The organism is Bradyrhizobium australiense (assembly GCF_013114825.1).
Classification (GTDB): Bacteria; Pseudomonadota; Alphaproteobacteria; order Rhizobiales; family Xanthobacteraceae; genus Bradyrhizobium; species Bradyrhizobium australiense.
The window spans coordinates 448750-506420 of record NZ_JAAVLX010000002.1 but is presented as its reverse complement, the minus strand read 5'-3'; the positions used below and the strand labels follow the sequence as shown (position 1 = coordinate 506420).

The 57671-nt window shown below is 58.6% G+C and carries 44 protein-coding genes and 3 pseudogenes (2 of these 47 only partly in view); 15 read left to right on the top strand and 32 right to left on the bottom strand.

Translation table 11 applies throughout. The features are described from left to right. Positions 1 to 516, top strand: the final stretch of a protein-coding gene (locus HCN58_RS05980; protein WP_171578652.1) for a DEAD/DEAH box helicase. The gene continues 2589 nt to the left of window position 1, outside the view; 516 of the gene's 3105 nt are visible here — the last part of the coding sequence; its start codon lies off the left edge, out of view; it ends in the stop codon at positions 514 to 516. Here the strand turns inward: HCN58_RS05980 and HCN58_RS35590 are convergent. After that, positions 447 to 905, bottom strand: coding sequence for a DinB/UmuC family translesion DNA polymerase (locus tag HCN58_RS35590; RefSeq protein ID WP_235983409.1), 459 nt, complete (start codon positions 903 to 905; stop codon positions 447 to 449). The two genes, HCN58_RS05980 and HCN58_RS35590, sit on opposite strands and share 70 nt — an antisense overlap. 284 nt (positions 906 to 1189) lie before the next feature. On the opposite strand from HCN58_RS35590, the gene HCN58_RS05970 reads away from it, so the two are divergent. Then, a complete protein-coding gene (locus tag HCN58_RS05970) occupies positions 1190 to 1657 on the top strand; it encodes a metallophosphoesterase family protein (RefSeq protein ID WP_171578411.1) in 468 nt (155 codons plus the stop codon). Between the two features lie 395 nt (positions 1658 to 2052). Here HCN58_RS05970 and HCN58_RS05965 read toward each other — a convergent pair whose 3' ends face one another. The 5 genes and pseudogenes from HCN58_RS05965 to HCN58_RS05945 all read right to left on the bottom strand — a co-directional run bounded on the left by HCN58_RS05965 (position 2053) and on the right by HCN58_RS05945 (position 8139). Further along, positions 2053 to 3423: a four-carbon acid sugar kinase family protein gene (locus tag HCN58_RS05965; RefSeq protein ID WP_171578410.1), complete on the bottom strand. Its 1371-nt coding sequence runs from the start codon at positions 3421 to 3423 to the stop codon at positions 2053 to 2055. After that, complete coding sequence (locus tag HCN58_RS05960; RefSeq protein ID WP_171578409.1) at positions 3420 to 4634, bottom strand: ribulose-bisphosphate carboxylase large subunit family protein; 1215 nt, start codon at positions 4632 to 4634, stop codon at positions 3420 to 3422. The genes HCN58_RS05965 and HCN58_RS05960 overlap by 4 nt, the downstream gene beginning before the upstream one ends. Before the next feature lie 15 nt (positions 4635 to 4649). Further along, positions 4650 to 5189, bottom strand: a pseudogene (locus HCN58_RS05955) (VOC family protein). Positions 5190 to 5207: 18 nt separating this feature from the next. Further along, complete coding sequence (locus tag HCN58_RS05950) at positions 5208 to 7115, bottom strand: TRAP transporter large permease (protein ID WP_171578408.1); 1908 nt, start codon at positions 7113 to 7115, stop codon at positions 5208 to 5210. 7 nt (positions 7116 to 7122) lie between these two features. Continuing rightward, positions 7123 to 8139 (bottom strand): TRAP transporter substrate-binding protein, encoded by a 1017-nt coding sequence (locus HCN58_RS05945; RefSeq protein WP_171578407.1) that lies wholly within the window; start codon positions 8137 to 8139, stop codon positions 7123 to 7125. Between the two features lie 134 nt (positions 8140 to 8273). Between HCN58_RS05945 and HCN58_RS35585 the strand changes: the two are divergent. The 3 genes and pseudogenes from HCN58_RS35585 to HCN58_RS05935 form a co-directional block, all read left to right on the top strand. After that, positions 8274 to 8378: pseudogene (locus HCN58_RS35585) on the top strand (LacI family DNA-binding transcriptional regulator); the annotation flags it as partial. Between the two features lie 96 nt (positions 8379 to 8474). Further along, positions 8475 to 9287 carry a substrate-binding domain-containing protein gene (locus HCN58_RS05940; protein ID WP_235983471.1) on the top strand — a complete coding sequence of 271 codons (813 nt, stop codon included), beginning with the start codon at positions 8475 to 8477 and terminating at the stop codon, positions 9285 to 9287. A gap of 1545 nt (positions 9288 to 10832) precedes the next feature. Continuing rightward, entirely contained in the window at positions 10833 to 11504 is a 672-nt protein-coding gene (locus HCN58_RS05935; RefSeq protein ID WP_171578406.1) for a LuxR C-terminal-related transcriptional regulator, read from the top strand. A 95-nt stretch (positions 11505 to 11599) separates the two neighbouring features. Here the strand turns inward: HCN58_RS05935 and HCN58_RS05930 are convergent, their stop codons facing one another. The 11 genes from HCN58_RS05930 to HCN58_RS05880 form a co-directional block, all read right to left on the bottom strand. Beyond that, the gene (locus HCN58_RS05930) at positions 11600 to 12655 is read right to left on the bottom strand and encodes a polysaccharide deacetylase family protein (RefSeq protein ID WP_171578405.1); all 1056 of its coding nucleotides are present in this window, start codon (positions 12653 to 12655) and stop codon (positions 11600 to 11602) included. A gap of 88 nt (positions 12656 to 12743) precedes the next feature. Next, a complete protein-coding gene (locus HCN58_RS05925; protein ID WP_235983469.1) occupies positions 12744 to 13811 on the bottom strand; it encodes a glycosyltransferase family 4 protein in 1068 nt (355 codons plus the stop codon). A 146-nt stretch (positions 13812 to 13957) separates the two neighbouring features. Then, complete coding sequence (locus HCN58_RS05920) at positions 13958 to 15619, bottom strand: undecaprenyl-phosphate glucose phosphotransferase (RefSeq protein ID WP_171578403.1); 1662 nt, start codon at positions 15617 to 15619, stop codon at positions 13958 to 13960. 360 nt (positions 15620 to 15979) lie between these two features. After that, complete coding sequence (locus HCN58_RS05915) at positions 15980 to 16708, bottom strand: methyltransferase domain-containing protein (protein ID WP_171578402.1); 729 nt, start codon at positions 16706 to 16708, stop codon at positions 15980 to 15982. A 290-nt stretch (positions 16709 to 16998) separates the two neighbouring features. Next, positions 16999 to 18351, bottom strand: a complete 1353-nt coding sequence (locus tag HCN58_RS05910) for an O-antigen ligase family protein (protein WP_171578401.1) — start codon at positions 18349 to 18351, stop codon at positions 16999 to 17001. Between the two features lie 41 nt (positions 18352 to 18392). Beyond that, positions 18393 to 20327 (bottom strand): AAA family ATPase, encoded by a 1935-nt coding sequence (locus HCN58_RS05905; RefSeq protein WP_171578400.1) that lies wholly within the window; start codon positions 20325 to 20327, stop codon positions 18393 to 18395. A 126-nt stretch (positions 20328 to 20453) separates the two neighbouring features. Then, positions 20454 to 21731: a polysaccharide biosynthesis/export family protein gene (locus HCN58_RS05900; protein ID WP_171578399.1), complete on the bottom strand. Its 1278-nt coding sequence runs from the start codon at positions 21729 to 21731 to the stop codon at positions 20454 to 20456. A 178-nt stretch (positions 21732 to 21909) separates the two neighbouring features. Continuing rightward, on the bottom strand, positions 21910 to 23526 hold the full coding sequence (locus HCN58_RS05895) for a class I SAM-dependent methyltransferase (RefSeq protein ID WP_171578398.1): 1617 nt from the start codon (positions 23524 to 23526) through the stop codon (positions 21910 to 21912). A gap of 144 nt (positions 23527 to 23670) precedes the next feature. Then, on the bottom strand, positions 23671 to 24696 hold the full coding sequence (locus HCN58_RS05890) for a polysaccharide deacetylase family protein (protein WP_171578397.1): 1026 nt from the start codon (positions 24694 to 24696) through the stop codon (positions 23671 to 23673). Further along, positions 24693 to 25463 carry a methyltransferase domain-containing protein gene (locus HCN58_RS05885; protein ID WP_210265875.1) on the bottom strand — a complete coding sequence of 257 codons (771 nt, stop codon included), beginning with the start codon at positions 25461 to 25463 and terminating at the stop codon, positions 24693 to 24695. The genes HCN58_RS05890 and HCN58_RS05885 overlap by 4 nt, the downstream gene beginning before the upstream one ends. A 378-nt stretch (positions 25464 to 25841) precedes the next feature. Further along, positions 25842 to 27329, bottom strand: a complete 1488-nt coding sequence (locus HCN58_RS05880; RefSeq protein WP_171578396.1) for a lipopolysaccharide biosynthesis protein — start codon at positions 27327 to 27329, stop codon at positions 25842 to 25844. Positions 27330 to 27499: 170 nt separating this feature from the next. Between HCN58_RS05880 and HCN58_RS05875 the strand changes: the two genes are divergently transcribed. Then, complete coding sequence (locus HCN58_RS05875) at positions 27500 to 28498, top strand: glycosyltransferase family 2 protein (RefSeq protein ID WP_171578395.1); 999 nt, start codon at positions 27500 to 27502, stop codon at positions 28496 to 28498. Positions 28499 to 28563: 65 nt separating this feature from the next. Further along, complete coding sequence (locus HCN58_RS05870) at positions 28564 to 29394, top strand: FkbM family methyltransferase (protein WP_171578394.1); 831 nt, start codon at positions 28564 to 28566, stop codon at positions 29392 to 29394. A gap of 207 nt (positions 29395 to 29601) precedes the next feature. Here the strand turns inward: HCN58_RS05870 and HCN58_RS05865 are convergent, their stop codons facing one another. The 4 genes from HCN58_RS05865 to galE form a co-directional block, all read right to left on the bottom strand. Next, positions 29602 to 30303 carry an FkbM family methyltransferase gene (locus tag HCN58_RS05865; RefSeq protein WP_171578393.1) on the bottom strand — a complete coding sequence of 234 codons (702 nt, stop codon included), beginning with the start codon at positions 30301 to 30303 and terminating at the stop codon, positions 29602 to 29604. 198 nt (positions 30304 to 30501) lie between these two features. Next, positions 30502 to 31827 (bottom strand): right-handed parallel beta-helix repeat-containing protein, encoded by a 1326-nt coding sequence (locus HCN58_RS05860; RefSeq protein ID WP_171578392.1) that lies wholly within the window; start codon positions 31825 to 31827, stop codon positions 30502 to 30504. A 358-nt stretch (positions 31828 to 32185) separates the two neighbouring features. Beyond that, positions 32186 to 33298, bottom strand: a complete 1113-nt coding sequence (locus tag HCN58_RS05855) for a glycosyltransferase (protein ID WP_171578391.1) — start codon at positions 33296 to 33298, stop codon at positions 32186 to 32188. Positions 33299 to 33599: 301 nt separating this feature from the next. Beyond that, positions 33600 to 34598, bottom strand: coding sequence for a UDP-glucose 4-epimerase GalE (galE, locus tag HCN58_RS05850; protein WP_171578390.1), 999 nt, complete (start codon positions 34596 to 34598; stop codon positions 33600 to 33602). A gap of 582 nt (positions 34599 to 35180) precedes the next feature. On the opposite strand from galE, the gene HCN58_RS05845 reads away from it, so the two are divergent. Together HCN58_RS05845 and HCN58_RS05840 are read left to right on the top strand one after the other, a co-directional pair. Further along, the gene (locus HCN58_RS05845) at positions 35181 to 35360 is read left to right on the top strand and encodes a hypothetical protein (protein WP_171578389.1); all 180 of its coding nucleotides are present in this window, start codon (positions 35181 to 35183) and stop codon (positions 35358 to 35360) included. Positions 35361 to 35589: 229 nt separating this feature from the next. Continuing rightward, on the top strand, positions 35590 to 36045 hold the full coding sequence (locus HCN58_RS05840; protein WP_171578388.1) for a hypothetical protein: 456 nt from the start codon (positions 35590 to 35592) through the stop codon (positions 36043 to 36045). Positions 36046 to 36960: 915 nt separating this feature from the next. On the opposite strand, the gene HCN58_RS05835 is transcribed toward HCN58_RS05840, so the two are convergent. The 9 genes and pseudogenes from HCN58_RS05835 to HCN58_RS05795 all read right to left on the bottom strand — a co-directional run bounded on the left by HCN58_RS05835 (position 36961) and on the right by HCN58_RS05795 (position 45566). Continuing rightward, complete coding sequence (locus tag HCN58_RS05835; RefSeq protein WP_283814541.1) at positions 36961 to 38658, bottom strand: uracil-xanthine permease family protein; 1698 nt, start codon at positions 38656 to 38658, stop codon at positions 36961 to 36963. After that, positions 38655 to 39014 carry an STAS domain-containing protein gene (locus tag HCN58_RS05830; protein ID WP_171578387.1) on the bottom strand — a complete coding sequence of 120 codons (360 nt, stop codon included), beginning with the start codon at positions 39012 to 39014 and terminating at the stop codon, positions 38655 to 38657. Before HCN58_RS05830 ends, HCN58_RS05835 begins: the two co-directional genes overlap by 4 nt. Further along, on the bottom strand, positions 39011 to 39454 hold the full coding sequence (locus HCN58_RS05825) for an ATP-binding protein (protein ID WP_171578386.1): 444 nt from the start codon (positions 39452 to 39454) through the stop codon (positions 39011 to 39013). Before HCN58_RS05825 ends, HCN58_RS05830 begins: the two co-directional genes overlap by 4 nt. Before the next feature lie 5 nt (positions 39455 to 39459). Continuing rightward, complete coding sequence (locus HCN58_RS05820; RefSeq protein WP_171578385.1) at positions 39460 to 40662, bottom strand: PP2C family protein-serine/threonine phosphatase; 1203 nt, start codon at positions 40660 to 40662, stop codon at positions 39460 to 39462. Next, the gene (locus HCN58_RS05815; RefSeq protein ID WP_171578384.1) at positions 40659 to 41036 is read right to left on the bottom strand and encodes a response regulator; all 378 of its coding nucleotides are present in this window, start codon (positions 41034 to 41036) and stop codon (positions 40659 to 40661) included. The genes HCN58_RS05820 and HCN58_RS05815 overlap by 4 nt, the downstream gene beginning before the upstream one ends. Beyond that, positions 41033 to 43204 (bottom strand): hybrid sensor histidine kinase/response regulator, encoded by a 2172-nt coding sequence (locus HCN58_RS05810; RefSeq protein ID WP_171578383.1) that lies wholly within the window; start codon positions 43202 to 43204, stop codon positions 41033 to 41035. The genes HCN58_RS05815 and HCN58_RS05810 overlap by 4 nt, the downstream gene beginning before the upstream one ends. A gap of 3 nt (positions 43205 to 43207) precedes the next feature. Then, the gene (locus HCN58_RS05805; protein WP_171578382.1) at positions 43208 to 43756 is read right to left on the bottom strand and encodes a heme NO-binding domain-containing protein; all 549 of its coding nucleotides are present in this window, start codon (positions 43754 to 43756) and stop codon (positions 43208 to 43210) included. Between the two features lie 695 nt (positions 43757 to 44451). Further along, a pseudogene (locus HCN58_RS05800) lies at positions 44452 to 45060 on the bottom strand (IS256 family transposase); the annotation flags it as partial. A 269-nt stretch (positions 45061 to 45329) separates the two neighbouring features. Further along, the gene (locus HCN58_RS05795; protein WP_311966777.1) at positions 45330 to 45566 is read right to left on the bottom strand and encodes a hypothetical protein; all 237 of its coding nucleotides are present in this window, start codon (positions 45564 to 45566) and stop codon (positions 45330 to 45332) included. A gap of 50 nt (positions 45567 to 45616) precedes the next feature. On the opposite strand from HCN58_RS05795, the gene HCN58_RS37035 reads away from it, so the two are divergent. From HCN58_RS37035 to HCN58_RS05765, 6 genes are all read left to right on the top strand, one after another. After that, a complete protein-coding gene (locus tag HCN58_RS37035; RefSeq protein WP_171578381.1) occupies positions 45617 to 47110 on the top strand; it encodes an adenylate/guanylate cyclase domain-containing protein in 1494 nt (497 codons plus the stop codon). A 269-nt stretch (positions 47111 to 47379) separates the two neighbouring features. Further along, complete coding sequence (locus tag HCN58_RS05785; protein WP_171578380.1) at positions 47380 to 47823, top strand: hypothetical protein; 444 nt, start codon at positions 47380 to 47382, stop codon at positions 47821 to 47823. Beyond that, complete coding sequence (locus HCN58_RS05780; protein ID WP_171578379.1) at positions 47816 to 49048, top strand: HlyD family secretion protein; 1233 nt, start codon at positions 47816 to 47818, stop codon at positions 49046 to 49048. Before HCN58_RS05785 ends, HCN58_RS05780 begins: the two co-directional genes overlap by 8 nt. Before the next feature lie 339 nt (positions 49049 to 49387). Beyond that, entirely contained in the window at positions 49388 to 50467 is a 1080-nt protein-coding gene (locus HCN58_RS05775; protein ID WP_171578378.1) for a calcium:cation antiporter, read from the top strand. 577 nt (positions 50468 to 51044) lie between these two features. After that, positions 51045 to 51278, top strand: coding sequence for a LapA family protein (locus tag HCN58_RS05770; RefSeq protein ID WP_171578377.1), 234 nt, complete (start codon positions 51045 to 51047; stop codon positions 51276 to 51278). A gap of 142 nt (positions 51279 to 51420) precedes the next feature. Further along, the gene (locus tag HCN58_RS05765) at positions 51421 to 52446 is read left to right on the top strand and encodes a patatin-like phospholipase family protein (protein ID WP_171578376.1); all 1026 of its coding nucleotides are present in this window, start codon (positions 51421 to 51423) and stop codon (positions 52444 to 52446) included. Between the two features lie 326 nt (positions 52447 to 52772). Here the strand turns inward: HCN58_RS05765 and gltS are convergent, their stop codons facing one another. Beyond that, positions 52773 to 53996, bottom strand: coding sequence for a sodium/glutamate symporter (gene gltS / locus HCN58_RS05760; protein ID WP_171578375.1), 1224 nt, complete (start codon positions 53994 to 53996; stop codon positions 52773 to 52775). A 12-nt stretch (positions 53997 to 54008) separates the two neighbouring features. Further along, on the bottom strand, positions 54009 to 57671 hold the 3' portion of the coding sequence (locus HCN58_RS05755; protein ID WP_171578374.1) for an NAD-glutamate dehydrogenase. The gene runs 1158 nt beyond the window's last position; 3663 of the gene's 4821 nt are visible here — the last part of the coding sequence; its start codon lies off the right edge, out of view; it ends in the stop codon at positions 54009 to 54011.

The following is a 57671-nucleotide window of genomic DNA, read 5'->3' as shown; positions in this document are numbered from 1 at the left end:
GGGGACCTGCTTTCCGAACGGCAGTCAGGCCATGTGCAGGTGTTCGGACCCGTGCTCTACAGCCACCTTCTGAAATTGGCCTCGGAGAAAGCCGATGACAGAACAGCCGACCTGTGGGTGCCCGATCTGAATCTGCCGGTAGGGCACATGTTGCCTGCAGGCTACGTGCAATCGGAGGCGGTTCGGCTGGAAATCTACGGCCGCGTCGCCAGATGCCGAAGCGAAGATGAGCTGGACTATCTCGAGGAGGAGACTTCCCGTCGCTTCGGCAGATTGCCTCCGGCGGCCCGCGATTTCTTTGCCGCAGCAAGGCTCAGGATCGAATGCAGGCGAAGAGGAATCATAAGACTTGATGTCGGCCCGGATGCCGTAGCCGCGACATTCCTACCGGGACGACTTCGGAAATCCAGGGCGCGATCCCTGCAACGCGATGGCGATCGGGTTGTCTACATCAGCAGTGGACGCGAGGGACCGCTTAGGATGGTCGAAGAGTTCCTCGATCTTCTGGACGAGTAATCGGGGCGACGACTATCTATCTGACATGAGAGACAATTGATCCGTATCTCCGGCTTCGGGTCCCTCGAGCCCGAAACGGAGATTCCGAGCAACCGTATCGTCTTCTTTGGTGGCATCAGATGCTTCAGCAGGTCGAGAGCCAGACTAGACAGTTTGCTCGCTGTGGCGATGACAGCGACCGACCTGCTGTGGGTGATCAATTCGAAATCGGAGAACTTGAGCGTCGCCGTACGGCCTCGCGCGCCCGTCGCCTCGCAGCGCCGCCAAACTTTATGGATGAGCGGCTGCAGTTCCGCTGCCAGAGCCTCGTAGTGCGCCAGTCCTGTGAGAAGGTGTTCTCGGCACCTACGGACACAAGAGACTGTAACTCTGTTACCACATCGTGCCAATTCCGCATCGTTGTGTTCGCTTCGTTACAGACTCCGCTGCCATGGTCAGTCAGGTTGCTTGGTGGGGCAACCAAGGCGGCGCGGTAGTTGCGGACTCGTTGAGGAACCTCCAAGCCTTGAACGAGTCCGCAAAGCGCCGGTTGGCTATTTGCGCTTTGCCACCAGCACGTTATAGCAACGCGAGGCGGTCCTTGCTTTTCGCATTGCTTCGGCCGGGTGCGGCACTGCGAACCAACCGGCCGGCTCGTTGAGCTGGAGGTCGGGCAACCAGGGATGCTGATGCGGTGCTCAGGATCGGAGTCATTTCGGACACCCACGGCCTCCTGCGCCCGCAGATTGAGCAACGTCTCGCCGGCGTAGCACATATCGTCCATGCTGGTGATATCGGTCGACCAGATGTCATCGCCGGCCTCAGGCGGATTGCGCCCGTCACTGCGATCAGAGGGAATGTCGATACCGGCCCTTGGGCGGAAAACTATTCGGACTCCCAAACGGTGAGGCTCGGCGGGCATTCCATCTACGTCCTGCACGACGTCCGTGAACTGCAGTTCGATCCGGTGTTGTGCGGGATCGACGTCGTCATTTCCGGCCACTCGCATCGTCCGCGGATCGAGACTGTTGGTGGGGTGCTCTATCTCAACCCGGGCAGCGCTGGACCACGACGTTTCAACTTGCCTATCACCCTAGCGACGTTGGATCTAACGGCAAGCGGCATCAGACCACTAATTCATGATATCGTTGGTGCCAGCTGACGGCAAAGCTTCTTCGCCTGAACGTCATCAGCGTTGCCTGAGCAGATATCGTGCACAAGGCACGGCAGCTTGTCCTGGGACAGCCAGAACTCATGCGATCCCGAGCGTGCTGTGTCTGCATCAAGGTCAATCTTCATTAGCGATCCCCTGACTTGAACTCTCGATAAATTAGAAAAAAGGATCTGGACGTAAAACTAAGCTAGCGAGGCAGTGAGGGCAGGTACCACCGTTGGTCATTTCTTGGAGTTTGCGCGAGCTACCGTCATTTGGACGGAGCTTGCTCAAACGGCAGCGGAGGCAAATTGGACACTATCGACTGAAGTCTAGATGCGACGTTGCTTCGGACTCAGAAGTAGTCTTCCGGCGATCGGCGGCTTCTGGCGGAAGGCAGCCGCTCAAATCGCCTTGCCGTCTCTCGCCAGGCAGAACAGGTCGACGCCGCCGACCTGTCCGCCCTTGAGCGCGATCTCAATGTTTGCATGCTCACGGTCCGATGCGGCACGGCAAAGCGGCGCCCCCGAAACCAGCGGCGCGATCGCGCTGAGAGCATAGACGGTCATGGCCTGGAGCGCGTGGCCGGAGGTATCGCCGCCGGCGACCACCGCACGCTGCAGGCGGGTCGTCTGCAGCATGCGATCGAGTGCCCGACCAAGTCCGGCGCCGATCCGGTCGTTAGTTGCGGCCGTGCTTGCTCCACTGGCTTCGATCGCTGCCTTAAGAGCGCCGATCGCCGGATCGTCCGGTCCGCTTGCAGTGATTAGAAGCGGATCGCGCCCGGCCGAAACAGCCGCTAGGCCGCGGTCGGCGCCGCGACATATTTCCTTTGTCCATTCGGCCGCGTCGACGGCGCGGGCTGCATCCAGCCGCACGACTTCAAACCCATTCTCGGCGGCATAGGCAATTTGCGTGGCCGTGACGGGCGAACACGAACCGGAGATGCAGGCGATCCGCTGCACGGGAGAGAACGACATGTGGGCCTGGCTGTGCGGGAGCAGGCCAACCGACTGCCAATAGGCAACCAGCGCTTGCTCCACGCCCTGAGAGCCGATCGCCAACAGCCGATCGCCACGATTTTCCCACATAAGGCGTCCGGCCTCGATCAGAGACGATTGATCAAGCGCATCGAGCGAGATGATTTCGGCACCGCCGGCGCGCAGACGTGCCAACGTCTGGTCTGCTTCGCCATTGGCCATGGTGACGAAATCGACAAGCCCGATCGGCCGCGCGGTCTGACGGGCGAGATGGCGGCCAACCTCGGCCTCGTCCATCGGCGTCACCGGATGGCGCGACATCGTCGGATGGCGGTCGAGGCGATGGCCGACGCCGTTCACGGTCGCGAAGAGATTGCCGAACACCTGGTAGCGGCCCATGGTGGGCGAAGCGACCAGCAGCGGATGCCACGCACCGCCAAGACGCGGCACCGCGAGATCGATTGCCCGCCCGATCGAGCCAATATGCGGTGCGGAGTCGAAGGTCGAGCAGACCTTGTAGTGCGAAATCGGTGCGGCAATGCCGGCGAGCATGTCGAAGACGGGCGGGAGGTTGAGCTCCATCCAGGCCGGATCTTTCGCGCGCGCGATGCCGGCGATACCGATGCCGGGGAATTGCACTGCTGTGGCAAGTTGCTCCGGACTTGGAAGCTCCAGGAACAAAATCGTCGGAAGGCCAGCGAAGGTCAGCGCTTCCATCGCGGCCGACGACCCGGTGTAGTCGTCGCCGTAAAATGCGATCAGCGGGCCGTCGGGAAGACCTGAGGACGGTGTCATGGGCTGTACGGCGCCTTGCCGAACATTGCGTCGTCCCATGCCGCAAGCAGTTCGGCTACCCCAGCGGCAGGTCCGTCCGGATGTGCCAGAATGCCGCCGCCGGCGGCGAAGATCAGATCGCTTGATCCCAGTGCGTGATAGGTTGGAAGCGCCTGCGCGGCAGTCTGGCCCGATGAAAACACCGGCATGGCCGCGCACGGCCTTTCCTCGAACAAAGGCGTGAGCGTGGCTTTAGCGGATGCGACCACGCTGTCATCGGACTCGCTGAACTTGTTGCCGATGCCGTTGACATGCATATGGTCGACGCCGGCGAGCCGCCAGATTTTTTGCCAGGCCGCAAACTCCCAGCCGAGCGCCGGATGACGGCTCAACGCGCCCCAGCCGTTGCGATGGGCATGGATTGGAAGCTGGGTGTGGCGCCCGAGTTCGATCATACCGGCGAGCCCGACCGAGTTGATGCTCGCCATCACGCAGCTGCCGCCTTGCGCCAGCACGAAATCATGACGGCGGCGCATCTGCTCGATCTCGCCGGTGAGGTTGAACGCGAGCATGACTTTCTTGCCGGTCCGTTCAGCATGATCGTGCACCACACGCATGACCGCGCGCACGCGTTCATCAAACGGGCAAGAAGGTCCATCGGACTGCAACTCGTCGTCCTTGATAAAATCAATGCCGGCCTCGCAAAGAGTGGCAACGAGACTTGCCGTCTCCGCTGCATTGAGCCCAACGCTCGGCTTGATGATGGTGCCGATCAGCGGACGGCTGCGCACGCCGGTCAGCTCGCGCGTTCCAGTAACGCCAAACTTGGGCCCGGCATAAGCGGTTGCGAATGCGGGCGGCAGCCGCAGATCGAGCAGTCGCAACCCGGTGAGCTGGCGCAATTCCCAGAGATTGCCGGCCACCGTCGTGACCAGATTAGGGAGAGACGGGCCGATATTGTCGAGCGGCCAGGACAGCGTCACCCGCGCGCGTCGCCAGGGGCCCTCCGGATTGAGCGGCCGTGCCACCAGCAATGACGGCGCAGACATCTGATCAAGCAGTTCGATGCTCTCGACGCGGGCTGCGGCCCGTTGCTTGAGCTCAGCCGTTTCGCCAGGCACGGCGACGAAGGTGCCGCTGGACTGTTCGCCTGCGATGGCTTCTGCGGTCGCGCGCGGATCGCAGGGCGTCTCGATCAAATAATCCGCTTCGATGCGAACGGGCGCTGTCACAGGATCAAGTCCGCGCTAGAGCTTGCTGAGATCGGGAAAGGGGCGCACGGGATCGCTCCCATCCCAGCCTCGCGCCGCCTCGCGGATCAGATCGAACATCTTGCCCTTGGGGCCGGCGACCTCCGACAATTCGATCACCGTGCCGGGATGATATTCGGTATCGAAATAGACGAAGCGGCCGCGCGGACCGACTTCGCCGCTCATCACGGGTCGGAAACCCTGACCTTCGAGACGGGCCAGGTCGGCGTCGTAGTCTTCAGTCCAGTAGGCGACATGCTGCAATCCGGTATGCCCCCCATTGAGGAAATCAGCATACATCGATGGCGCATCGTTGCGGATCTGGATCAATTCCATCTGCAGCGGTCCGGAATTCGCCAGCGCGACCGAATTGTGTGGCTCATAAGCTTCGCCGCGATAGCGATAGTTCACGATCGGCACGCGCGGATTGTAGAACTACGGCCCGATCCCGAGTTCGCGGCTCCAGTAATCCATCGCCTTTTCGATGTCGTTCACGACGTAGCCGGCCTGCCGGATCTCGCCAAAAAAGCGGCTCATGCTTGCATTCCCGTTGGTTCAGAATTTGAGGAAACCGGTCGACAGCCACGGCACTGCGGCGACAATGACGAGCCCGACAAACAGTGCGACGACATAGCCCCAGATGTGCTTTAGACCCTCATCCGGCGATATCTTGCTGATGGCGCAGGCTCCGTAATAGCCAACGCCGAAGGGCGGCGAGAACAAGCCGATGCCCATGGCGAAGATGACCACCATGGCGTAGTGCACCTCGTGCACGCCGGCCTGCTTGGCGATCGGAAACAGCAGCGGCCCGAACAGGACGATCGCCGGAATGCCTTCCAGCACGCTGCCGAGGATCACGAAGGCGGGAATCGAGATTGCGAGGAAGCCATAGGCGCCGCCCGGAATCGCCGCCATCGCCTGCGCCAGTTGTTGTGAAAAGCCGGATTGCGTCAGGCCCCATGCCATCGCGGTGGCGCTGCCGACGATGAAGATGATGGCGCCGGTCAGCGAAGCGGTCTCGACCAGCATCGGCTTGAGGCGTCTCCAGGGAAACTGGCGATAGGCCAGGAGCCCCATCAGCGCCGCGTAGACAATCCCGATGGTCGAGACCTCCGTCGCCGTGGCGACGCCCTCGACGACTGACGTGCGGATCACGAACGGTAGCAGGATCGCGGGCAGGGCGGGCAGCGCCAGTTTCGCGATCTCGCGCATTGAATGCCGCCGCACGTTACTGAGATCCTCATGCCGGTAGCGTCGCCACACCACCACGCAGAGCGCGGCGCCGACAACCAGCGCCGGCAACAGGCCGCCGGTGAAGAGCGCGGCAATAGAGATACCGGTCACCGAGCCGATGGTGATCAGCACAATGCTGGGTGGAATGGTTTCCGTCTGCGCGCCCGTGGCGGCGAGCAAGGCCACTAGATCGCCGGGCTTGGCACCGCGCCGCTGCATTTCCGGCAGCAGCACCGGCGAGATCGCGGCCATGTCGGCGATCTTCGATCCTGAAATGCCAGACACCAGATACATGGCACCGATGAGAACGTAGGACAGGCCGCCTCTGACATGGCCGAGCAGGCTCGCCAGGAACTGGATCATGGCGCGGGCCATTCCGGTCATTTCGATCAGCGTGCCCAGGAAGATGAACAGCGGCACCGCGAGCAGGATGAGGTGGGACATGCCTTCGTCGAGCCGGCCGACGATCACCATCATCGGCGTGGTCGTTGTCAGTGCGAGATAGCCGAAGGTTGCCAGCGCAAAGGAGAAAGCGATCGGTACGCCTGCGAACACGTTGGCCCCCACCATGCCGACAAAGAAGATGATAAGATTATAGCGGCCGAGCGGCTGCAGCGCTGGTCCGGCCAGCCAGAATGCAGCGACGATACCCACCGTAGCGATAATACCTGCGAGGATGAGCGGGGCGCGATGACGGCGCGCCAGACCGATCGTGGCGGTGATGGTCATCAACACCAAGCCCGTAGGAATTGCCGCAGCGCGCCAGGCGTTGCTGATCTCGAGCGCAGGAGTCACGATGAAGCGCTCCTCGATCGCATAGTCGAATGCAGGATAGAGGATCAATGCCAGCAATGCGAGCGGTGCCGTCGTCGCCATCACCTCGAAAAAGGCCCGTGCGCGCTGACCGAGATAACGCATGAGCCCGGTCATCCGCATGTGCTCGCCGCGGCGCAGCGCGATCACGGCGCCGAGCATGGAGAGCCAGAGAAACAGGATGGAGGCCAACTCGTCGGACCAGACCAGCGGACTGCGGAAGACATAGCGGCTGATGACGCCGGCGAGCAGAATGATGATCTCGATCACGACGAGGCCGGCGGCGGCGGTTTCGACCGCTGCGCACAGCCCGCGATCGAGGGCGGCAAACGCTCGCGCGAGACCGCGCGTCGATGTAGAGGCGGGGCCACGCCCGGCCTCCAAATAGCCGCTCACCGGATGCTCGGCGATCGTCATCGCATGCTCAGGCCAGCTTGCCGACGGCGGTTTCGAGCAAGCCCCAAGCCTCCTCGCCGAAGCGGGTCTTCCATTCGCCGTAGAAACCGGCCTCGCGCAGCTTGGCGCGGAAGCTGTCCGGCGCCGGTTTGGTGAAGGTCAGCCCCTTGGCCTGCAGGTCCGATTGCACTGTCGCATTGAACGCCTTGATGTCCTCGCGTTGCTTCAGGCCGGCATCATTGATGGCGTTGGCGATGATGGTCTTGAGGTCGGCCGGCAAGGCCTGCCAGGCGCGGCCGTTGGCGATGAACCAGAAGCCGTCCCAGATATGATTGCTGATGGCGCAGTACTTCTGCACCTCATAGAGCTTGGCGACCTGAATGATCGGCAGCGGATTTTCCTGCGCATCGACGATACGGGTCTGCAGCGACGAATAGACCTCGCTGAATTGCAGGCTAGCCGGCGATGCCGCGAGCGCCTTGAACATGGAGATGCTGAGCGGGCTCACCGGCACACGAATCTTCAGCCCGTCGATATCTTTGGCGCTCTCGATCGGTTTGGCGCCGCTCGTAATCTGGCGAAAGCCGTTGTCCCACATCTTCTCGAAGGCATGGAGGCCGACCTTGGCCATCGCGACGCGGACATGCGCGCCAAGCGAGCCGTCCATCGCCTTCCAGACCTGGTCGTAGTCGGCAAAGGCAAAGCCCACTGCATTGATCGCGGCGACCGGCACCAGCGTCGCGGCGACAAGCGCCGATGGTGTGAAGAAGGTGATTGCGCCGCTGCGCACCTGCGCCAGCATGTCGGTGTCGCCGCCAAGCTGGTTGTTGGGAAAGATGGCGATCTCGACGCGGCCGCCGGTTTCCTTGGCGATCCGTTCGGCGGCTTCCTGCGCCCGGATGTTGAGCGGATGAGTGAGCGGCAGGTTGTTGCCGTATTTCAGCGAGAATTCGGCGGCGCGCGCGACGCGCGGCATGGCGCCGATGAGACCCGCTGCGGGAAGAGCCGACAGGGCTTGCAGGGCGCGCCGACGAGACAGGATCATGGGCTTCCTCCGGTAACCTTTTTGATGTCAATTGATGGCTTGCAGGTAGTCTGGCGCGAAAATCACAAGCAGGGATCAGGGTGTCAAACAGCTAAAATGATGGTTTTTGATGTATTCGAACCCAGAAGCGTGAGATGAACGAGCACCCAGCGTCGCCGCTGAGCCGCATTGTCGACGTGGCACGCCGTGCCGGCGTGTCCACCGCAACCGTTGACCGTGTGCTCAACCGCAGGCCCGGCGTACGACCGATCACGCAGCAGCGCGTGCTCGCCGCTGCGTCCGAGTTGAACTACATGCCCGCCGAGAACTTGCTGGCGGCCATGAAGCCAAAGCCGATGCGGCTTCTGTTCCTGCTGCCGGCGGGCACCAACCGCTTTCTCGCGACGCTAGGGCAGTTGATCGCTCACTCGGAGGCGCGCCTTGCGCCGTTCAACGTTCGTTGCCAGGTCGATTACATCAAGAGCTTCAACGCCGAACTGCTGGCGCAGCGGCTCTGGCAATACCGCGACAGGGTTGACGGCATCGCCTTCATGGCGCTGGAACATCCTGCCGTTCGCGAGACCGTCGATATGCTCGCCGAGCGTGGTGTGCCGACGGTCACCGTGATCTCGGATATTCTCAATGCGCGCCGGGTCGCCTATCTCGGCCTGGACAACCGATCGGCCGGACGAACGGCCGGCTACCTGATCGCGCGGTTTGTGGGAGCGCGGCCTGCGAAGGTGGCCATGATCGCAGGCAGCCTGAGCTACCGTGCCCATGAAGAGCGTGAGATGGGCTTCCTGCACGTCTTTGAGGAGCTGTTTCCCCTCGTCAAGGTCGTAGGCCTGCGTGAAGGACATGATGACGCCGACAGGAATTATCGCCAGACGCGCATGCTGCTCGCTCGGCACCGGGATCTTGCGGGGATTTACAACATCGGCGGTGCGGCCGATGGCGTCGGGCGGGCTCTGAAGGAGGTGAACCGCGCGCAAGAGACCGTGTTCGTCGGGCACGGTCTGACGTCGGACACGCGCAGCCTCCTGATCGACGGCACCATGGACGCGGTCATCACCCAAAATCAGCTCCATACGATGATGAGCTGCGTCGGCATCTTCGATAACCTGCGCGCCGGCCGAAGCGCCATGCACGGCATCGACACCGCGCAGTGAAATCATTTTTCGCGAGAATATTCCGGGATCAGGCGTCTAGTTGGAATCCTTATTAAGCGTGACTCGGTTGTTGCTGTTTGGCTGAGACCAGCTCAAATTGGACCATGATGGATCGGGCAACAACCCGTACTTTATAGGGTTTGCGCGTTTGTGACACCGGAATTTCGAGCTTAGTAGTCATCCCACAGTCTAATACTCGGTCGCAAACATCTGCGGTTCAACTCTTTCAAGTGGTTAGAAGGCGGCGTCTGCACAATGTGTGCACGGGAGATCCAGAGAAATCCATCAGAGCGAGTGCGGATCGTCGCTTTTTGGGGTGTGTGAGACCCGCGCAAGTTTAGAGACGCGTTGGAGGAGCGGGCCGCGAGGGTAGGGCGCCGACGCGCGACTTGAGAGCTATTCTTGCTCATGGCCGGCAGCGCTCAGTGTTCGATCTATGTCGAAGAGTTCTGCCGATCACGTGAATAGAAGAATGATGTCGGGGGGTCGAGTCGCCCCCCGCCATCAAATCTGCGATTTTGCACGCCGAAGCGATCCTCTACGATTTTATAGTTCTGATGGAAGCGGTTCGAGCGCTAACTATCGGAAGTGTGCATCCTCGTCGTGGAAGACGACCAGGACGTGAGAACGTACTCCGTCGAGAGCTTGCGCGAGCTCGGCTATCTGGTGCTTGAGGAGCATGACGGCCCGTCTGCCTTAAGAATTATCGAGCGTCAGCCGCGGGGGATTTGCTTCTAATCGATGTGGTTCTGCCGGACGGCATGACGGGCGCGCAGGTTGCCACGCAGGCGAAAGCGTTCCGCCCAGCCTTGAAAGTTCTATTCACGACCGGTTATGCGCAGAATGCAATCTTCGATCACGGATGCTGCCTCCGCTAAGAACGTGCGATGCCAACGAGGGTAGCAAAACTTGAAAGTTTTACGCCGCAAAGAAAAGGGTCATCACTACAACGGTCGGCAGCAGCACCTGGCTGGTGCGAAGCAGTCCCTCGCCTATCCGGCTAGGGGATCGTGGAGGGTAGCCCAAACAAGCCCGGCCGCTGTCTGCAGGGACGAAGACTGGCTACGATCGCCATATTGTTCGCGGGACCTGGCATGCCAAGATTGCGGCGCTGGAGTGGCAGGATCTCTGCCGGCCGACAACGTTGCCCGAGCACCAATTCCGCTTAGACAGGCTCGGTCGCTGACGGGGTGTGGAAACGCAATTGGATTTCCCGCTGAAGATCCTTTTCTGCGTTGCTCCGCAGACGGTCGGCGCGGCAAAGCTCTAGGCCTCCAAGTGGGCCGTCCTCCTGCGAGCCGAGAGCATTCCGTGGAACCTGGCTCGGCCCGCAGCGCTGAAAAAAATTCGCGTGAAGGGTCTTGGAAGTTCTCGCTGGAACTTAATTTTGACGATACAGTTTCAATTTGATGACAAAGTTCCATAATAGAGCAAAAAGGGTCTCAGGAACTTTAGAAAAAGAAACTTAAGACCAACCTAAAAATTGTAGAGCGGCGCTTTCCGGGGAATAGTCGAGGGGGCGCGTTGATGCCTCGGATCCTTATTGTGGACGATCATCTCATGTACCGAAAGGCGCTGCGTAGCGCCCTGGAATCCCATATAGCCAAAACCCACGTGCTTGAGGCCGACAATCTGGAAACCGCGTGGAAGCGGCTTGACCCTGATGGCTGCATCGACCTCAGCCTCATAGATCTGAGCACGGCGGGTGTATCGTTCGAAACGCTTCGTGGGCTGCACGAATGCTATCCGAAAACACGTTTCGCCGCCATGATGGCCTCAGCTACGCGCGCTGACATCATGCGCAGCCTTGATGCCGGTCTTTACGGCTTCGTATCCAAGTCGCAATCGGACAGTGAAATTCTTGGCGCGATTAAGGACATGCTTTCCGGTCGCGTGTACGTACCGGCGTCGCTTACGAAGGTCGGCGAAAGGCCCATGAATGGGGCTGGCGCGCAGATTTACCATTCGAATCTACCGTTCGATCGCGCCGAAGCACTGCCTGACAAACTTACGCCGCGGCAGCGCGAGGTCTTGGCTCTGCTTGCTCGTGGAATGTCGAACAAGGAAATTGCTCGCGCGCTCAGGATTGCAGAGGGCACCACGAAGATTCATGCATCCGGCGTCCTTCGCGTGTTGGGAGTTCGCAATCGAACCGAAGCTGCCGCCATAGCCAAAGTCCTTTCAGTGACAGCTGACGGTCTATTTCGTCGGAGGTGACAAGATTGCATCCTCCTCGTAAATTCTCGTCAACGGTAATCATCCCCCGCACTTTTGCTGGAGCGCGGCGTCTCCGCGTGGCCCAACGATTGAAGTTACGTCTCAATTTCGGCTACACGGCCACGGTTCCAAAGCAGGAAGGGGACCCCCGAGAAAAGAGCTCGTAAAGCAGCTCTGTTTTGGAACAGCCCGTTGATAGAAACCCGCGGCAGCGCATTCAAGTGATCGGCATGATAGGGAAAGAGGTGGCCGGGCCGCGATGTCATGGCGGTCGCAAATCCCGAATTGCGGACAAGTCGGAACTCGCGCTCGCCGGCCGAGCTCCGATCACCGAAGGGATACGCGAAATGCCTGATCGGTCGCCCGAGCCGGCGCTCCAGTAGGACCTTGCTCTCGGCGATCTCCCGAGCGGCGGCGGTGGTGTGAAGCTTCGCGAGTACAGGGTGCGACAGCGTGTGTGCACCAATCGTCACGTCGGGCTCTCGTGCTAGATCTTGAAGTTCGGCCCAGCTGAGGCAGAATTGAGCCGCCAGGCCGTCCGTGCTAATGCCTGCCTGCGAGGCCAGCTCAGCCGTCACGGTTCGCAGCCGCTCCATTGGCCCAGCTCGCAGCTGACGATATACGGCATCGAAGGCAGCCTGCTTTTCATCAAGTGTGCGGCTCGGCAGGCTCAACAATTTGCCATTGCGGGAAATCACCACGCGGTCCAGTTCTCCGATTGCCTGCTCGAGTTCGAGCCACCAAAGCCGACCCCGCCCGTCGGCAAATTCGGCAGTGACGAATATTGTCCAGGGACTCTCGTACTGCCTCAAAATCGGCCAAGCATATTCCACGTTATCGCGATAGCCGTCATCGAAGGTGAGAACCGCAAACGGTCGCGCGCGCCGATCCGAACGCAGTCGATCGGGGACCGCGGCAATCGGAACGATGTCGAAACCCTCACGCCTCAACTCGACTAAGATCGCAATGAGAAATTCCGGTGTGATTTCTAGGAGTTGATTCGGCGCAAACGCAACGTTCCGCCGCGGCCGAACATGGTGGAACATCAGAACAATACCGAGCCCCCGGGCCAGATGGTGAAGCCAACGGTCCGCGCGAGCCGCTGCAATAGCCGCGATTCCGGCAGTAAATAGTCTATGTCTCGATCTCATCAATGCGAAAACTGCCTCCCATGTGCCGCATGCCAGAGGATCGCGACATTGATCTATTCAATTGGTACGCGCCGCGCGACGCGCCACCTCAAAAATGCACAGATGAGTACACTTTGTCCGTCTGCACACAGACGTCAGCCCAGTTGTATTCTTGTAAAACTACGTCGCGGGCGACTTTATAGAGCGCGTGATCCTGCCTTAATCGGTGGCGCAGCTGCCCTATGTCGCCAACCTTGAAGTAGTTATCCGGGCGGAGGCCAAGATCGCGATTTGGCTGGATATCGCTTAGGAGAACAGGAGTCCCGGCCACGGCAGCCTCCAATGCGGCGATCGGCAGTCCCTCATTGTACGACGGGAGGACGAACAACGACGCACATTCTAGAATGCTCTGAAGCGCATCCCCTTTGAGAATTCCGGTAAACACGATCGTATCGCTCGCCTCCGCCAACAGGCCGCTGGAATAACAGTCTCTATGTTCCGCATCGCCAACAATCACGAGCTTGTAATCGAGATCAGCCGACTTGAAAGCTCTAATCAGATCGTGAAATCCTTTCTCCGGAACGAGTCTGCCGACTGTGACGATATATCTGCCACTGACAAGATCATACTTCGACAGGATGTCGGGGATACCGCAGAGTTCAGGCGTTCTTCGCAATAGGTGGTCGGCACCGTTCGGAATGAAATGTATCTTATTTGCCGCTCGCGGAAATCGCCGCTTCAAATCCATCGCAAGCGATCGCGAAACAGTGATTATTTTGTCTCCGAATAGCATAGAACATGACTCACCGACGCGGAGCGCGCGTTTTGCGAGCCAATTCCATTTTCTGTGTTCATAGTTCTTCGAATGATATGTAACAATAACCTTCATACCCAAGAGTTTTGCCATGGGGGCAACCAATGCAGGGCCAATCCCATGCAAATGAAGCAGCTGTGCGTGTAGTACCAACCGGGCATACAGCACGCCGTAAACTGCGTTTGTGATGGTCTCGAAGTACCTTCCCCTCGCATGCGCGAGCGACACGACGCGAAGCCCCTGGTACTCGGTGACACGCTCTGGCAGGTACGCCTTGCGTCCAATAATCGTGAACGAGTCATTCTGACGGATCTTCTTGAGAAGCGGGTACAGATTCTCACAATGCGTTTCGACGCCGCCCATCACGCGGGGGACACCGCGTAGACCCAAGACGCATACAATCATGACGCACCTCTACTTCACAGCGAGCTCCGTAATTTTTGCGTGCTGGCTCGTATTTGCGGCACTCCCTTTGGCGTTCTTCGTCGAAAACGTCACGCGTTGGCTTTTCAGAATGCATTCCGCGAATGAAAATCGCGGACGGTCCGAATGAGTATTCGAAGATCTAGCCAAAGGCTCCAATTGCTGACGTACCAAAGGTCCAGTTCCACCCGCCGCTTCATTGGCGCCAAGGTTGGCGTCTCACCGCGAAAGCCATTGACTTGAGCCCACCCGGTTATTCCGGGCTTCACGTGGTGGCGACACGGATAACTCGCGATCAGCTTGCTGTATTGATCATCGTGGGCGAGCGCGTGAGGCCTAGGTCCGACGAGTGACATGTCGCCACGCAGAACGTTGATGAGCTGTGGCAACTCATCGATACTCGTCCGACGCAGCCATCGGCCGATGCGCGTCACCCGACCATCATCACGCGTGGCTTGCTTGATCATGGCGTCGTCCTCCATGACGTGCATAGTCCTGAATTTCAGGATTTGAAAAGAGCGTCCATTGAACCCCCCACGCTTCTGCCGGAAGAGAACCGGACCGGGTGAGTCGACCAAGATTGCGAGCGAGATTGCCGCCAGAAAAGGCGCCAACGCCAAGAGGCCGCAGGTAGCGGCCACTAGATCGAAGAGCCGTTTTGTCGCTCGCTCACCCGGTGTTAACGGCGCTCGCTGAAGTTCGAAGCTGACCGCGCCGCATCGCTTCGTCTGCGGTGACTGCAGGATCTCGCGGACCGTCGCATCGGCAATTAGCCGCACCGGCAACGGAAGCTCGCGAAGTTCGATTAGCGCCCGTTTGGTAGCGGACCAACGGTCCCAATCTATAGCAAGGTGAATCTCCCTGATGTCAGAGCCACGGCAGGTGCTCACGAGAGCCCGAAAGAGAGATTGGATGTCTTCGGGGTTTTGGGGAAGTAAATGGTTTCCTACGACATCATACGTGCGCAGCGCCTCGTCCGCGGCAACCGTCGATGCTGAGTGACTCGTGACGAGAATGATTTTCGGGCGTTTTAACCAGCCGTTCTGGACGATCTCCAGGATGGCACCGCTGAGCAGGGACCGCTGATAGAGAATCAACAAGGGAGCGACTATCGCGAAGGACAAGGCCCAGCCCCGCGACAGGTCACTGCTGACCTTCAGCGTGAAGCTTGCAGCGAAGAGGAGGAAGAGTACGGTACTCCAGCTCAACATGATTGGAGCGATCTGCGCGCGAACCGAAAGCAAGGCGTCGGGGGTGTAGAGGCCCTTGACTTTAAGAAGTGCCACGGTCAGCGCGGCCAAAATTCCGCCCAGAGCAAGAGAATCATTCAGGCTTGCGAATTTCCCGAACGCGATCCAGTGATAAATCCCGCCCGCCGCGACACTCGCGACTACAATCGCACAGGCATCCGAAAAGATCGCGAGGAACATGAATTCCTCGTAGCCGAGCCGTAAGCGTCGAATTAAATCGCCGGCGGTGTATCGACCGCGGTGTGATGCAGTTGTCGGCAACGCCTTCATTACCGTACCTCGTCGATATTGCCAGAGGAGGAAGGCAAAGATCGAGGTTTCGGTCCCTTGGTCGACTTGTGAGCCTGGTCCTGATAATCGCTCCCGCGAAGAGGAAGAGGCAGCCGGCTTGCAAGGAGTGCGGAGGATACTGGCGTTGGGGCGGCGAGCACCGCCTGGATCGATTGAAACACTGAGATTGTCTGCATAGGGCAACCCAGCAATCACAAAAGATGCCATTACCCCATGCCTCGACAATTAGGCCCAGATGTCGTCTGCCTTTCTGTACGACTGTCGTGCTATCTGGGAAGATTTGGCCTATGCACATCGGACTAGTCCGAGTCGACTAGAGCGGGGCCAGACAAATTCAAGTTTGTCGCAAGCCTTCGGCGCGCAATCCAAGAAGCTTGGTTTGAGTGCTCTTCGCGGATTGAAAATCGCCTTTTGGTGCGAAGAAATCATTTATGCAGAGCCGCGTGGCGGATGGCCCGAACCGAAGTGCGCATTGTGAGGCATTGCTGGGACGTTTCAGCGCGACGTCACGTCGGACCAAACTCGCGTCGTAGAGGGGTGGTCGGATCGACTTTTCGCATGTGCCACTCAGGCCGGCTTCACTGCTTGGATGAGGGCACTGCTCGTGGTCAGATCATCGTCAACCAGAAAGTGGAAGCGTGGCGCAAGTTGCGCCCGCGTGATGCCGGACGGCCGCATGATCCGTTGATCGCGCACGATACGGCATCCCATTTTCTCGATGAGCGCAATGTGCGTTGAGTGCGGCTCGCGATTGACCCTGTTCCGGCGTCTGCCCGCCGCCAGGCGCCAGACTGCATCTGAGCACGACCAGTGGCCATTCCACTCTGTGGTTAGTCCCATGGACTTGAAGTCAATCTCGTGGCTCATCACGCCGCCGGGTTTCAACCAACGGCACATTTCGGCGTAAATGCCAGCCAAGTCACGAGGATATTCCAGCACGGATTGTGAGAGCACTAAATCCACGGTGGCATCGCGGATCACGCCCGGCTCCCAGGGGGCAATATAGCAGATAGGTGCGTCTGCCCGCGCCGTTGTCGCCGGATTTCTAATGGAAGCTCGAATCAACTCCAGCCGCTTCGGACTGAGAGCTGCATCCAGGCGCGCCGACGTGAGAACGTCCGCAGGGAATGCGTATGATGGCAATGACGGCTGCACGAGCGGGAACTCAGCATCATCGGGGATCGGAGCTTGTGCGCGAAAGAGTCCGATCAGTTCCTCGAAAATCTGCAAATTGAGCGAATTGTTGGCGTAGCGGACGGCATCAAGCGCCAAGTAGTGCTCTGTGCCGGAGAGCATCGCGGCAAGTCCTATGCCGAGCGAGTCACCTGGCCCGAGCTCAGCTGCTCTCTCGAACTCCGTTGGCAGGGCGCTTCCGTGCAGCACTGAAAGATGACGCAGCCAAACGGAGTAGCAATATCTCGCAGAGACGGTACCGCCAGTTTTCCTTCCCGTCAGGCTCCGGAGCCCGGGGACGTATGTTGCCATGCCCACAACCAGAGAACCAAGTTTGATCGACATCTGTGTCCTACGGCCGGTTGTAACCTCGATCGTGCGCTTCTCCAACGTCGAGAGTGAGAAAGGCCCCTCTAACGCGACTGCAATGACCCACTCGCTCGCAAGCCTACTCGTGGATGCAAGAGTTCTTCCGTCGACACGTTGGTCGATGCCAAATGCCACGTTTGACTAAGCAGCAGCGCATAGAGAATCGCCCCCTCTAGTGTCCAGAAAGGCATCGTTGCCAGGTTCAAGACAAAGAAACCAATGTGGCAAGATATGAGGAGCGGCATGTCATCGCTGCTCGTGCGCAAGGCCGTCAAAAAATTCGAGATCAAAATCCATAGAAAGGCGGCAAGTCCAAATAAGCCAAGCTCGTACAAATACGATACAAAAGTATTGTGTGCATATAGCGAAAATCGCCCGACCCATCCTTCAGGCCCGAAGCCGACCAAAATATTTATGATGCTTCCGTCCAAATAAGCATCGATGTACTGGCTCCATAAGTATGCTCGGCCGGAAAACATCCGCGTTTCGGCTCTCGAGAAGCGCTCGGGCGGCTGCAGCAATGATGTATTCTTATCGAGCATAGTTCCAATGTCGGCGAACCGATCTTGGGCCACAATCGCGAATCCGACAAACACAAACACCGTCATAATCGCCAAGGTTACAAGCACAATAGCGCGTTGCTTAGGGATGAAGTGCCTCAGCACCGTCGAGACGGCAAGCGAGGCCGCTGGCAGGGCTGCCGCGAGCAGAGCCGTTCGATAATTTGCTAAAACAATGCCGGCCGCCGAAATAGCCAGCCGCACATATGAGGCGGTCACACTCATTCCTTGCGAAAAACATGTCACGTACAAAAACGTCAGCAAAATGATCGAAAGGGCCTGCTGATGTTGGTAGCCGCCGAGGAAACTGGTCGATCCGTCATCATTGGTTACTTTCAGTCCCCATGGTATTGAGAGCCATTGAAACACGATGGGTCCGGCGAAAATCACTGCGAACGAGCGAAAAAGCCGAGCCGACCCGATCCGCTGCATCGCGAGATAACCTGCTACCGCGAATACCATCAAATAGAGCCATTTGAGAGTGGCATTGATCGCTCCGATCCAGGCTTGGTTCGAAAGTGCGCTTACCAGGATAACAAGGATGATGGTGTAGAAGGGAGTTAAGCCTCGTAGCAAAAGATTGCGAGGGCCAATCACGAGTAACCCGATCGCGACGGTCACAATCGACATCAGGGCAATCATCGAAAGGCCAAGCACAAGCGGCGCATACGTATACTGGTGGAAGACAGCTATGCTGTAACGAAACCACGTCGCCAGAATAATGAACGTGGCGCACGCGTCTCGCAACCGCCACACTTGAACGAGCACTAGCAACAACGTTGCGCTGCAAACTGGAAGAGACACGTAGATCGGGAAGGATGGGACCTGTACTTCCATTATGATCTGACTAGCCTCAACAGGTGCACGCCGACATAGGGTCAGTTCGAAAAGCGGCGCTCTCGCCAGGGCTGCAGACCACCCCAGAGCCGCAACACGTCCCTAATTCGCGTTCGCCTTTTTTGTTGGTGCTGATTTAACACGACGCCCAAGAGTTTATCGAACAGCGGAGGCACTGAATCGAGAGCGTCAATCACGGTTTCTCGTGAAGTGCGGCCGAGTTCTATGACCAGGATGAAGGAATCGATTAAATGGGAGATCGCTTTCACGTCTGCCATCGGCGTGACCGACGCAAGGTCGAGAATCACGTAGTCGTACGGATCCCGGATGGACTCCAGAAGCATTTTCAATCCCACCGCGGTGAGCTGCGTCCGTTGGCATAGATCCGCCGGAGTCAGTACGGCTCCAGCCTTCGGATCACGATTGACGGCGGCCTTCGCCGGCAGGAAGCTCAAGTTGGTGAACGGATCGCGCCATATGATATCCTTAACGGCTGCCTGACCTGCAATTACCTCCGTCACGCCCGCCTTCGCCGCGGGTGCGAATTGCGCGGTCATCCCCAAATTGCGCAGATCGCAGTCGATCAGAAGTACCTTGCAACCCGAGAGCTCCATCATTTCGCTAAGGTTAGCAGCAAGCAGCGTCTTTCCCTCGTAAGGCCGAGCGGACGTAACGCCGATGATCTTGTTGGGCCGGTGCAAACCGGCAATATCGGCAGCCACTTTCACGGACCGAATTGTCTCGGCAAAACGGGAGAGGGGTTCCCGGACAACAAACCGGTGTTTTCTGGAGGAGGGCGAGGTAAAACGGTCGCCACTCTCAGCGTCTCGACGTCGTTTCGGCAACCCATCGTGCGCGGGTCTAATCGTCGGCAAAACACCAAGACATTCGATATCAAGCTCCTTCTCGACCTGCTCCGATGAGCGAAAACTACCGTCGAGATACTCTCGTACAAGTGCCACAAGGAGGCCGCCGACAAGGCCAAGAAGAGACGCAGCTCCGAAAACGAGAACGGGTTTGGGATCATTCTTTACCAGCATCGGCGACGCCTCGGAGACTATGCGGGCCTCGTTTGCCGGGAAGGATTCCTGGTTCGTGAACTCTGTTACCCGTTGCAGAAAAGCCTCGTAAAGCGTTCGATATGATTGTGCGGAGCTTTCCAGGTCTTTGAGAAGGACGCGTCGGCCGCTGGAAAGATCGGCGAGCTGCTGTTCGTTTAGAAGAGGTGAATCCGCACCAACAACATTGTTCTTGGCCTTGTATTCCGCCACCGCTCGTTCCGATTTCTGAGCCTGCGCCTTCAGTTTGTCCAGCCGATCTCGAAGCCAAACATCTACATGGGACGCAAGACGGTATTTCGACTCGTGTTGATCGACTAGATAGGCGTCGCTTACAGCATTGCTGATCCGCGCGGCCTTGGTTGCGTCCCGCGATCGATAGTCGATCTGAATGACATAGGTCGAGCCAATGCGTTTGATCGTCAAGTTTGCTTGGAAAGCTGCGACAGCCCGGCCCTCCTGATCGGGTTCCGTTGAAATTCTCCCCGAGCCAACGAGGGCATTCGAGATCTTGTGGAGGATCCTCAGGAAGCCGCCCGCTCGCGAAATGAATTCCGGGTCGGACAGGAGGTTCAGGTTCCTGACGACTGATCTCGCTATCGCCTCTGACTTAAGGACTTCCACCTGGCTATCGATATAGGCCGAGTCTGCGGCCGCATTCGGATAACCGCGCTGCTGAAAGGGTTCAGCCGCGCGGACGTCGAACAGCAACAGCGAGGAGGCAGTGTAGCGTTGCGGCGTCGCGGCCACATAGATTGCCGCAACCGAAATGGCGAATGCCAAAATGCTGGCGATCAACGCCCATCTTCGTCGCAAGACACGAAACACGCCAACCAGATCAATATACGGATCCTTTGAATTTACTATTCGAGGATCACCTGCCGCAGCTGGCGTCTGCCAAGTGGTCTTTTCCAGCATCTCAGCCCCTCCAAAAGATAGTGGGTGGCCTTGCCGAATGCCTGCTCCCAGCTTCACCCCGGCTCGGTAAGCAGACTAGCAAGAAGCTAAGGAGCTGGTTGGAAGCAACTGCAGCAGTGCGCCCACTCATTGCGCAGGTACTGCAGCGTCCCCAGCTCGCAACGCGACCTCGACCACGTCACCTGGCTGAAGCTCGGTATCTTCCTCCGCGATGAAGCGCTCCCGACCAGTTGGCCCGCTCCTAACGACGGCAATTTCCGGCTTTCCTCCAGACCCGCGTACCAGCTGTGATCTGATCAAGCCCGTGAATTGAATCTTCTCAGCGACCCCTTGGAGCTTCGCTCTTATTTGGTTGATCTTCACGCCAGCGTCCTGGAGCTCGTTCAGTAAGGCGACCTTGCGCTGGTCATCGAGCCTTTCGAGCTGTCTTGCAGTATCCTGCCGTTGCCGCCTTTGAAACATCAGTTGCGCGGTTGTCTGCAGCTTGCGCGTCGAGGACAGCAAAAGGGCTCTACGAGCATCGGTCAGTCGGGGGACGGTCACTGATCCTTTCCCCAGAAGCTCAGTGATCCGCTGCAGATCTTGGGTATCTTCCTTCACCCCTTGTTCCTCCTGCTGCAGTTGATCCGATAGCACTGCAATCTGGGTGTCGGTCTGCTTAATGGCACTTTGAAGAAACGCCTTCTCTCGATCATATTCAGTCTGGCGGCTCTTCAACTTTTCGTCCTCCAGATGTGCGATTTGCAAAAGTACCGATGGAGCTATCGGCGCTTCGCGCAGGATCGTTTGATCCAAAGTATCCGTGCCCCCTAGCTCGGTTCGTAGACGCCAGACATGTGCCTGCTCTTTCACGAATTCAGTCCATAGCGATTCGTATTCGCTCCGAAAGTCAGACGACTCGAGGAACGCGTTATTGTTCGTCCTAAATCTCATAATGTCGTAGCCGCCTGAAAGAGCGACGGCCTGGCGTACGGTCATACGAGGGCGATAGGGCTGCTCACCTGGCTTGGACACATCGCCATTCACGTATATTGGCCTATATTCGACGACACCTACGGTCACCTGATCAGGCTCTATGACGACGACGCTCTCGCGTCCATCCGGCGCCCTTTGTCGAAATACTTTGGTCGGAAGAATGGCTTGAATTTTCGCCCGGACCTCCGATGGAGATAGCCCGGAAACTGCAAAGGATCCGAGCAAGGGGTACGAAATACTGCCGTCGAGTTGCACCGGAACCCGCTGCCGCAACTCCGGTACGCCTAAGACCGATATCTCGATTACATCACCAACGTCGAGGCGATATTCAGCCCTTGCCGGCATGGCAAAACAAAGGAGAAAAATAAACACCGCGCCCCGTTTCTTACGGAGCCACGGGATGCAAACACGCGAACGCAAAAACCTCATGGCAATGCCGCTATCCTAATTCCGCCGGCGCCAGAGGCATCATGGTACGCCTTGCAGAACGCGCGCGCAACTAGGGTCCGCCAACAACAGTGCTTTGGGAACCGACGCATCGGAGAAAGCTTGATGGGTAGGTTACTACCACATCCTCTCGCTATCTAACGGAACGCGGCCGTCGGTGTTATGCGGTTCGCGCAACCACCAGCGGGCGATCAGACCCGGGCCGTTCGATTACAGTAACATTCGGGAAGCCGTTGTTGCGGACCAGTTCAACATTGAACGAAAGCGAGGCCTTGATGAAGGTCTCGGGGTCGCCGCGTTTGATTGCGCGGTCATTGTTGCACTCTAACACAAGCGTATCGGCGAGCCGCGCCAGTTCGGAAACCGTGTTCGCCATTGCATCGCGGCTCAGATAATACAGCGTGCAGAATGCCGTGATCAGGTCGAACCTACCAAGGTTCATCGATCCGATATCTGCATGCGAGCCGTGAACGTACGAGAAACGATATTCGGTGTTATCCGCCCACTCAAAAACGCGCTTTACGAACAGTCCCTGCTCGATCACGGCAGGGTCGATCTCCACTCCAATAGCCTCTTTCGCCCCGGCACGAAGCATCTGCAGCGCGTTAAAGCCACTATTTGCTCCAAGATCCAGAACTCGACCACCAACTGGCACGGGCACGTGATTAGCCAACATGTGGCGCCAACGCAGTATTCCTAGCTCCGGATTCCAGATTGCTCCCAACCTGATTCCAGCACCAGCATAGAAAGGAGAGTATATATCGTCAGCACCCAATCGAACCCGTCGTAATTGCGCCGCCGTGAGTAGATGGGTGCCGAAATGCGAGTTGAGCTTGTCCGCATCACGATCGCGCAGAAAGGTTGCGGTCGTGGGAGAGAACTGACGCAATGGCAATGCTCGCTCGCAATCAACGAAGTAGGGAATGCCAGTCGCCGCTTCGATGATGACGTTACCGTACTTCACGTCCTCTAGCGCGTAACCCGCGCGATGGATCGCGAGCAGACCCTCGCCGACGCTCGCGATCGTCTTGGCATCCAGAACGTCTTCAATGAGGCCTCGTCCGGCTACAATTCGCTTATTGTACACTCTGTTGCTGATGATACGGTTTGCGATGGGGGAGCGCACGGGCGTCACGTCCCGATCCCGTATTGGCGCTCCAGCTTGAGCCAGGGCCTCGCGTACGACTACTCCGTCGATATAAGCATAGGTGATCGCAAGCCGTTCGAAGTCGACGTCGAAAATTGCCGGGACATTGCACCCTGCGGCTTTGAGATCGAGAGTGGCTTCAAGCTCATTAACGAAGGCGACCTTGTCTCCGCGGAAATTTTTGCGCACCGCCACCCATCCGTTACGATCCACCACCGTAAGTTCGAAGCGGCCTCGTGGCAGGAATCCGTTGGCATCAACGCGCGGCGCATCCCAGAACGGTTCGAAGCGAGGGCTGAGTAAACCATCCTGATCGATGTCGGCGAGAGCTATTTCCTCGTTGGTGCTTCTGAGCGGTCGGCAAGTAGCGTCGAGTTCAGGAGACAAGTCCGCCACAGCAACACGATGATCGCCCTGCGTCAAACATGCGCGTGCGATCCGCGCGCGCAGCAACTCCATCCGGTGATCAACGTCCCGCTGCCGCTGGTAACGCACCAGCCAACGTTGCAACTGGTGCAGCGGTCGGGCCGCGCGGTGCGCCCAGGGAGCAATGCCTAAGACATACCCCAGCCACAGCAAGTCTTTCCGGTTCCGAGAAAGGAGCTGCCGGACTCTGATGGCGATTGGCATCCTCCGTACTCCGCTGAAAACTTCCCGCTCTCACCTTATTAAGCCGCTAAACCTCAAGGCGCGCAGTTTCGGCCACGCCTAACTGCTCCATCTTCCGCCTCTCCATCGGGTTCTCGACCACCAGATCTCGTTGCCGAAATTGGGCTAGGAGTACTCCCTCAACTTGGCGTCCAACTCCTCGCCATTCCAGTTGGATACCCAAAAACGAGGGAGATCGAAGCAATCGTCGGTCGGTCGCACTGGACCGGATCTGGTGGTGCATGCCAATTGTAAATTAGCGCGGCGTACCAGCAACATTGTCTGGGCCGATTTATCGCCGAATGGGTAGGAGAAGCTGACGACCTCACGGCCGATGAGCTCCTCGCAGATCTCTTTGCTCCGGCTAATTTCGAGATGCTGAGCCAATGGCGGTTGGGTAGAAAGTTTGGGGTGAGATAGGGTGTGAGCTCCGATGTCGATCAATTCGTCCTGCGAGAAACTGGCAACCTCTTCTTTCGTCATAGGCCGATGTTCAAATGGCGCGTCTGCGTCATCTGAACGGCTTAGACGGCGGCGCAGCTGCCGGAGTACATCTTCCCGAGCCTCAGGCGAAACCGCTCTCATCTGTTGCCAAATTTGACGCAGCAATTTGTGCCGAGAACTCGGTCTATTTTGTCTCTCAAGCCATCTGCCGCTTGACAACGACTCGATCCAAGGTCGCCGAAAAAGCCATTGTTTCCCGTTTATGGTGAGATCGAGCTCGGACGGCAGGGATGAAGACAAAAACAGCAATCGGTCTAGCTCATCCCACCAGAATTCGGGCCGGTCTAGATAGCCGGTTGTGATGAATAAGGTTGCAGGTATGTCGAACCTTTTTAGCAAGGGGGCGACGAGATAGAAATTATCCGCATAGCCGTCGTCAAAAGTGATAGCGACTGCCCCGCGCGGCAGTGTATTCGAGCGAAATCGCTGGAAAAAATCCCGCAAGGACATGACACGACGATTGCGCACAATCAATTCAATATGTTCGACAAAATTCTCAGGCGTGACAGTCAGACCCCAGGGATCGTGACGTGTCGTAGAAACTCGATGGTACATCAGAATCATAGGTCGGGATGAGGGGGCAGAGTTAAGCATCCGCCGAACGCCGCTCACCGATCTCTTTGCCGTGCTCTTCAGGATCGAGATCATTTGACGGCCCGAACGCTTACGATCACTGGATAGGCAGAATCATGCGCATCGAGTGCGGCGCGGTTCACCTCTTCAAGGGCGAGCCCGTGCAGAAATGCGACAGCCGCAAGCACGTTTCCAGCCGATTCGACCGAAACGCTGCGTTCAGGGAAAACGTCGGTAATGAGCTTGCGCAACGATGCTGGTCTAAACCCCCAATAACACGGCCAAACCGTCACTTCGGGCCCTAAGCAGCATATGCCTGGAACAGTCGCGAGGAGCACGCCCCCGTGGGCGAGAATTCGGTGTATCGTAGCCGCCGCAGCAGGTAAGTCATAAATGTATTGGAGTGTTTGAGTCAGAATGATGCAGTTGAACGTATTTGACGGGATATGATCAGCCGAAGTTAGATCGGCAATGATCGTTACCTTGCTCCCTGGTGAGATGCTTAGAACCTCACTTCGCGTTACTCGCTCTTTGCCAAACCGTTGCGTATAGGTGTCATTGTGTACTTCAAGTACGGTGCCGCGAACGTCGCCCGAATGGCGGCTCAGAAAACTTTCAATGTAGTATCGATCAATAGTGGTGCCGCGATCGGCGCCGTACTCCCGACTGATCGGAGTAGTGCGGCGCAGGAGATCATGCGACGCGACAGTGCCAATTGGCGGCCAAATCAGAAGTCTCCGTATGGCTGCTTGCTTCCACCGGAGTTGAAGCCTTCGAACCATCGCGTCCGGTAGGACCGCCTTCAGGACGGCAGCGACTGTTCTTTGAACCGAGTACATCATCTCGCGTTCTGCGTAACAGATTGAGCGTGACCTTGGCTGTGCCGTTTACGGTGCGACGCCACGATGATGCGTGTAGCGTTGCGGGATTAACCTCGTGTCTGTAGGTGCGCCAAGCGATTTACGGATCGCCAACATGATGCACCTGGTGGCCTGCTTATACAAGCGCCAGCAGACGCGGAACCCCGCCTTCTTCGTGGCGTTAGTAGGGCCCCATTATGGTCACCGTGGCGGTGCACTATCGGATGGCAATTGGTCGGTTGGAGCGATGTTAGACACGCGGCTGGCGCTCTCTTCAGTGCCCAGGGCGTATGTTCCCCAACGCGCAATCGTGTTTAGAAGTCGTCGTTCGGTTCGAATCGACATCTCAAGCCGACAAGTTTAGCGACGCTCGGCGAACAGCGTTGACGTCAGGCTTGATATGAGAAAACGAGGATTCAAGAACGAATGACCGTAAACCAGGGCCGCCCCGCAGATCATAATGCCGGTGATCACCGCACCTGTAACCAGCAAGCGTACAATTTGATTCCAATCTTGCGCGAAAAGCCTCAGCGCGAATACCGCAGTCACCGTCAGAATCATCAACGTGATACACGGCAACAGAGCTTTCAGGACGTCGACGAGACGGATTGACGTGCCTTTTAAGGCGTAGACCAATCCAGGAATGAACAACAGCAGATTCGCTGCCGCGAGCCCGGTCGCGACGCCAATTGCTCCCCAGTAAAGTCCAATAATGACGCACACCAGATACGTAGTTGTTCTAGCTGCCTCCAAAACAAGTGAGCGGCGCGCTTGTCCCTGCGAGGCCATCAGCCAGTCAATGGTGGCAGCGCCCACCTGTAGCGCACCAATTGGACCGAGAACCCTTAGGATATCAGCCGCTTTGGCCCACTGCGGACCAGCGACCAGATATACAACGTCATCTGCGCAGATCGCCAAACTGAAAAGAGGCGGGAAGGCTACAAAAGTCACCAGCCGGAGGAGCTTCGAATACCACCTTTTCAGCCGATCAGGGTCATCCCGGAGGCGGCTAAGAGCAGGAATCATAACGTAGCCAAGTGGCCAAGAAATTTGTACAACGGGAAAATAAAAGAGCCGGGTTGCCACGGTGTAGGCCCCTAGTTCGACGCTTCCGAAGCGCCAACCGAGCAGAATGCTATCCGCTTGTCGGCCAATCGAAGAGAGAAGATTGAACCCGAGGTAATAGCCACCGTAGCGCAGCAGGAGTTTGGTAGTTTGATCCCATTCGGCCCGGCCAGGCAGCCAACCCGACGACGTCCAGGCCACCACGGCGTAAGTGAGCGGATCGGCGAGCGCACGGGCTGCTAAGGCCCAATAGCCCGCGCCCTCGAGCGCTAGGGTAACTCCCGCTACCGACGAAACGACGGACGCGGCAATCTGAGCGCGCAACAATACATCGAATCTCAACGCTCGCCGGAGCAGTGTCAGTTGCACGCCCGTGAGCCCAGAAACAACAAACGTAAGACTCAGGACGGCCGCTACATGCGTCACCCGAGAATCGTGATAGAACCAGCCAAGCAAGGGCGAGCACGCTAGGAATAGCCCCGCGAAAGCGAGCCCGGCCAACAAATTGATTCGGAAAACGGCGGATGCCTGCCGCTCGTTCAAATCGGGCTGCTGAAGCAACGCCATGGCAAGCCCCAAGTCGCTGAAATTCATAATGATCCAGAGGAAGGCGGTTGCCATCGCGAAAACCCCAAAATCAGCAGGGGCGAGCAGCCGCGCCAAAACGGTCAGGACAGCAAACTGGAAAAAGAGATCTATGCCACGACCGCTGAGGTTCAGAACGCTTGCCCGTTGTGCTTCCAGCTTCAGCCCGCGGCTTGAGTTTTCAAATAGGGGATGCATTCGAACCTCGGCATATTGGTCAGGGCTTTCCACCTAGCTTGAAAAACGGCCATCGAGCTACGAACGCTGGAACCGGCTTCACTCTGGCTCCATTCAGTGCGTGACGCCACGATGTGCGTCGTATACAATTGTGGCGCAGATAACGCAGCGGTGCACGAGGCGGGCTGCTCATGTCCACGAACACATTTGCTGTCGTGATCCCGCTCTACAACAAAGAGCACTATATTGCCCGCGCGATCACTTCGGTCATGGCCCAAACCAGACCCGTCGACGAGATCATTATCGTTGACGACGCTTCGACTGACAGCAGTATCGACAAGGTAGCGCGATTTCAAGACCCGAGAATACGGCTGCTCCGGCGAACCGACCCCCAGCAGAGAGGTCTGCCCGCGACTCGGAATGTCGGAATTCGATCTGCAAGATCGCGTTGGATTGCACTTCTGGATGCGGATGACAGCTGGCGTGAAGACTTTATCGAGGAAATCGAAAAGCTTCTTACCCGAGCAAGCGATCGTACAGGAATGCTCTTCACGGGCTGGGAGAACATCTGGTCCAGCGGTGTGACGCGTGACCCGTATAGCGCATCCCGCGATCAGCTAGGCTTCACGCAGCTGAATTTCGATAGTTTCGTTTCGACTTGGCTGCGCCTGGGCTCTTGCCCAGTGATGTGCTCCGGTGTTGTTCTTCGCCGCGACATGGTGATCGAAGCAGGCCTCTTCCAGGAGCGTTGCCGCCGCGGCGAAGACAAGGAGATGTGGTTGCGATTATTGTACATCGCTGATGCGCTCGCCTCGCCGCGAATCTGCAGCTCATACTATCGCTCAATACCGGGCCAGATGCAGCAATCAATTACTACCCATGTGCGCCATTGTGTCTGCGCGACTCTCGAGGACCTGATAACTCAGTCGTCAGGGAAACGACGCCGTTTGCTCATGCGGCTTTTCAATCACGAGGTCTTAGAATATGCACGCGCAGTTCATCAGCGCGAACGCGTATCGCCCGAGATTTATCGTGGCTTCTTTGTTTCGATCGATCCGTACCGTTACTTTATTTTGCTTTCTCTCTCGTACGTGCCCGTGCCAATACAGCAGCTCATTCGGCGGTTTGTGCTTTGGACCAGCGGAGTGATCGGAATTCCCAGGCGCGGGACAGGAAGCCAGTTCCGTTAACACTATTGGCACCGCTCGGAGGACCACACGCGATCATGCGTTGACTGCTTGGAGAGGCTGCGCACATGGCCTATCAGCCGGATCTGATTTTCGACATTGGACTGCATAGAGGCGAAGACACCGACTTCTATCTCAAGAAAGGTTTCCGGGTAGTCGCCTTCGAAGCGGATCCGGACCTCGTCGCCCACTGCAAGGCGCGATTCCGAGATGCGATTGCAGAGGGGCGATTGCAAATAGTTGAGGGGGCTATCGCGCCTGCAATGGCAGGTGAACGCGTTGCTTTCTACAAGAATTTGCAGAAATCCGTTTGGGGCACGATCGATGCAAGCTGGGCGGAACGGAACGAGAAGAGTGGAGCCAGATCGGTCAAAGTCGAAGTCGTGCGGGTCGATGTCGTGGAAGCCTTTTTGACCTTCGGAGTCCCTTTCTACTTGAAGGTGGATATCGAGGGCGCCGATCATCTGGTTTTGGACGGGCTGCACAGACTTAAGGATCGCCCGTGCTACATCTCGATCGAGGCCGAAGAGCTCGATTTTTCGCGGATCGTCGCTCAACTGGATGCTCTGCGGGATCTCGGTTACCACGGCTTTAAGCCGGTTCAGCAGGCTCGCATGCAACGGACCCAAATTGCGACCACGACCCTCCGCGGCGATCCTCTCTATTACGTCTTCGGAGACAGTGCGTCTGGTCCGTTTGGGGATGACCTTCCCGGGGCGTGGTTGAGCTACGACCAATGCCTGCAAGAATATCGGGGCATTTTTGCAGGCTACCGACTATTTCGCGATAACGCGATTTTGTCGCGCTTGCCAGGCGGGAAGGGGATCACTCGGTTGCTGGGATGGGTGCGCGGGAAGCCAATGGTTGGCTGGTACGATACACATGCCAAGCTGGAATAGCCGACGAACTGCCCGGAGAGTCTCGCGAATTTTTGGAGACCGAATTCTGGCGTGCCGATGGCAAGGCCAGAACCTGGGAGCAGGCGCCGAACAACCTGAACTCCGTCTTGATGCCGTTTCCGGGGACTGCCGGTTTCCAGCCGATCACGGACGAAGGCCCCGTTCCGGCGCGTCCACTCGGACGAAATCGTCTGTCGTTCACTCCGCTCAGGCCGAGGGCGACGTATGGTGAGCAAATGAAAACATATTATCACCGCGTTGCATGTAATCACGGGGATGGGTACTGAGGCCCGAGAACACGGCGTGCCCCGTCCCGCGCCAGCCGCCTTGCCAATCGTGCAGCTCGACGACGATCAAAGGCGTTCGCTCGATCCATTCCAGGTTGGTGCGAAATACTTCAATCTCACTACCCTCGATATCGATCTTGACGACGAGAGGAACGCTATCGGGCTCGCGGCCCAAAAGACCGGGTATGGTGACGGTCGGCACTTCCCCGGAATTATACTCTCTCGTCTCCCATGCCCATGGTTCGTTGCCCGCATTGACCAACCGGACCTGTGCCTCGTGATCCCATACGGCGGCATGGATCGGTGTGATGTTCGGATAAGGCTTAACGTTCCAGCACAGAATATCGAAATTTTCGGACGCCGGCTCGATCGCGAAGATGCGAGCACGAGGGAATTTTACCGCGAACCACAGCGTGGCTAAGCCGATATGTGCGCCGCAATCCACGATGACAGGAGTCAGACCACGCGCTATGGCATTTTCGTAACGTATATGGATGGCGCGCTCGTGCTCCGGCCACTGTGACAGGCTAAACGCCTGATCAATATAAATCTGCTCCATGATGACCCAGTCGGTCGTCGCGGGACGCAGACGGATCGGATGTGTCACGGTCGGGATTCGCATTTCCGTCACCTTATTGCCGGACCTGATCACCCGATGCCATGCGAAAAGGAAATATGCTACAGTTCCTCGCCAACGGCCGAAGGAATCGACCGCCTTCCTCCAACGTTGCAGGTTTAGGCGCCTGAACATTCCAGCACACCGAAACAGTAGGAGTTGGTATCCTCTCTTCCGAGACTTAGCGTCCTGTCCGGGAGTTCATCAACGCCCGTCAAGAGGTTGCTCGACCCCGTCGATGAAAACTTTGGAGTTGAGATCAACGAATGAAAGCTTACCCGAACTGTTTACGCCCGAGCCGGTGACGGTAATAGTCGAGCCAACCGGCGGCTTCACTGTGTCGTTCGCATCTGTATGATACACAGTTGCGTCGCGATTTCGGTCTGTGAAACGGCAATTCTTCACGATCACCTTGGCTCCCCAAGGAGCGGTAATGTGCGTCGGGCTCTGGTTGCCACCGTATTGGATCGGATTTTCAGAGACGCACTCCTGCATCACCACCTTCTCCTTGCCCCAGAGCTTGAAGTTGGCGGCGTTGCCATAGCTCTTGCAGCGCAGCAGGGTCACGTTATTCGACTTGAGATCGAAGCCAGCGTCCGTGTTCCCGCTCGCGATACAATCCTCGAAGAGGATGCTGTGCGTGCCCAATTCGGAGGTAAAGCCATCGCCATTCCAGAAATCATCAGGCCCGCGCGTCTGTTGTGAGTTGCGCATGACGCAGCGACGGAAAACCACGTCATGCACATTGCCCGATAGATCCACCCCCTCCGCGAAATTGTCGAAATCCTGGCGCATGCTATCGCCGAACACATCTTCCATCACAACATTCGACGTATTTTGGTCGAGGCGGAAAGCGGACTTCGAGAAGCCATCGACGGAAACACGCCTAACTTTAAGGTCGGTGACCGTGCACATTTTGTTGGAATCGCGCTCAAAGAAGCGCGTTGCGTTCGTGGCGATGATATCTTCCAGTGTTAAAGCCGCTATGTTTGCTTGGACCAAGAACGCCCCATTGCCGATATTCTGAAACTCCAGGAATGAAAAGTGGAGGTGATCGGCACCGGCCTTGAGTCGGAACACGTCGCTACCTCGGTCCATCGCAGCAAAGTCTTCGCGAGTAGTGGGATACGGACTCGTGCGCGTGCCGACGACGCGGGCCTTGGCCGGTGCGCCGGCGCTGTCGATACCCATGACCTTGACCGGCGCATGCGACACGCCGCCACGTGAAATGGCGATCGGGTCAGTAATTCGAAAAGGTTCGTCGCCGGCCAGCAGATTAACCGTGCCGCCGGGACCGGCGAGCCGGATCATTTCGTTAATGTCGACGAGCGTTGCTGCGTTCTGCCAATCGGTTCCGGACCGATTGCCAGACCCCACCGGAGTGATGTACCTGCGGTTTGCAAACGACTTGCGTTCACCGCTTTCGCGCCTCTCGTCCGCCTCAGCTGATCGTTCGACACGGAACGGCAGCGCGAAACTTGCCGCCACGGCGCTAATTGCACCCAATCCCAGCGCGCGTTTGGTGATCATCAGTAATTCCCCAACTGTCAACCAACGGCCAGCCACCTCTCCCTCGGCATGGTCGCGTTGGCATCCTGGAGTAATTGCGTAGAATACACCCGTTGAGGTCATCAGCAGATCACGAAATCGTACAATCGTCTCATCCATCAGGAACAGATCATAGCGGTCCCCCGACCGAAGCCATTTCGCCTCAGCTGACACATTTCCCCGTCGACATTCGGCGCTTGACGACCAGCGAGCTACGTCGTGGAGGACTCGTCACGGGGATAGTTCGGGCGGCTCGGATCCGGTCGAGAACATGCGTGCCCCACACAGCCTCAGATGCGCGGACATCCTGCAGCAGAAGGCCAGCCCGCATGGTGCAAAATCAAACGGAAGCATATGACGCTATGGCCGACCTGTATTGGTCAACTGAACTACGTATCCCAAAATCTCGCGCACGCTGCTTGCCGCGTTGTGAGTACTGGTCTCTGATGTCCTCGCGGCTGGCGATACGGATCGCATCAGTTAACAATTTCGCTGAGCTGACGGGGACCAAGATTCCATATTCTGCGAGTGTCACCTCGGAGGGGCGGGGAGCCATTTTCTGCGTCAATATCTCCATTGGCCCCGCGTTGCAGTCAGTTGCCACAACTGGGCAGCCCAAAGCCATTGCCTCAATCAGCGCGTTCGGAAACCCCTCTGCATTTGAGGAGGATACGAACAGGCGCGCGCCCCTAAGAACCGGGTACGGATTCTGCACGTAGCCCGGCAGGAGAACGCGTTCGCGCAGGCCGAGCTTCGATACGAGCATCTCGAGGTCGCTGCGCTCGCTGCCCTCACCGAGAATAACCAAATTCTCGCTAATACCCGACGACCAATACGATTCAATCAGTAGCCGAAAGTTCTTGTTGGGAACCAGGCGTCCCATGCCCAGTATGTATGGTTTTGGGAGTGTTATACTGGGCGCCTCTGATGCTCTTTCACAAATACGCCCGATATTAATGGGGTTGTAGATTACGCGAACCTTCGTCTCGCGCACACCAAAATTAGTAATCAGCTCATCTTTGACGCCTTCTGATACGGCGATCACTTGGTCTGCAAGGCGATACGTGAGCCGCACGATTGCCTTGTTGATCGCGGCGCCAACGCCGGTCCCGAAATGGCTGGTGGTGTGAACACGCTCGCTGATTATGCATGGATATCCGAGAATCTTGGACGAAACGACATTTGCGCAGTTCGCCCGATTGAGGAAACTCAACGTTACCGCAGGGGTTAACTCTCTCAAGAGTCGACCAAGCAAAACAATGCTTGAGAGCATACCGAATTTGGCGTCGAGAATATGTTTTCGTACATAAGGTGGCACGGCGTGCCGCTGTTCTTCGACGTCGAGAAGCACAAGATGGACGGTGTATTGCCGAAGATCATCCTGCAGGTACGCCAGCAAATCGGTTAGCGCACGCTCTGCCCCACCGGCTGCGAGCGAGTTAATGACAAACACTATGTTTCTAGGAGTGGACGGCATCGATCGCCCCAGTGAGCGGCTCGATTGGAATACTAGCTTAGGACTTTCGACGGCGCCACTGGCCCTTGGAGCCAGCCAGACGATGTGGCGCCTGCCTCGCGCAGGTGTAGTGGAGCGGAAATGGTTCGAGGATTAACCAGGAGAAGCACCGGGTTGGCCGTGTAACGCCGGGCTTCAGCGCTGAACCAATGGACAGCGCGGGACGGGCGGCCGGGCTGGAAAACCGCTCGTCGCGTTCGCGACATATTTGCTAAAGACTGGCTACTGGTGGACCTCGCTAACGGATGGCAGTTCGGGACTCAGCTGCTATCAATTTGCTTTCCCAGTTGTGGGCATGCTCGATCATCTTTGCCAAATCATTTAATTCTGGCTTCCATCCCAGCTTCATAAGTTGATCGCTATTTGCAACAATTGAGGCGGGATCTCCCTCTCGGCGGGGCGCTTGGCGAATTTCGAAATCAACTCCCGTGATATTCCTTACTGTGTCAACGACTTCTCTGACTGAGTATCCCCGTCCATAGCCGCAATTGAGCGTTCGCGACTCACCACCATTCCGCAGATGATCGAGCGCCGCGAGATGCGCCCGAGCCAAATCGGAGACATGCACGTAATCTCGCACACACGTCCCGTCGGGTGTCGGGTAGTCGCTGCCATAAATACTCATGTAGGTGCGTCGCCGAAGTGCCGTCTCAAGGGCCACTTTGATTAGATGCGTCGCACCAGGTGTCGATTGACCAAGACGCCCGGCAGGATCGGCCCCCGCTACGTTAAAGTAGCGCAGGATCACATACCGCAGATCATATGCCTCGCCTGCATCAACCAGCATATACTCCGACATCAGCTTTGACCTTCCATAAGGCGAAAGCGGCGCTGGATCAGCGGTCTCGCTTACAGACTTAGAACCTGTGTTGCCATAAACTGCCGCAGTGGAAGAGAAAACAAAATGCTTCACCTTTCCTCTCACCGCTGCTTGTAGCAGAGCATGTGTTTTGACCGTGTTGTTGAGATAATAGTTAAGCGGATCGGCTACCGATTCCGGAACGACTATTTTGGCCGCGAAATGTAGGATCGCGTCAATCCTATGGTTTTGTACAAGACGCAATACTAACTCCGTATCACCGACATCGCCGGCAAAGAAGGGGACATCTGATGGGATTGCCGCTCTGTTGCCGGTCGACAGATCATCCAAAACAATTGGAATTTCGCCCCGATCGAGAAAAGCGAGAACTGTATGGCCGCCAATGAACCCGGCGCCTCCCGTGATCAGTATCGTCATTCGGTAACTCCTTTGGATGAGTCACGTTTCTAAATAACGAAGTTTCAGGCGGTGCTCATGCGGCCGAGATGCTGACCGGAGGCTTACTTGAAATAGCGGACACTCACGCTGGCCTCCAAGATGCGCGTCCCATCACGGTCGAGTAAAACCCTGCCGAAAGGCTGACGTTCCAACTGCTCCGCGCTTTTCGGTTCGCCTTTCACCTTCTTGAGCTCGGTAAAGCCCCTTTCGGCGGCACCTTGATGGTGCGTACATAGGTCGAGACATCAAAAAGCCCCCCGAAGTGATTTCGGATATGGATTGCCATGCCGTTTCAAGCGTCGCTCAGCCGGCCGGTTCGAGGAGATAGGCCTGGAACATCAGGGCCACCTCCGGCACCGCATTTGCGCAAGTTTCATCGTCGGGTCTATCTGCCAATGATAAGGCATTGGGTCTGGCGGCGCCAGCCAAAGAGTGTCCGCGGTTCAATGAAGACCAACACCACCGACGTGCTCTCGCTTGTCGGGTGGCGTAGCGGGAGTGCTTCGAAAATGAAAGTGGCGTAATCTCCGGTTTGGTCAACAAGCTGCACTCGGAGGTGATTTGACAAAGATTGCCGCTTTTTTGTCCGTCGGCTTCATCATCTACGATACTCTCGTTCCTCTCGGAATGAGGCCAACCATTAGCGAGATCGGCGCGGATTGCGAGCGCTTTGCCGCTTATGCGATGGCAGCTGGGTTCATGGTCGTGGCGTGCCCGCGCCATTCAATCCGTCTGGTCTGATCATCATTTGCGATCGCCGTTGCGCTTGAGGCCGCTCAACTTGCAATCCCCGGTCGAGATGCCCATGTGGCAGATGCCCTTGTGAAGATAGCAGGGGATCGATTGGAATGGCTGTTACTTTCTGCCCCCGACGGGCCATCGGCTCGAAGTTTAGGCGTTGTTGACCAAGATCGGGTGTGTTTGCGACGCTATGCTTAGCGACTACGGCTTTGGACCGGAGATAGCGAAAATGTTCCAGCTGTTTTGGCGCGCCAGGTTGCATAACTTCCTTGAGGCTCGGCTGGGGGGCGAGGAATTCAAGGCGCGATCACCCGAGCGCGATGCCGAAACCGATCATGCGCGCGTCAGTGCCATCCTCGACGCCGTCCAGCATGCGCTTCATTCGGCCGAACAGGAGCAATCGGGTCTCAGTCGACGGGTTGAAGATGTCCTGGCACGCGCCGCTGTGACCCAGGGAAATGCCACGGACGAGTATCTTGAGCGAGAACCACTCGATAAACACCATCAAGATCTGTTCAATAGCGAGATCGCGAACGGTCAACGTCGTCTAGGAGAGCTTGCCACAACGATCTCGCATTTCAGATTCTTGAAGGCTGCGATACTAAGTCGATTTCCGGACTTCAAGCCTTCGCCGGCAGCTCGCGAGCAGGCTCCAGCCGCCCGACGGAGCTCAGACGCTGAATAGTATCGATTCCGAAGGTGGATCAGCCGAGTGGTGCGGGCGCTCCTGACTCGTCCGTCATCGTCACGTGCTAGACTCGGATCGAATTGATGAACGACGCTGAGAAGATCGGTCTTCTGGCGCACAAAACTGCGAGCGGTTCAGCGGATAGCCGCCCTTGGCTCTAACTGCTGATATAGCGGCGCGCTCTTTAGCCAATTCCTCCCGCGTTGTCGGAGACAGATCTGGGAACCGGATCTTGCGGAGTTCGCTGTGCGTGTGCACTCATTCCCGTGTGCATCATGCGTGCATCGAGACGGCAATTTGGCTTCCAATTTGAGCGAATATGATCGTAGAAGAGCCAGCGGCGTAAGGTTTGGGGACTGCAAATTCTTCAGTCGGTCCAATTCTCTTATAGTACCAAGTGGTCGTAAAAAGCCAAAAGAAATGAATAGGTTAGGCTGGAAATTCTCCACGGCACCGATGATGGATTGGACCGGGACATCGCGAAAAGCGAAGCATCGTCAGCACTTAAGCGCGATCGCCTTGCGCCATGCTGTACCAAATGCTGTACCGCCCGGCTGACGCGTTCTCTTTAGCGGACAGAATTCGGCTTCTGGCGGCGTTCGGTGGTCGCAGAGAGTTGTAGTCATATCTACGACCTAACGGGTCGAGCTTGCAGCGAACTTCACGCGGAAAATTGGCGGCGATGTCGGCGTGGGTTGGTAACGCTCCCCCGCTACCAAGCGGCACGATTTTGCCCGCCGAACTACGATCTTCTGCGATTTTGTACCCCTGACGGTAGCGGTCGCGGTAACGACTTCTTTCCTGCTCCTCTAAGCTGCCACGTCGGCTCTGGTGTCAAAGTGCGACCTCGCGGCGCGGAGAGGCCATTCGGCTTGAACCGCAAGCCTGAGGAAAGGGCCATGAGCCTTCGTCTCAATGGTCGTAGTGCAGTATCATCTCGACAGATGCGCCGTTTCCCTGTGCGTTGATGTGGTCGGCGCTTTGACGGAGCAGATAGCCGGCAAGCAGCCGCTCGCCGTGCTCGCTTTCTACGATCTCCTTTGGCGAGGGCTTGCGCTCCGGAATGGTCAGCGGCGCACCGACGTAGCGGATCCGTATATCGAGGTTGAATTCATCGAAGCTCGCCTCGACCTCGACGCCGCCAGGCGGATCACCAACCACTTCGAGTACCTGGACCACGCCGAAGATTGCCCGGTGCATGATGTCCCGCCGCGCTGCCCAGCGCGCACCTTGCTCCGAAAGGAACCGCTCCACGGCTTCGCGATTGATACCGCCGGGCGCCAGCTTGATGGAAGCCTGCTGACGCACGCCAATACGCATGATCAGGTTCAGCACGACGGCACAGACCGTGCCCAAGACCAGGGAGTTCCCGAAGATTGGCTGCAGAACGATCGGTACTCCCATCAGGGCCTCGTGATAGAGGTCAGCGACTACCGCCATTGCAAAGGAGAAGCCGATGACCAGCGTCTTGCGAGCGTCGAGCATACGCGCTGTGATCATCTGCAATCCACTGGTGAACACGAAGGCGGCCGTGAAAAAAAGCGCAGCGCCCATTACTGGCAGCGGCATCGCCGCCAACGCCACGGCCATGGGCGGAACGAAGGCGAGCGCGCAGAATCCGAGTCCGATCGCGTAGCCGACACTGCGGCTGGTCACGCCGGTCGCGCCAGATAATCCGATGGTCGAGCTGTAGGTGTTGATGCCGCAACTGCCGACCAGCCCGCAAAACATGACGGCGACGCCGTTGGCCGATACGCCGCCCGCGAGCGACCCGAAGTTGGGACGGACCCAGTCGGCATCGTTGATGCGCTGCGCATTCGACACGTCGCCCATAGCGCGGAGTGTGGCGGCCAGCGATGCAACCACAAAGGGGGCGATCAGCACCGGATCAACCGACCAGCCCACATGCTGAATCCGCGGCAAGCGTAGAACGCCCAATCCTCCCTCCGGGACGATCCTGGCTAGATCAAATATCCCGAGGCCGGCGCTGACGGCATATCCGACCAGCATCCCGATTAGCACGCAGAACATCCTGCCATAACCTTTTGACCAGATGTTCAGCACCGTCATGGTGACGAGCGAGGCCCCGGCCACGATCACATAATCCGGGTTGATCTTCTGTTGCTGCGCATTGATGCCCAGCCCATAGCGCACGCCAAGCCCCGCCAGAGTGAGACCGACCACCGCAATCACGAGACCGGCGATTTCAGAAGGCAGCAGCGCTCGCAAGCGGTGGAGAAGCGGCGCGATGGCGATCTGCACCAACCCGCCAATGATCGTCATGCCGAAAACCAGCGCAAGACCACCCTGCTGCAGCGCGAACAGTGAAGGGCCGAGAAAGATTGCCGTATAGGCGGCTCCACAAAGATAGCCAGATCCGAAGAATTTCGATCGGATGCAAAAGCATACATTTGCAACGCCAAGTCCAAGCATCGATAGCGAGACCAGATCGAGAAATTGCGTTCCAGAGAGATTTGCCTCGCGCGCGATAATGATTGGGAAGATCAACGTGATCGCCATAAGCCCGATGTGCTGCAACGCCGAGACGACCAGAATCACCCATGGCGGATGATCATCCACAGCGTAGATCAGACCGGGCGGACGGGTCATGACGCGTGCGGTCCGGCCAGCTGTTTCAACGCCTCCTCGCGCGAGTTGTGAATCGCGAAGACGTCGAGCAGGCCGCCCATTTCGAACAGCTCGCGCACGTGGCCGGCAAGGTTGCACAGCGCAAGTTTCGCCGCTTTGCGCTCGGCTTCATCAGTTGCGACCAGGAGCGCGCGGAAAGCGGCGCTGGTGAGGTACAGCACAGCGCCCAGATCGACCAAGATCGATTTTTCGCCGGATGAGATCAGGCGCGTGAGCTCCGCCATGATGTCGCTGGCACTTGTGCTGTCGATTCGACCCGAAAGCGTCACGATACAGACGCCTCCGGCGCGCGTCTGGCCGATACTGAGGGCATTCATTTCTCACTCCTTTGGACTGCCGCGCCGACCTCGCATGTCTTGCTCAATGTGGTGTGATTGCGCCCGTCAATGCGCTCGTACGCGAAACGATCGACCAGCTTCTTGATGATGTGAATGCCGCGCCCGCCGGGCCGAGGCTGCCCCTCGGGCGCATGGTTGGGGAGAAGTGCTGTCACCGGATCGAACTCCCTGCCGTCGTCGAAAATCTCCAGATCCACCCTGTCCGGTTGCACCGTGATCCGGACGAGGAACTCGTGCTGCCCCCCGTCGCTCCAGGAATATTTGATCACGTTACTGACGACCTCGTCGAGGGCCACCTGCAATTGCGTCAGGGCGCGCACTGGGATGCGGAACTCGCGAGCCAGCTTATCCAGGGTGTCGCGAACGATGCCCATATCCGAAATGTCATTGCGGATTCGGACATCGACTGCATGGGCCATGGACTTCACACGATCGAACGCTCGGCCGTCTCGGCAGGCCGCCACCGCAACGCCAGCGCCGTCAGATCGTCTGTTCTTGAAGCAGTCCCCATGAAAGCATCGACGGCGTCCTTGATGATGCGAACCATCTCCCGCGGCTCGGCCGCATTGGCCTGACGCAAGAGTTGCCCCATGCGCTCAATGGAGAACAGGTCTCCTTTGCCGTTTACCGCTTCGAATACGCCGTCCGAGCACACGAACAGCGCATCGCCAGGAAGAATTTGAAGCGTCCGCGTCTGGAACCGGGCCTCGCGCCGAACGCCAAGCGGCAACGCCGGCTTCGAGTCGATCTGCTTGGTCTCGCCGGTGCTCGAAACCAGATGAGGCCGAGGATGGCCGGCATTCACGAACGAAATGAGCCCGCTGCGAGTGTCGATGGAGCCCAGAAACATCGTCACGAACATGCAATCGTCGTTGTCCTGGCACAGCTCGCGGTTGACTGCTTCCAGCAACTCTCCCGGATCGAGGTCGTCGGCGCGCCATTCCCGCCAGAGAGCGACGGTGATGCGCACGAGACTGCGGGCACGCGCCATGAACATCGCCGCGGAAGCACCCTTGCCGCAGACGTCGCCGACCAAAAAGCAGAACGTGTGCTCGCCGGCATAGAAGCAGTCGTACAGATCTCCGCCGACTTCTCTTGCCGGCTCCATGACAGCGTGAACGGCGATCGGATGCGACGGCGAGCAGATCGGGAACTGCCGCGGCAACATGGCAAGCTGCAACGCGCGCGCGGCCTGCAGCTCCTGTGCCAGCCGTAGCATGTTCTTGCGAATCTCGTCCCGCAGGCGCTTCTTTTCGAGCGATGCGCCGAGCCGCGCACGGAGCAGCGTCGGATTGAACGGTTTGCTCAGGTAATCCTCAGCGCCGAGCTCGATGCAGCGGATGACGCTCTCGATTTCCTCGAGAGATGAGATCATGATGATCGGAATGTCGCGCAACGCCGGCGTGGCCTTCACCTGTTCGAGGACCTCGTAGCCGTTCATGTCGGGCATCATAATGTCCAGCAGGACGAGGTCGAAGGGTTGCGCCTTCAGCCTGTCCAGCGCCTCGCGCCCGTTGCGGACCATTGTGAGATTCTTGTAGCCCTCACGGTTGAGGCGGCGCGCCAGCGTGTATCGGTTGTCCTCATTGTCGTCGACGACCAGAAGGGCGGCCTCGGCGGAGGTCACGACACGTTGCCTTTCCCGACGAGCGCCTGGATCTTTTCGATCAGCCGGGCGATCTCCACCGGCTTGGTATCGAAGTCGTCGCAGCCGGCGGCCAGCGCCTCTTCCCTGTCCCCGATCATCGCGTGGGCGGTAAGAGCGATTATGGGAATGTGCCGGGTTTCTTCGCCGGCCTTGATGCGGCGCGTTGCCTCCCAGCCATTGAGCACCGGCAAGCTCAGATCCATCAGGATGACCTCCGGTTGTTCCGTCGCGGCCATGGACACGCCCTGGGCCCCGTCGGAGGCGATCAACACGGTGTAGCCTTTGCGCGTCAGCCGGTTCTTCAACACAAAGACGTTGTCTTCGTTGTCTTCCACATACAGGACCTTGGTCATGGCACGGCGACGCTCTCCCGGCGGCGTTCGATGCATCGGTCAAGAACGTCGAGAACTTCGCCTAGCAGCTCCTGCCGATCGCGCTTCTGAAGGATGCGCTCGATTCCACCGTTCAGGCGCGCTCGGTCGGCGTCCGTCAGATCCTTGGCGGTAAGAACCAATACCGGGATCTCGCGCCATGCGGGGTTGCTCCGCAGCGCGTCGAGCAGCTCGAAACCGTCCATTTCGGGCATCATGAGATCGACCACGATCACGTCGGGCGGCGACTCGGCAAGGCGCGCCAGTGCGACACGCCCGTTCTCGGCCTCCGCCACCTGCCACCCCCCTTCGTGGAGCGCGCGCCGCAAACCGGATCGTATCGTGTCGTCATCATCAACGACCAGCACGCCCCGCCCAACCGACTTGCATATGCTGCGCAAAACGCCGGCTAACCCGCTCCAATCGACCGGTTTCACCATGTAATCGGCAGCGCCCAGCGAATAGCCGCGGTTTTTCTCGTCCACGATCGTCATCAGGACCACTGGAATGCCCGCCGTTGCAGGGTCGCCCTTGATCGCGGCAAGCACGGTCCAGCCATCGAGATCGGGCATCATGATATCCAGCGTGATTGCGTCTGGCTGCAGCTCACGCGCGAGCCGAAGCCCCTCTTGTCCGCCGCTTGCCGACGTCACGGCAAACCCTTCGCGCGTAAGAAAGTGTGTTGTCACCTTCCGCACCGAATCGTCGTCATCGATGACCAAAATGAGCGGAGCTCGGTGAGAATATCTGGCGCGTGTCGTGGGCGGAGGGCTTTTGGGCGGCACCGGCGCCTGCGACGGCGCCCCGTCAGCCGGCAAGCGGATCGCGAATGTCGAGCCCCGCCCGGGCTCGCTTTCGACCGTGATGTCGCCCCCCATCATCTGGCAGAAGCGTCGGCTGATCGCGAGCCCGAGCCCTGTCCCTCCGTACCTGCGGGTTGTCGAGGCATCAGCCTGTACAAAGTCCTGAAACAACCGCCCCTTCTGCTCGGCTGTCAGGCCTATGCCCGTGTCCGACACGGAGATGACAATCCACTCGCCGGTCTCTGCAATCGTACGACTGGCGTTGATCGTGATCGTGCCGTTCTCTGTGAATTTTGCCGCGTTACTGACGAGATTGAGCAGCGCCTGGCGGATTCGAGTCTGGTCCGCACACATGAACCCTATCTCGGGAGGACACTCGAGCCTGAGGGCGTTTTGGTTCTTGGCAGCGAGCGTCCCGACCGTGTTGACCACGTCCTCGACGACGGGCGCGATCGCGAACGACCCCACATGAAGATCCATTTTTCCGGCCTCGATCTTGGACAAATCGAGGATGTCGTTGATGAGCGCCAGTAAGTGGCGGGCCGCGCGGACGATGCGGTCGAGCGGCTCAAACTCGTCCTCGCGGTTGGAATCGCGCGCATCCTCCTGCAGCATTTCGGTAATGCCGATGATCGCGTTCAACGGCGTGCGCAATTCGTGCGACATGTTGGCGAGAAACTGAGATTTGTGTTGGCTCGCAAGCTTGAGCGCATCTTCGGCCCGCCGTCGCTCGATGACGCGCCCGAGCTGACTGCCCACATGGGCCATAATTGTCAGTACGGCATCATCCGGCTCTGCCGGCTCGTCAGAGAAAAATTCCATTACAGCGGCGACCTCTTCCCCAACCAGCACCGGAAAGGCGAAGCCGGCTCTCAGACCCGTGTCTTGTGCTGCCTTCGATCGAGGGAAATTGACGTCTTTGGTCACGTCGACGATCCACGCAGGCTTTCTCTCCTCGAGAACGCGACCGGGCAAGCCGATGCTTGGGGCAAACGTCATGGCCTCGGTAGCTTTGCGGAACGTTTTGTATCGTTCAGAATTTTCGAGATGCCACAGACTCGTCGATATAAGCACCCCCGCTGAGTCCTTGAGATGAGCGTGCCCGACCGGCCACCTTGTATGGGCGCACACCCCGTCGAGGGCGGTTCGCATCGCGTCGTCCACTGTCGAAGCCTCATTCGCGGCGACTGTTATCAGCTGAAGCAGTTCAATTTCCTTCTTCTTCGTGTAAAGCTCGCTGAGTGCTTTCTCGGCAATCGCCTCGCTTTCAGCCCGCGCCCGCTGCTCCCGATCCAGTCGCTTCTTCAATCGGGCAAGTTGGATATCGGATTCATTGAGGCTCTCCATACGTCAGCCTCTCGCTTTCTTGACGGACACTCGCAGCACACACTTGTCGTCTCCCCGCTTCATGCATTCCGGTTGGTCTAGGGAAAGCTCTTCGGCGTAGTAGGCGGCGGTAGCTTCGATGAATCCCTCCGCGAGTGCGCAGAGCTTGCGTGGCGACTTGTAGTGCATCAGGAGAACTTCCGAGGAGGAGGTGTCGTAAGAGAATACTGGCACGTCCGCCCCGGGATACAGCTTGCGCACCTCAGAGTGGATGACGTCGTTCAGGGTAAGAAGAAACGGGCGTGTCGATCTATGAGCCGTGAAAAAATGTGGATGCCTCTTCGCAAGAAGCGGCAAGGCGTTTCGGCCGAACCAGCGAACAACATCATCGGCGGGCACCTTGAGCGCCGATGATGCCGCCCCGACAAGCTTCATCATCTCCTCATCAGGGTAGTTGCCAAGCGAGCTATACGCACCGTCGGTGTTGGCTGCCTCGAGGAGCGCTTCCCACGTGTCGTCACCGTAGTCGCGCCGGACTACGGCTTCTAGTAAATTGAACACAACCCCTTTCATTGTTTTTCCTTTGTGCCTAGGGATTGAACTGGTCCGCTTAGCAGCGGTCTCCTTTCTACAGTCGTTCCTACGGACCTGCCGCGGACCCTTGACGCTGGAGCCGTCACTCAGTTCGGCGTTACGGCACTTGGCCGCGCCGAGATGAACCGCAGGACGTCATCAGGGGGCGGCACCGCTCCGAATGCCTCGAACGCATTAAGCCCTGACCAAAATGTATCTCCTGAGTTGCGGCGATAGCTGGGCGCTCCGCTCGAGGCCGGGCTAGAACTCACGAATGCTTTGTGCGATCGCGCGTCGGGAAACTCTGCTATAGCTCCGCCGGCTAGGGCGCTGCGGACCAAGAACCGACCAACAGATTTCACGCCGCGATGCCGGGGTCGTTCCCCCCGATCTTCAGAGCGTTTCGGTACCCATTCTAACCGAGATTGAGGGCCTCTGACCAGCGCCCTCCGGGGGCGTGGCCGGCCTGCAGATGCGCGTCGCTGCAGGTCGGGAACTCATAGGTCATGATGGAGCCGCGGCTCGTACACTAGCCTCGGCGCGAGTTCTGTGCGTCAAGTTCAGCAAAATTGATCATGGGTCCGGCCGAGCCATCCCCTCGGAGCCGCCGTCGCTCGCTTGCCCAAAGCGTAGCGCTGGCGAGCGACGGCGGTGGAGAGGGGTGGCGTGCACCCCCTTGGTGGGCCTGAGCATCGTCAGGCCGCTTGGCGTAACGCCTCCTTCTGGTGCTCCTTCAGCAGATCCATGTTGAGATAGCGATGGTCCTCGAGCCAGGCCTCATGGCGCTCGACGGTCAGCGCCCGCACAAGCCTTAAACAGCTCTCGGCGTTGGGGAAGATTCGCACCACGTAGGTGCGCCGCCTGATCTCCTCGTTGAGACGTTCGAGCATATTGGTCGACTTCATGTGCTTGCGGTGCACCAGCGGCAGACGGAACTAGGTGAGCGTCTCCTCGATGTTCTCCTCGACCCAGCCGGTGAGCTTGGGGTATTTGCCGCCCCATTTGCTGAGCCACGCCGCCAGATCGCGCCGCACCTCGCCAAGGTCACGCCGGTCGTACATCCATCGCAGTTCGAGCAGACAATCGTCGTCGACCCTGCGCGGCACGTAGTCGAGCGCATTGCGCAGGAAGCGTACATAACAGCGCTGCCAGAAAACCCCTGCGAGGACTTCAGCGGTCGCTTTCTTCAGCCCTGGATGATCGTCAGAGACGACGAACTCGACACCGTGAAGGCCGCGGGCCTTCAACGCTTCCAAAAACTCCTTCCAGCTCGATCGGCTCTCCCGGTTGGCGAGCTCAACCGCGTTGACGAGCAGCGCTATGGCCAGTCCGATGAACGTGCCGACGAAACGTCCCTGGATTGAGTCAAGCGTTGCCGTCACGCTCTCCTGCGAGACAGGCCGACCAGTCTCGCCAGTTCGTAGGCGAGGGAAGCCGCCGCCGCGCAGCGGATGACGAAGCGACTTCGATCCGCTGCACAGACTGCACGCTGCTTCAAGAGGCCGGCGCTGCCGAACCATCGGTCAGACAGGGAACGCCGTATCGGGGCGACCATGATCCGTCTCCTTCAGCATCACCGCCAGAGATAGGTGCGCGCGAGCTCGACGACCTCATCCGTGCGGCCGCTGAGCACGGCCTTGACCATGTAGAGCGTAAAACCCTTGGCCATTTCGGCCGTGATCTTGGGCGGGATGGCCAACTCCTGGCGGTTCACCACAGCGTCGACCAGGACTGGGCCGTCATGCGCAAGAGCGGCACGAAGCGCGGGCTCGACATCCGCGGGAGAATTCCACGCAATGCAAACTGGCACGCAATTTCATCGATGATTTTTCGGCGGGTGAGAACCGAAGCCGGCATCGGGTGTTTTTCGATACGTGGGGTCATGTCGTCGGCGAATACGCGGTTCCGACCACGACCGACTACCGCAACACGTCGGGATATCCGGAGGCGAAGCATTCGAGAAACCTCGCGGTAGTGGAGCCGCAGATCAACGTTGATACCGGCTCTCCCATCATCAATCTCAGGGTCCCGGTCCTGCAAGACGGCAATTTCATCGGCTCCGCTGGCGCCAGCATCACGCTGAACGTGCTGTCGCAGTTTCTTGCGAGCCACCGCGCAAGTGTAAACAGCGCGACTATCATCGCTAATCCTAGCGATGGCAATGTGATCGCTGCTTCGGACCGTCAAAAGAGCGTTCGGGCGGTCGATGGCCGGCTGCAGGTCGCTCGACTGGACAATATCGACGACGCGAACGCCCGCGAAGCCTACCGTCTGCAGCGGCAAGACAAGCAGGACAAGTTTCTGTTCCGATCGCCTGGTGACGGGCAGGAGTGGAGTGCCTCCTTTACGCGTTTCCCCGTCAACTTTGGGCATCACTGGGAGGCCGTCGTCCTCACGCCAACCGATGATTTTATCGGAGAACTCAAGAGGACAAACCGGCAGATCGTCACCATCATTGTTGCGCTCTCAGCAGCCGAACTCTTGTTGATCTACTTTGTGTCCCGGCGACTTTCGCGCCCCATCGAAGGCGTCTCGCAGGAGCTGAAATCGGTCGAAGCATCGGCTTTTGACCAGCCCACCATCTCTCCCTCCAACGTTCGGGAGATTGCGCAGCTTCAGTCAGCCGCCGCGCTCCTGCGAAGCTCGCTGCAGTCGTTCTGCTCGTTTGCACCGGTGGAGGTGGTCCGGGGCCTTATCAAAACGGGAATTCCACTGCATCTCGGGGTGGAAAGGCGCGACATGACGATCCTGTTCGCCGATCTCGAGAATTTCTCGACCCACGCCGAGCAATCAACGCCGGATGCATTGCTCGAGCAAATGCCGGTTTACTTTGAGCAGGTCACCCGGGCCATTTCGGACGAGCAGGGGGCCGTTGATAAGTTCATAGGCGATGGCATCATGGCGTTCTGGGGGGCGCCGGTGGCGATCCCAGATCATGTGCTGCGGGGCTGCGCAGGCGCCTTGCGGGCCGTGCGGAGAATGGAGGGAGTCAACGAGGAGTGGCGGAGAGCTGGCAGACCGACGTTGAGAATCCGGATAGGGCTGAACTGCGCCGATGTTCTGGTCGGCAACATCGGGTCGTCTGAGCGATTCAGCTATACGGCGATTGGCGATGGGGTTAACGTGGCGGCGCGGCTCAAGGGCACCAACAAGACGTTCGGTACCTCGATCTGCATCAGCGACAGCGTATTCAATGCCGTTGCATCCCAGGTCGTGGCAAGACCCCTGCGTCGCGTTCAGGTCAAGGGACGGAGGCAGGAATTCATGATCTACGAGCTGATGGGACTGGCAAACACCGCCGATCCTGAGCTCGAAGCTCGTACGGCCGACGCAAAATTGGCTGGAATGACCTGAGCGGCGTCCACATGCCTCGAAAGGGGAGACCTCAAGGGCGCGGTTCGTAGCTACGAAGAAATTCTTGGGCTGTTTCCGGATGACGGTGTTGCAAGCTCGATGATCGCGACATGCAACCCGGCGGGACCCCGCCCAGAAGGAAAAGCGACTGCAGTGGCGTAGATCGCCCGGGAGCCGTTTATTTTCCGGGTGCACCACAAAATTCCCCTTGCAGGTTCTTTGCCATCGGGCACACTTGGGGTTGCACGGACTTCTGGCAGGGGAACGCTATGAGCGAACAGATTCATCCGGTGGCACCTCATCACCTCCCGTTCTTTGTTACCGGGCCGAACGAGCTGGACGGGCTGACGGTCTTCACAGCCCTTATCCTTGTGGCGGCGATCTTTTCGGTGGGCATCCTGTATTGGAAGTTGCACAGCCTGCCTGAGCGCATGGCGCACAGGTCACAGAAACTGCAGTTCGAGATCGTCGCCGTTCTCGGCCTGATATCGCTCTTCACTCACATGCATATCTTCTGGATTGCCGGGCTGCTGCTGGCCTTGATCGACCTGCCGGATTTCGGCACGCCGCTGCGCAGCATTGCCGGGTCCGTGGAGAAGATCGCGGGCGCTGCGCCGGAAAGCGAAGTCACGACTGCGCGAGCGGCTCCGCAGACCGACAGCGCTGCCAAAGGCTCTCCCGCTCAAAAAGCGGAGGTGCACGGCCATGCTTGAACTCATCCTCTGCTCGCTTGTGACCATCCTGCCGGACTACCTTTATCGGCGCTATCGGCAGGGCAAGCGATTCGGCAAGGAAATCACTTTCTTCTCGGTCTGGTACGAGCTGCGATGGGGTATCACCGGCTGCCTGATGCTCACCGTCGCCTTGATCACCATGATTTTCTACTATCACCCCTCGACCACCAACGCGGCCCTGTACTTCCGGACCGTGCCCATCCTGCCAGAAGGTTCGGGCCGGGTTGCCGAGGTGAATGTCGGCCTCAGCGAGCCGGTGAAGAAGGGCGACGTCCTGTTCAGGCTCGACAGTTCGAGGCAGGAGGCCGCCATCGAAACCGCCAGGCGCAAAATTGCCGAGGTTGACGCCGCACTGCGCGCCGCGCAGGCGGATATCATCAAGGCCGACGCGCAGATCAGCGAAGCCAGGGCATCGCATCAGCAGGCTAAGGACGAGCTCGATACGAAGACGGAATTGCAGCGCCGCAATCCCGGCATCGTGCCGCAGCGCGACATCGAGAGGCTGCAGGTGCTCATGAACGGAAGGCAGGCTGGGGTCGACGCAGCGCTTGCCATCAAGGAATCAGTCAGTTCGCAGATTTCCACCGTTCTACCTGCCCAGAAGGCAAGCGCCGAGGCCGCGCTGGCGCAGGCGCAGGTCGACCTTGATAAGACCTACGTCCGCGCCGGAGTCGACGGCCGGGTGGAGCAGTTCGTGCTGCGTGTCGGTGACGTCGTCAATCCGGTAATGCGTCCCGCCGGCATACTTATCCCGGAGGGTGCAGGCCAGCAGTCCCTGCAGGCAGGGTTCGGCCAAATCGAGGCGCAGGTCATCAAGCCCGGCATGGTGGCGGAAGCGACTTGCATCTCAAGACCATGGGTAATCATCCCGATGGTCGTTACCTCGGTGCAGGACTTCATCGCCGCGGGTCAGTTCCGTGGCGGCGAGCAGTTGATTGATCCGCAAAGCCTGCGGCAGCCGGGTACGATCGTCGCGTTTCTCGAGCCGCTATACAAGGGCGGTCTCGCAGGGGTTACGCCGGGCTCGAGGTGCGTCGTCAATGCCTATACGAGCAACCATGACGTGATCACCGCCAAGGGGACGAGCGCTGGCAAGGCCTTTGTCTTACACGTGGTCGATGCGACGGGGGTTGTGCATGCGCTGCTGCTGCGCATCCAGGCGTTAATGTTGCCGATCCAGACGCTTGTGTTGAGCGGGCACTAACAGCATGAAACGCGCCACTTACCTTCCTGTGGCCTGGATCGCTCTGTCGGCAATCGCCGTGCTTATGACACCGGTTCGCGCGTCGGCGGCTTGCTATTGCGCGTGCTATACGGCGGCTGGCGCACGCTGCACCGTGAGCGTTCCGAACTACCTTTGCGGTCAGTCAGGGGGCTCGGCTTGTACGAAGCCGCTCGAGCGATGCGAATATGAGTGCCGCCAACAAAAGGTCGAGCGCCCCTCTGCCTGTAATCCCAAGCGAAGATGCAGTGTGCGCGGGTAGGGAAACCGTTGTGTGCATCTAGCATTGTCGCCAAGCCCAATTCGAGGTTGTGTCGAAAAATGACGGCCATGAGGAGCGCGTGGTGGACATGGGCGTGGCCTCTATTGTCGTGGATCATTCTAACATTGGCATTCGCTATTGATGGTGGCGGGCTCGTCGCTGCAATCGCCGGCATCACGCTGTTGGGCACTGTGTTCACAGCCGTATACCACGCAGAGGTGATTGCGCACCGCCTCGGCGAGCCGTTCGGCACACTCGTGCTGGCATTGGCCGTCACGATTATCGAGACCGCGCTGATTGTCTCGGTCATGCTCGCAGCTCCAGCCGATAAAGCAGGTCTGGCACGTGACACCGTCTTCGCCGCAGTGATGATTGTGTGCAACGGAATTGTCGGGTTTTGCTTGCTCATTGGTGGCGCGCGTCATCACGAGCAGGGATTTCAGCTTCAGGGAGCAAGCGCGGCGCTCGCTGTACTGGCTGCACTTACTTTCCTCGCTCTGATCCTTCCAAACTACGCAGCAACCGAGCTTGGATCGGCTTACAACACGCCGCAGCTCGTCTTCGCCGGTCTCGTATCGTTAGTGCTCTATGGCGCGTTCCTCTTCATCCAGACGGTGCGACATCGGGACTTTTTTCTTCCGGTACAGCTTGATGATGAAGAGAAGCACGAGCTTCCGCCATCCAGTGGAGCCGCTGCCTTGAGCGCAGGTCTTCTTCTTATCTCACTGGTCGGCATCGTCGGGCTCGCCAAGGTGCTGACGCCAACGGTTGAATTCGCTGTCGCCCGCCTTGATGTGCCGAAGGCAGTGGTTGGCGTCATTATTGCTGCGCTGGTATTGCTACCTGAAGCTTTGGCAGCTTCAAGGGCGGCCCGAATGAATCGGTTGCAAACCAGCTTGAACTTGGCTTTGGGATCGGCACTGGCCACGATCGGACTAACGATCCCGGCAGTTGCGGCAGTTTCAATTGTACTCGGGCAGCGTTTGCAGCTTGGCCTCGATACGAAAGATCAAGGCCTCCTGGCCGTGACGCTGCTTCTCAGCGTGATTACGCTGGGCACGGGCCGGACGACCGTGCTTCAAGGCATCGTTCATTTGGTGACCTTCGCTGCGTTTATGTTTTTTGCGGTGGTGCCGTGAAGCCGCAGGTGATTTTGCCGGTGCCGGCCGTCGCTGCGCATTCCGGGTTCGCCTAAGCGGCCTCCGCGAGCAAGCACCGCCGACGCGATGAGTTGACCGTCCCAGCTTAGGCCGGCGACAAAATCTCGCAAAACCGAAGTTGGTGTCGTGCCGGCGAGGCTTCCACTCTAGCTCTCGTTATTTCACTGGTCCCACGGCGGCTCGGACGACTGGTTGATTCACCCAACAATACAACTGTTTTCGACTTCATTTATCCTGTATCCTGCAATCCATCGAATGGGGTTTTCCATGGAGCCGCTATCATAACCAGCTCAGATAGCCTGGCATTCAGTGCGGGCGCCGAATCGGGCGGTTGCGAACGAAGTGGGGCTGGATTGTTGCGCTTGGCGTTGTCTATTTGATGGCTGGTTAGCTTCGTCACCCTTTGAGGATCATCCTCTCCTCGCTGCTGCGCTGCTCACCGTCCTGCTCGCCGCGGCGCTGGTTCGATCGGGATCGCCATGACCCTTAGACGCCACAGGCGAGATGGATCGCAGGCAGCGTTGGGGGCTTTAGCTTTATAAGGGAGGATCGCGTCATGCGTTGGATATACTTTGTCATCATCGTTCTGTTCGCCCTCGCCATCGTAACATTCGCTGTGCAGAACATCGAGGTCGTCACGATGTCGTTTCTCGGCCTCAAGGTCCGCGCACCGCTCGCGCTTCAGATTGCCGTTGTCTACCTGCTTGGCGCGGCAACGGGTGGCAGCCTGTTTGCGTTGCTCCGACGATCCTATGAAGGCTCGCGGCTAAGTGCGCCGGGTCGGCCTTAGGTTCGCGCGCTCTGTCTGAAGCTCGAACACAAAACTAAGGTTCGGGCTCACGGTGGAGCTCATTCTCATTTGAGAGAACGGCTGCTGACGCACATTACGCAAACCGCTTGCTCACGCGTCAACGTCAAAAGGGTGGCTGAAGATGGGTCGCGAACCGGTATCGATCGATCTTGCGCTCCAGGGCGGTGGCTCCCACGGCGCTTTTACATGGGGCGTACTCGATCGCCTTCTTGAGGAGCATTGGCTCCACATCTCGGCGATCTCAGGTACATCGGCGGGCGCGATGAACGCCGCTGTGTTGGCGGATGGCTGGGTCAACGGCGGCGCAAAGGGCGCCCGCAGGGCGCTCGCCGAATACTGGAAACGCGTGTCACGCGCTGCGAGGTTCAGCCCCCTGCAGCGATCGCCGCTTGATCGCCTGGCCGGCCGCTGGACGCTGGATTCATCACCCGCCTATATAGCGATGGATCTGATGTCGCGCCTTCTTTCGCCCTACGATCTCAACCCGCTCGGGATAGCGCTCAATCCGCTGCGTCATATTCTCGCCGACAGCATCGACTTCGAGCGCCTCGCGCGCTCGCCAATAAAGCTGTTTGTCACGGCGACCAAAGTGCGCACAGGCCGTGGGCGCATCTTCCGTAACGGGGAGATCACCCCAGACGTTCTGCTCGCGTCCGCTTGTCTGCCCACCATGTTCAGGGCGATCGAGATTGATGGCGAGGCTTACTGGGACGGCGGTTACGCCGGTAATCCCACTATCACCCCGCTGGTTCGCGAAACTGACGCCCGGGACGTGATCTTCGTTCAAATCAATCCCAGCGAGCGCCCGAAAATACCGCAGTCGGCCGCGGAAATCCTCAACCGGCTTAATGAGATTTCGTTCAACTCGGCGTTGGCGAAGGAGCTGCGCATGATCGCCCTGCTGCGACAGGTGGCCGACCCCGGAACTGGCGAAGGCGCCTGCTGGGCCGAAATGCGAACGCATCGAATCCATAGCGATTTCTTGACCAGTCTTGGCGCCTCCTCGAAGCTGAATTCCGAATGGGACTTTGTGGCGATGCTGCGGGACGAAGGACGCCGAGCGGCAAGCGACTTCCTGAATACGAACGCCGACGCCCTTGGCAAGCGCTCCACGGCCGACATAGATATTTTGCTGCAGGAGTGCTGATGAGGATCTATGGGCGGGATCATCCTTCAGTCTAGAAATTCGAATTGGTCGAACGCCCAACGCGGCATGGGCAGAATCGAACCGCTGACCAAGTATGGATCAGGGTAAGCTATATTCGTTGCGGACAGCTCGGCGAGAGCCCGCGATCTAATACACCACCACCTGGTCGAATGGAATTCGAGCGCCTTCTCATCGGGCGCGACCAGGCCGATACGGGGGCGGATGGACATTTCGGCGTTGGTGAGGGGTTTGGATGCCGGCGGCTTGAAGAATAACGCCGCGTTTTTGCGGCTGGCGTCCGAAGCCTTCAAAGGAGGAAACCGCGCCTAAGGGGACATGGCGCCGAGAAACATCCGGATTACGACCGCATTGGCAACATCGATGAAAAAGGCTCCGACAAGTGGCACAATGAGGAACGCCACGTGCGATGGCCCATAGCGTTGCGTCACTGCGGTCATATTGGCCATCGCGGTGGGGGTCGCGCCGAGGCCGAAGCCTATGAAGCCGGCGGAAACCACCGCGGCGTCGTAATTGCGTCCGAGCAGCCAGAAGCACACAACCGCAAAAAGCATCGCCAGAACGAGCTGCAGCGTGAGCAACGCGGAGAGTGGGCCAGCAAGCTCGGCAAGCGTCCATAGTTTCGTGCTCATCAGCGACATCGCGAGAAATACGCCGAGGGAGACCTCGGCGATGAGCGCCAGCGCGGCCGTGCGACTTGGCCAGAGATCAGCGGGCAATGCGCGGGGCAGCAAGTTCGTTAGGAGTATGCCGGCCGCGAGACAAGGGAGAAACAGCGGCATCTTGACGCCGAGGCTCTCAAGACCGCCGTGGACGATAACGCCTATGGTCCCGGCAACATGAATGGCGAGGATCGCGCCCAAGAAGGAGAAATAGTCGATCTGCGGATGCTGCGCGTTGATGTCCGTGCCCACGTCATAAAGCTGTTCCGCCGACGCTTTGAGCTTGTAATGCCGGATCAGGAAGCGGGCGACGGGTCCGCCAGTGAAGCTTGCCAGGATGAGGCCCATCGTTGCGCAGACGAGGCCAATTTCCATCGCGTTTGCGAGCCCTCCAGCTTCTGCGATGACGGGTGCCCACGCGATTGCGGTACCGTGTCCTCCCGTCATCGAAATGCTGCCCGCGAGCAGTCCGACCGACGGCTGCAGCCCAAGGAGGCCTGCTACACCGACGCCGGCGAGGTTCTCCGCCAACATGAAGACCACCGTGACGACGAGGAGGACTCCTAGCGGTTTGCCGCCCAGCGCGAGGTCGCCGAAGTGGGCGTTGATGCCGATCACTGTGAAGAAATAGACTAGAAGGATGTCGCGCGCGGTGAGGTCGAAGTCGACTTTAATGCCTGAGAAAAAATAGAACACGCCGAACGCTACCGAAAAGAGAAGCCCTCCAGTCACAGGCTCGGGGATATTGTACTCACGAAGAACGGGGAGGCGACTGTTGAGCAACTTGCCCACGAAGAGCACCACGACCCCGGCGGTGACCGACAGGAACGGACGCACCTGCAGTACCTGATCCGCATCTAGCGCGAGCATCTATCCCCCCTCTCAGCCCTTCACTAAATCCCCCAGCGAGTTTGCCGCTACCGTTAGCTTGGCGAGCGTCAGGCCACTGGCAGCAATCTCTTCGACCGAACGGCGGGTGCGTGTAGCTTCAGGATGGGATGCGAGCCAATTCTCGGCGGCCTGTTGGCCGGACTGGCTGGTTGCCAGCATATTGGCCACCAGTTTTCTCTCGGCAGCTGCGATCTGGTCAACTGCCCGGTCGATCGCGAGACGCTCGAAATAATCGTTCGCAGGCACATTCCGCGCAGCGAGGACGATGCGGTCCAGACGGAAATTGGCCTTGGCGGCGAAGAAGGTCGCCGCCGTATCGCCGATGGCGCGGTTGGTGCGCTCCGCGACCCTCACGATATCGGGGGCAGAAACCAGGGCGTCAAGGTCAGCGAGTTCGCCGGCAATTTCCGCCGGGACGCTGGCATCGATCAGGCCCTGTCTGCGCTTGCGGCGCTCGGCCTGGATGTCCTCCGGCAGATTATTGTCGAGGGCGTCGGCGATTTCACGGATGCCGGAGCCATAGCGCGAGATCACCGCGTTCAGACCGGCGCTGAAATCGATATTGCGCACGTACCAGACCATGCGGGAGTGCAGAAGATCCTGAACCGAGGCGTAGAGGCCGAGCTGCAATTGACCGTCGATCTTGTTGTCCAGCGCATCAATCGCGTCGCTCAGCCGTTCGAGGCCGTAGGACTCGTTGACCGCCTCGAACGCCATCGCGATGACGGGCAGGTCGGCACCCGTCTCGTCGATCAGGCGTACGACGCAAGCCGGGCCACCGCGATTGATCATGGCATTGGCGAGATTGGTCGAGATGATCTCCCGCCGCAGGCGATGGTGCTCCACTGCATCGGGCAGCTTGTCCCGAACTTCGTGGGGGAAATATTGGGACAATTCGCGGGCGAGATAAGCATCGTCCGGCACGCTGGTCGCGAGCAAATCATCGTAGAGCGTCAGCTTGGCGTAAGCGAGCAGCACCGCTAGTTCCGGTCGCGCGAAGGGCTGGCCGCGCAGGCTGCGCTCGGCGATCGCCGCATCGTCGGGTAGGTACTCGACGCCACGGTCGAGCTGACCGCGCCGCTCGAGCGATTGCATCAGACGAGCAAGAAGGCCGTTGTCTGCCGCCCCTCGGCGTTCTGCGAGCGACAACGCCAGCGTCTGCAGGTAGTTGTTGCGCAGCACCAGCGTGCCGACCTCCTCGGTCATCGCGACGAGCAGGTTGTTGCGATCGTTCTGGCTGAGTCGTCCGTCGCGTTCAGGACGGGCCAGCGCAATCTTGAGATTGACCTCGACGTCGGAGGTATTGACCCCGGCCGAATTGTCGATCGCGTCGGTGTTGAGCCTGATGCCGTTCTGCGCCGCCTCGATGCGGCCGCGCTGGGTTGCGCCGAGATTGGCGCCTTCGCCGATCACCCGGGCACGTACATCCGCGCCTCTGATACGGATCGGATCGTTGGCGCGGTCGCCGCACTGATCGTCGCTTTCCCCGGAAGCGCGGATATAGGTGCCTATGCCGCCGAACCAGAGGAGGTCGACGCGTGCCTTCAAAATTGCCCTCATCACTTCAAATGGCGCGGCTTGCGGCTTGTCCAAATCGAGCAAGGCACGCACTTCCGGCGCAAGCGGGATGGCCTTGAGTGAGCGTGAGAACACCCCTCCGCCCTGTGAGATTAACGATTTGTCGTAATCCTGCCAGCTTGACCGCGCCAAGTTGAACATGCGCAATCGCTCGGCATGGCTGATCGCCGGGTCGGGTGAGGGATCGAGGAAGATGTCGCGGTGATCGAAAGCCGCTACGAGCTTGGTCGCGGGCGAGAGCAGCATGCCATTGCCGAAAACGTCGCCAGACATGTCGCCGACACCGGCAACGGTGAAGGGCACAGTCTGGATATCGGTGCCGATTTCGCGGAAATGGCGTTTGACTGCTTCCCACGCTCCGCGCGCGGTGATGCCCATCTTCTTGTGGTCGTAACCCTGACTACCGCCGGAGGCGAACGCATCACCGAGCCAATGCCCTTTCTCGATGGAGATCGCGTTGGCGGTATCAGAAAAGGTGGCAGTGCCCTTATCGGCGGCAACCACCAGATAGGGATCATCGCCATCGTGCCGCACGGTGTTGTCGGGCGGCGCGATCGTGTCGCCATCGAGGTTATCGGTGAGTTCGAGCAGCGAGCGAACGAAGATGCGATAAGCTTCGGTGCCTTCCGCCAACCAGCCATCGCGATCGGCTGGCGACGGCAAGCGTTTGGGCACGAAGCCGCCTTTGGCGCCGACTGGCACGATAACGGCATTCTTGACCTGTTGGGCCTTGACCAGACCCAGGATCTCGGTGCGGAAATCCTGGGGCCGGTCGGACCAGCGCAAGCCGCCGCGCGCCACTTTGCCAAAGCGCAGATGAATGCCTTCGACACGTGGTGAGTAGACAAATATCTCGTAAAGCGGCCGGGGCGCTGGTAAATCCTCGATCTTACCAGCTTCGAACTTGAAGGAGATCACCGGACGCGGGTGGCCGTCCTCGCCGATCTGCCACAGATTGGTTCGGATGGCGGCCTGCACCAGGTTGCTGAAACGGCGCAGGATGCGGTCTTCGTCGAGTGAGGCGACGGATTTGAGCTGTTCCTCGATCTCGGCGAGAATCGTCGTTTCGCGTGCCGAGCGCTCGGAATCGGTGACGACGAGGCGCGGGTCGAAGCGAGCTTGAAACAGAGCGACAATACTGACGGTGATCACGCTGTTTTTGCACAACGTCTCCCACATATAGTTCTGGCTGAACGGAGCGCGGATCTGGTGCAGGTAGTGGGAGAGGGCCCGGACGGCCGAAATTTCACGCCAGCTCAGGTTTGTCCGCAGAATGAGGGCATTGTAGCCGTCGGATTCGGCACGATCGCCTACCACCGCCATGATTGAGGCTTCAAGACGTTGGTTGAATTCCGGTCCGATGATGACCGGCTGGCCGTCACTGGCATCGAGCGTCATATCGTGCAGCCATACCGGTGCCGGTGCCGGAGTGCCGCCGGGCACGATCTGATAGGTGCGTTCTTTGACCACGCGAAGCCCGTGATTTTCGATCACCGGGACTCGGTAGGACAGCGACAATGGCTCGTCACGCGAGAAAACCTTGAGGCCGAAGCGCGATGGATCATCTTCGCCTTCTGAGCGGTAGACCGAAATCGCCACCGGACGAGCGGGGGTGAGCTTTTCGATAGTGGCGATATCGGCAATTGCTTCCTTCGTATCGAAGACTTCAGTGTAGCCGCCCGTAAAGGCGTGGGCATAGCGGTTGGCGAGCATGCGGGCACGTATGCCATCGGTGGAGGCGACGAGCGCCGCCTTCAGCTTGTCGGCCCAGGTCGCGGCGATGGCACTAATGCCGGCTTCCAACGTGCTGCGCTCGATGACTGGTGTCTCACCTTCATAGCGTCCGATAATGTAGTGGACGCGGGCGAGTGAGCCTTCGGGGAAGGAGGCGTAGGAGGCCGACACGATCCCCTTATAGACCTGCGCCAGAAAAGCCGCGATCCTTGTACCTACATCGACATCGTATTTCTCGCGCGGAATGAAGACGAGGATCGAAACGAAGCGGTTGAATTTGTCCGCCCGTGACAGTGCCCGGACCCGAGGGCGCTCGTGAAGCATTAGGATCGCCATGACGAA

Excerpts from the sequence above, each read along its gene's own strand:
- HCN58_RS05965 (WP_171578410.1), bottom strand. The coding sequence starts at position 3,423 with ATGACACCGTCCTCAGGTCTTCCCGACGGCCCGCTGATCGCATTTTAC.
- HCN58_RS05950 (WP_171578408.1), bottom strand. The coding sequence starts at position 7,115 with ATGACGATCGCCGAGCATCCGGTGAGCGGCTATTTGGAGGCCGGGCGT.
- HCN58_RS05945 (WP_171578407.1), bottom strand. The coding sequence starts at position 8,139 with ATGATCCTGTCTCGTCGGCGCGCCCTGCAAGCCCTGTCGGCTCTTCCC.
- HCN58_RS05940 (WP_235983471.1), top strand. The coding sequence starts at position 8,475 with ATGCGGCTTCTGTTCCTGCTGCCGGCGGGCACCAACCGCTTTCTCGCG.
- HCN58_RS05930 (WP_171578405.1), bottom strand. The coding sequence starts at position 12,655 with ATGAGATCGAGACATAGACTATTTACTGCCGGAATCGCGGCTATTGCA.
- HCN58_RS05925 (WP_235983469.1), bottom strand. The coding sequence starts at position 13,811 with ATGGGCGGCGTCGAAACGCATTGTGAGAATCTGTACCCGCTTCTCAAG.
- HCN58_RS05920 (WP_171578403.1), bottom strand. The coding sequence starts at position 15,619 with ATGGCATCTTTTGTGATTGCTGGGTTGCCCTATGCAGACAATCTCAGT.
- HCN58_RS05915 (WP_171578402.1), bottom strand. The coding sequence starts at position 16,708 with ATGCTCTCCGGCACAGAGCACTACTTGGCGCTTGATGCCGTCCGCTAC.
- HCN58_RS05910 (WP_171578401.1), bottom strand. The coding sequence starts at position 18,351 with ATGGAAGTACAGGTCCCATCCTTCCCGATCTACGTGTCTCTTCCAGTT.
- HCN58_RS05905 (WP_171578400.1), bottom strand. The coding sequence starts at position 20,327 with ATGCTGGAAAAGACCACTTGGCAGACGCCAGCTGCGGCAGGTGATCCT.
- HCN58_RS05900 (WP_171578399.1), bottom strand. The coding sequence starts at position 21,731 with ATGAGGTTTTTGCGTTCGCGTGTTTGCATCCCGTGGCTCCGTAAGAAA.
- HCN58_RS05895 (WP_171578398.1), bottom strand. The coding sequence starts at position 23,526 with ATGCCAATCGCCATCAGAGTCCGGCAGCTCCTTTCTCGGAACCGGAAA.
- HCN58_RS05890 (WP_171578397.1), bottom strand. The coding sequence starts at position 24,696 with ATGATCTCGATCCTGAAGAGCACGGCAAAGAGATCGGTGAGCGGCGTT.
- HCN58_RS05885 (WP_210265875.1), bottom strand. The coding sequence starts at position 25,463 with ATGATGTACTCGGTTCAAAGAACAGTCGCTGCCGTCCTGAAGGCGGTC.
- HCN58_RS05880 (WP_171578396.1), bottom strand. The coding sequence starts at position 27,329 with ATGCATCCCCTATTTGAAAACTCAAGCCGCGGGCTGAAGCTGGAAGCA.
- HCN58_RS05875 (WP_171578395.1), top strand. The coding sequence starts at position 27,500 with ATGTCCACGAACACATTTGCTGTCGTGATCCCGCTCTACAACAAAGAG.
- HCN58_RS05870 (WP_171578394.1), top strand. The coding sequence starts at position 28,564 with ATGGCCTATCAGCCGGATCTGATTTTCGACATTGGACTGCATAGAGGC.
- HCN58_RS05865 (WP_171578393.1), bottom strand. The coding sequence starts at position 30,303 with ATGCGAATCCCGACCGTGACACATCCGATCCGTCTGCGTCCCGCGACG.
- HCN58_RS05860 (WP_171578392.1), bottom strand. The coding sequence starts at position 31,827 with ATGATCACCAAACGCGCGCTGGGATTGGGTGCAATTAGCGCCGTGGCG.
- galE (WP_171578390.1), bottom strand. The coding sequence starts at position 34,598 with ATGACGATACTGATCACGGGAGGCGCCGGGTTCATTGGCGGCCATACA.
- HCN58_RS05840 (WP_171578388.1), top strand. The coding sequence starts at position 35,590 with ATGTTCCAGCTGTTTTGGCGCGCCAGGTTGCATAACTTCCTTGAGGCT.
- HCN58_RS05835 (WP_283814541.1), bottom strand. The coding sequence starts at position 38,658 with ATGACCCGTCCGCCCGGTCTGATCTACGCTGTGGATGATCATCCGCCA.
- HCN58_RS05830 (WP_171578387.1), bottom strand. The coding sequence starts at position 39,014 with ATGAATGCCCTCAGTATCGGCCAGACGCGCGCCGGAGGCGTCTGTATC.
- HCN58_RS05825 (WP_171578386.1), bottom strand. The coding sequence starts at position 39,454 with ATGGCCCATGCAGTCGATGTCCGAATCCGCAATGACATTTCGGATATG.
- HCN58_RS05815 (WP_171578384.1), bottom strand. The coding sequence starts at position 41,036 with ATGACCAAGGTCCTGTATGTGGAAGACAACGAAGACAACGTCTTTGTG.
- HCN58_RS05810 (WP_171578383.1), bottom strand. The coding sequence starts at position 43,204 with ATGGAGAGCCTCAATGAATCCGATATCCAACTTGCCCGATTGAAGAAG.
- HCN58_RS05805 (WP_171578382.1), bottom strand. The coding sequence starts at position 43,756 with ATGAAAGGGGTTGTGTTCAATTTACTAGAAGCCGTAGTCCGGCGCGAC.
- HCN58_RS05785 (WP_171578380.1), top strand. The coding sequence starts at position 47,380 with ATGAGCGAACAGATTCATCCGGTGGCACCTCATCACCTCCCGTTCTTT.
- HCN58_RS05780 (WP_171578379.1), top strand. The coding sequence starts at position 47,816 with ATGCTTGAACTCATCCTCTGCTCGCTTGTGACCATCCTGCCGGACTAC.
- HCN58_RS05775 (WP_171578378.1), top strand. The coding sequence starts at position 49,388 with ATGACGGCCATGAGGAGCGCGTGGTGGACATGGGCGTGGCCTCTATTG.
- HCN58_RS05770 (WP_171578377.1), top strand. The coding sequence starts at position 51,045 with ATGCGTTGGATATACTTTGTCATCATCGTTCTGTTCGCCCTCGCCATC.
- HCN58_RS05765 (WP_171578376.1), top strand. The coding sequence starts at position 51,421 with ATGGGTCGCGAACCGGTATCGATCGATCTTGCGCTCCAGGGCGGTGGC.
- gltS (WP_171578375.1), bottom strand. The coding sequence starts at position 53,996 with ATGCTCGCGCTAGATGCGGATCAGGTACTGCAGGTGCGTCCGTTCCTG.